General features: G+C 30.9%; 59 protein-coding genes (1 of these 59 running past the window's edge). 31 read left to right on the top strand and 28 right to left on the bottom strand.

What is annotated here, in order from left to right; genetic code table 11:
• From P2G10_RS10860 to P2G10_RS10895, 8 genes are all read left to right on the top strand, one after another.
• Positions 1–3,503, top strand: a 3,503-nt coding sequence (locus P2G10_RS10860; protein ID WP_275316584.1) for a T9SS type B sorting domain-containing protein, incomplete at its 5' end; no start/stop codon positions are given.
• Positions 3,504–3,505: 2 nt separating this feature from the next.
• Positions 3,506–4,453, top strand: a complete 948-nt coding sequence (locus P2G10_RS10865; protein WP_218772737.1) for a PorP/SprF family type IX secretion system membrane protein — start codon at positions 3,506–3,508, stop codon at positions 4,451–4,453.
• Between the two features lie 65 nt (positions 4,454–4,518).
• A complete protein-coding gene (gene rluF / locus P2G10_RS10870; protein WP_218772736.1) occupies positions 4,519–5,406 on the top strand; it encodes a 23S rRNA pseudouridine(2604) synthase RluF in 888 nt (295 codons plus the stop codon).
• Positions 5,407–5,531: 125 nt separating this feature from the next.
• The gene (gene tgt, locus P2G10_RS10875) at positions 5,532–6,662 is read left to right on the top strand and encodes a tRNA guanosine(34) transglycosylase Tgt (protein ID WP_218772735.1); all 1,131 of its coding nucleotides are present in this window, start codon (positions 5,532–5,534) and stop codon (positions 6,660–6,662) included.
• 12 nt (positions 6,663–6,674) lie between these two features.
• The gene (locus tag P2G10_RS10880; RefSeq protein WP_275316585.1) at positions 6,675–7,760 is read left to right on the top strand and encodes an LptF/LptG family permease; all 1,086 of its coding nucleotides are present in this window, start codon (positions 6,675–6,677) and stop codon (positions 7,758–7,760) included.
• Entirely contained in the window at positions 7,747–8,646 is a 900-nt protein-coding gene (locus tag P2G10_RS10885) for a DMT family transporter (protein WP_275316586.1), read from the top strand. The genes P2G10_RS10880 and P2G10_RS10885 overlap by 14 nt, the downstream gene beginning before the upstream one ends.
• 89 nt (positions 8,647–8,735) lie before the next feature.
• Positions 8,736–9,689 carry an acetyl-CoA carboxylase carboxyltransferase subunit alpha gene (locus P2G10_RS10890; RefSeq protein ID WP_275316587.1) on the top strand — a complete coding sequence of 318 codons (954 nt, stop codon included), beginning with the start codon at positions 8,736–8,738 and terminating at the stop codon, positions 9,687–9,689.
• A 93-nt stretch (positions 9,690–9,782) separates the two neighbouring features.
• A complete protein-coding gene (locus P2G10_RS10895) occupies positions 9,783–10,070 on the top strand; it encodes a hypothetical protein (RefSeq protein ID WP_218772731.1) in 288 nt (95 codons plus the stop codon).
• Between the two features lie 53 nt (positions 10,071–10,123).
• On the opposite strand, the gene P2G10_RS10900 is transcribed toward P2G10_RS10895, so the two are convergent.
• Complete coding sequence (locus P2G10_RS10900) at positions 10,124–10,756, bottom strand: 7-carboxy-7-deazaguanine synthase QueE (RefSeq protein ID WP_218772730.1); 633 nt, start codon at positions 10,754–10,756, stop codon at positions 10,124–10,126.
• 87 nt (positions 10,757–10,843) lie between these two features.
• Here P2G10_RS10900 and P2G10_RS10905 point away from each other — a divergent pair, with 87 nt between their 5' ends.
• From P2G10_RS10905 to P2G10_RS10915, 3 genes are read left to right on the top strand one after another with little or no spacing between them, the layout of a single operon-like run.
• Positions 10,844–12,367, top strand: a complete 1,524-nt coding sequence (locus P2G10_RS10905) for a helicase HerA-like domain-containing protein (RefSeq protein ID WP_275316588.1) — start codon at positions 10,844–10,846, stop codon at positions 12,365–12,367.
• A gap of 50 nt (positions 12,368–12,417) precedes the next feature.
• A complete protein-coding gene (locus P2G10_RS10910) occupies positions 12,418–12,978 on the top strand; it encodes a hypothetical protein (RefSeq protein WP_275316590.1) in 561 nt (186 codons plus the stop codon).
• Positions 12,979–13,026: 48 nt separating this feature from the next.
• Positions 13,027–13,398 carry a cupin domain-containing protein gene (locus P2G10_RS10915; RefSeq protein ID WP_275316591.1) on the top strand — a complete coding sequence of 124 codons (372 nt, stop codon included), beginning with the start codon at positions 13,027–13,029 and terminating at the stop codon, positions 13,396–13,398.
• Between the two features lie 125 nt (positions 13,399–13,523).
• On the opposite strand, the gene P2G10_RS10920 is transcribed toward P2G10_RS10915, so the two are convergent.
• The gene (locus P2G10_RS10920; RefSeq protein ID WP_275316592.1) at positions 13,524–14,201 is read right to left on the bottom strand and encodes a ZIP family metal transporter; all 678 of its coding nucleotides are present in this window, start codon (positions 14,199–14,201) and stop codon (positions 13,524–13,526) included.
• Positions 14,198–14,923, bottom strand: coding sequence for a class I SAM-dependent methyltransferase (locus P2G10_RS10925; RefSeq protein WP_275316593.1), 726 nt, complete (start codon positions 14,921–14,923; stop codon positions 14,198–14,200). Before P2G10_RS10925 ends, P2G10_RS10920 begins: the two co-directional genes overlap by 4 nt.
• Positions 14,924–15,035: 112 nt before the next feature.
• On the opposite strand from P2G10_RS10925, the gene P2G10_RS10930 reads away from it, so the two are divergent.
• Positions 15,036–16,214, top strand: coding sequence for a THUMP domain-containing class I SAM-dependent RNA methyltransferase (locus tag P2G10_RS10930; protein WP_218772724.1), 1,179 nt, complete (start codon positions 15,036–15,038; stop codon positions 16,212–16,214).
• Positions 16,215–16,387: 173 nt separating this feature from the next.
• On the opposite strand, the gene P2G10_RS10935 is transcribed toward P2G10_RS10930, so the two are convergent.
• The 7 genes from P2G10_RS10935 to P2G10_RS10965 form a co-directional block, all read right to left on the bottom strand.
• A complete protein-coding gene (locus P2G10_RS10935) occupies positions 16,388–17,500 on the bottom strand; it encodes an SMP-30/gluconolactonase/LRE family protein (protein ID WP_218772723.1) in 1,113 nt (370 codons plus the stop codon).
• A gap of 69 nt (positions 17,501–17,569) precedes the next feature.
• Entirely contained in the window at positions 17,570–18,145 is a 576-nt protein-coding gene (locus tag P2G10_RS10940; RefSeq protein ID WP_275316594.1) for a Crp/Fnr family transcriptional regulator, read from the bottom strand.
• Between the two features lie 177 nt (positions 18,146–18,322).
• Positions 18,323–19,093, bottom strand: a complete 771-nt coding sequence (locus P2G10_RS10945) for a pentapeptide repeat-containing protein (RefSeq protein WP_275316595.1) — start codon at positions 19,091–19,093, stop codon at positions 18,323–18,325.
• 120 nt (positions 19,094–19,213) lie between these two features.
• Positions 19,214–19,489, bottom strand: coding sequence for an HU family DNA-binding protein (locus P2G10_RS10950; protein WP_218772720.1), 276 nt, complete (start codon positions 19,487–19,489; stop codon positions 19,214–19,216).
• 186 nt (positions 19,490–19,675) lie between these two features.
• Positions 19,676–20,620, bottom strand: a complete 945-nt coding sequence (gene fmt, locus P2G10_RS10955) for a methionyl-tRNA formyltransferase (RefSeq protein ID WP_275316597.1) — start codon at positions 20,618–20,620, stop codon at positions 19,676–19,678.
• On the bottom strand, positions 20,621–22,504 hold the full coding sequence (locus P2G10_RS10960) for a RecQ family ATP-dependent DNA helicase (protein ID WP_275316598.1): 1,884 nt from the start codon (positions 22,502–22,504) through the stop codon (positions 20,621–20,623).
• A 4-nt stretch (positions 22,505–22,508) separates the two neighbouring features.
• A complete protein-coding gene (locus P2G10_RS10965; protein ID WP_218772717.1) occupies positions 22,509–23,039 on the bottom strand; it encodes an AAA family ATPase in 531 nt (176 codons plus the stop codon).
• A 118-nt stretch (positions 23,040–23,157) separates the two neighbouring features.
• On the opposite strand from P2G10_RS10965, the gene P2G10_RS10970 reads away from it, so the two are divergent.
• The 7 genes from P2G10_RS10970 to P2G10_RS11000 all read left to right on the top strand — a co-directional run bounded on the left by P2G10_RS10970 (position 23,158) and on the right by P2G10_RS11000 (position 28,762).
• Positions 23,158–23,439, top strand: coding sequence for a DUF493 family protein (locus P2G10_RS10970; protein ID WP_275316599.1), 282 nt, complete (start codon positions 23,158–23,160; stop codon positions 23,437–23,439).
• Position 23,440: 1 nt separating this feature from the next.
• Positions 23,441–24,808: a peptidylprolyl isomerase gene (locus P2G10_RS10975; protein WP_275316600.1), complete on the top strand. Its 1,368-nt coding sequence runs from the start codon at positions 23,441–23,443 to the stop codon at positions 24,806–24,808.
• Positions 24,801–25,046 carry a hypothetical protein gene (locus P2G10_RS10980; RefSeq protein ID WP_275316602.1) on the top strand — a complete coding sequence of 82 codons (246 nt, stop codon included), beginning with the start codon at positions 24,801–24,803 and terminating at the stop codon, positions 25,044–25,046. Before P2G10_RS10975 ends, P2G10_RS10980 begins: the two co-directional genes overlap by 8 nt.
• Before the next feature lie 3 nt (positions 25,047–25,049).
• The gene (locus P2G10_RS10985; protein ID WP_275316603.1) at positions 25,050–25,907 is read left to right on the top strand and encodes a hypothetical protein; all 858 of its coding nucleotides are present in this window, start codon (positions 25,050–25,052) and stop codon (positions 25,905–25,907) included.
• On the top strand, positions 25,870–27,249 hold the full coding sequence (locus tag P2G10_RS10990) for a peptidylprolyl isomerase (RefSeq protein WP_275316604.1): 1,380 nt from the start codon (positions 25,870–25,872) through the stop codon (positions 27,247–27,249). The genes P2G10_RS10985 and P2G10_RS10990 overlap by 38 nt, the downstream gene beginning before the upstream one ends.
• A 107-nt stretch (positions 27,250–27,356) precedes the next feature.
• On the top strand, positions 27,357–28,310 hold the full coding sequence (locus tag P2G10_RS10995) for an AAA family ATPase (protein ID WP_275316605.1): 954 nt from the start codon (positions 27,357–27,359) through the stop codon (positions 28,308–28,310).
• A complete protein-coding gene (locus P2G10_RS11000; RefSeq protein WP_275316607.1) occupies positions 28,310–28,762 on the top strand; it encodes a YybH family protein in 453 nt (150 codons plus the stop codon). Before P2G10_RS10995 ends, P2G10_RS11000 begins: the two co-directional genes overlap by 1 nt.
• Before the next feature lie 79 nt (positions 28,763–28,841).
• On the opposite strand, the gene P2G10_RS11005 is transcribed toward P2G10_RS11000, so the two are convergent.
• Both P2G10_RS11005 and P2G10_RS11010 read right to left on the bottom strand, forming a co-directional pair.
• Entirely contained in the window at positions 28,842–29,729 is an 888-nt protein-coding gene (locus P2G10_RS11005) for a 3-hydroxybutyryl-CoA dehydrogenase (RefSeq protein WP_218772711.1), read from the bottom strand.
• A 15-nt stretch (positions 29,730–29,744) separates the two neighbouring features.
• Positions 29,745–30,710 (bottom strand): Gfo/Idh/MocA family protein, encoded by a 966-nt coding sequence (locus P2G10_RS11010; RefSeq protein WP_218772710.1) that lies wholly within the window; start codon positions 30,708–30,710, stop codon positions 29,745–29,747.
• A 197-nt stretch (positions 30,711–30,907) separates the two neighbouring features.
• Between P2G10_RS11010 and P2G10_RS11015 the strand changes: the two genes are divergently transcribed.
• Positions 30,908–31,549 carry a protein-L-isoaspartate(D-aspartate) O-methyltransferase gene (locus tag P2G10_RS11015; protein ID WP_218772709.1) on the top strand — a complete coding sequence of 214 codons (642 nt, stop codon included), beginning with the start codon at positions 30,908–30,910 and terminating at the stop codon, positions 31,547–31,549.
• Between the two features lie 55 nt (positions 31,550–31,604).
• Here the strand turns inward: P2G10_RS11015 and P2G10_RS11020 are convergent, their stop codons facing one another.
• The 11 genes from P2G10_RS11020 to P2G10_RS11070 all read right to left on the bottom strand — a co-directional run bounded on the left by P2G10_RS11020 (position 31,605) and on the right by P2G10_RS11070 (position 39,851).
• Positions 31,605–31,766, bottom strand: a complete 162-nt coding sequence (locus P2G10_RS11020; protein WP_218772708.1) for a hypothetical protein — start codon at positions 31,764–31,766, stop codon at positions 31,605–31,607.
• Between the two features lie 19 nt (positions 31,767–31,785).
• Positions 31,786–32,646: a substrate-binding domain-containing protein gene (locus P2G10_RS11025; RefSeq protein ID WP_218772707.1), complete on the bottom strand. Its 861-nt coding sequence runs from the start codon at positions 32,644–32,646 to the stop codon at positions 31,786–31,788.
• Complete coding sequence (locus P2G10_RS11030) at positions 32,646–33,515, bottom strand: nucleoside phosphorylase (RefSeq protein WP_275316608.1); 870 nt, start codon at positions 33,513–33,515, stop codon at positions 32,646–32,648. The genes P2G10_RS11025 and P2G10_RS11030 overlap by 1 nt, the downstream gene beginning before the upstream one ends.
• Positions 33,516–34,460 (bottom strand): DUF1835 domain-containing protein, encoded by a 945-nt coding sequence (locus tag P2G10_RS11035; protein ID WP_338056318.1) that lies wholly within the window; start codon positions 34,458–34,460, stop codon positions 33,516–33,518.
• 145 nt (positions 34,461–34,605) lie between these two features.
• The gene (locus P2G10_RS11040) at positions 34,606–34,929 is read right to left on the bottom strand and encodes a translation initiation factor (protein WP_218772705.1); all 324 of its coding nucleotides are present in this window, start codon (positions 34,927–34,929) and stop codon (positions 34,606–34,608) included.
• Between the two features lie 4 nt (positions 34,930–34,933).
• Positions 34,934–35,881, bottom strand: a complete 948-nt coding sequence (locus P2G10_RS11045) for an isopenicillin N synthase family dioxygenase (RefSeq protein ID WP_218772704.1) — start codon at positions 35,879–35,881, stop codon at positions 34,934–34,936.
• Between the two features lie 60 nt (positions 35,882–35,941).
• Positions 35,942–36,640: a DUF6048 family protein gene (locus tag P2G10_RS11050; RefSeq protein ID WP_275316610.1), complete on the bottom strand. Its 699-nt coding sequence runs from the start codon at positions 36,638–36,640 to the stop codon at positions 35,942–35,944.
• Positions 36,621–37,100 (bottom strand): DUF6452 family protein, encoded by a 480-nt coding sequence (locus P2G10_RS11055; RefSeq protein ID WP_275316612.1) that lies wholly within the window; start codon positions 37,098–37,100, stop codon positions 36,621–36,623. The genes P2G10_RS11050 and P2G10_RS11055 overlap by 20 nt, the downstream gene beginning before the upstream one ends.
• 7 nt (positions 37,101–37,107) lie before the next feature.
• Positions 37,108–38,559: a 23S rRNA (uracil(1939)-C(5))-methyltransferase RlmD gene (gene rlmD, locus P2G10_RS11060; RefSeq protein ID WP_275316613.1), complete on the bottom strand. Its 1,452-nt coding sequence runs from the start codon at positions 38,557–38,559 to the stop codon at positions 37,108–37,110.
• A 105-nt stretch (positions 38,560–38,664) separates the two neighbouring features.
• Entirely contained in the window at positions 38,665–39,360 is a 696-nt protein-coding gene (locus tag P2G10_RS11065) for a YiaD family glycine zipper/OmpA-like lipoprotein (RefSeq protein WP_275316614.1), read from the bottom strand.
• Between the two features lie 14 nt (positions 39,361–39,374).
• A complete protein-coding gene (locus P2G10_RS11070) occupies positions 39,375–39,851 on the bottom strand; it encodes a lipocalin family protein (protein ID WP_275316615.1) in 477 nt (158 codons plus the stop codon).
• A 255-nt stretch (positions 39,852–40,106) separates the two neighbouring features.
• Between P2G10_RS11070 and rocD the strand changes: the two genes are divergently transcribed.
• Positions 40,107–41,387 (top strand): ornithine--oxo-acid transaminase, encoded by a 1,281-nt coding sequence (gene rocD / locus P2G10_RS11075; protein ID WP_275316617.1) that lies wholly within the window; start codon positions 40,107–40,109, stop codon positions 41,385–41,387.
• Between the two features lie 406 nt (positions 41,388–41,793).
• On the opposite strand, the gene P2G10_RS11080 is transcribed toward rocD, so the two are convergent.
• Positions 41,794–44,766, bottom strand: coding sequence for a DEAD/DEAH box helicase (locus tag P2G10_RS11080; RefSeq protein WP_275316618.1), 2,973 nt, complete (start codon positions 44,764–44,766; stop codon positions 41,794–41,796).
• A gap of 294 nt (positions 44,767–45,060) precedes the next feature.
• Positions 45,061–45,777 carry an RDD family protein gene (locus tag P2G10_RS11085; protein ID WP_275316620.1) on the bottom strand — a complete coding sequence of 239 codons (717 nt, stop codon included), beginning with the start codon at positions 45,775–45,777 and terminating at the stop codon, positions 45,061–45,063.
• Positions 45,778–45,895: 118 nt separating this feature from the next.
• Between P2G10_RS11085 and P2G10_RS11090 the strand changes: the two genes are divergently transcribed.
• From P2G10_RS11090 to P2G10_RS11115, 6 genes are read left to right on the top strand one after another with little or no spacing between them, the layout of a single operon-like run.
• Complete coding sequence (locus tag P2G10_RS11090; protein ID WP_218772695.1) at positions 45,896–46,873, top strand: stage II sporulation protein M; 978 nt, start codon at positions 45,896–45,898, stop codon at positions 46,871–46,873.
• Positions 46,866–47,717 (top strand): hypothetical protein, encoded by an 852-nt coding sequence (locus P2G10_RS11095; RefSeq protein WP_218772694.1) that lies wholly within the window; start codon positions 46,866–46,868, stop codon positions 47,715–47,717. Before P2G10_RS11090 ends, P2G10_RS11095 begins: the two co-directional genes overlap by 8 nt.
• A 52-nt stretch (positions 47,718–47,769) precedes the next feature.
• Entirely contained in the window at positions 47,770–48,456 is a 687-nt protein-coding gene (locus P2G10_RS11100; RefSeq protein ID WP_275316621.1) for a DUF4129 domain-containing protein, read from the top strand.
• A gap of 4 nt (positions 48,457–48,460) precedes the next feature.
• Positions 48,461–49,693: a DUF4350 domain-containing protein gene (locus P2G10_RS11105; protein ID WP_275316623.1), complete on the top strand. Its 1,233-nt coding sequence runs from the start codon at positions 48,461–48,463 to the stop codon at positions 49,691–49,693.
• An 11-nt stretch (positions 49,694–49,704) separates the two neighbouring features.
• Entirely contained in the window at positions 49,705–50,706 is a 1,002-nt protein-coding gene (locus tag P2G10_RS11110) for an AAA family ATPase (protein ID WP_275316624.1), read from the top strand.
• 2 nt (positions 50,707–50,708) lie between these two features.
• Positions 50,709–52,040 (top strand): DUF58 domain-containing protein, encoded by a 1,332-nt coding sequence (locus P2G10_RS11115; protein WP_275316639.1) that lies wholly within the window; start codon positions 50,709–50,711, stop codon positions 52,038–52,040.
• Between the two features lie 32 nt (positions 52,041–52,072).
• On the opposite strand, the gene P2G10_RS11120 is transcribed toward P2G10_RS11115, so the two are convergent.
• From P2G10_RS11120 to P2G10_RS11130, 3 genes are read right to left on the bottom strand one after another with little or no spacing between them, the layout of a single operon-like run.
• Positions 52,073–52,405 (bottom strand): CCC motif membrane protein, encoded by a 333-nt coding sequence (locus P2G10_RS11120; RefSeq protein WP_275316625.1) that lies wholly within the window; start codon positions 52,403–52,405, stop codon positions 52,073–52,075.
• A gap of 17 nt (positions 52,406–52,422) precedes the next feature.
• Entirely contained in the window at positions 52,423–52,716 is a 294-nt protein-coding gene (locus P2G10_RS11125; RefSeq protein WP_275316626.1) for a DUF2752 domain-containing protein, read from the bottom strand.
• Between the two features lie 5 nt (positions 52,717–52,721).
• Positions 52,722–53,045 carry a YbaB/EbfC family nucleoid-associated protein gene (locus P2G10_RS11130; protein WP_275316627.1) on the bottom strand — a complete coding sequence of 108 codons (324 nt, stop codon included), beginning with the start codon at positions 53,043–53,045 and terminating at the stop codon, positions 52,722–52,724.
• Between the two features lie 73 nt (positions 53,046–53,118).
• Between P2G10_RS11130 and P2G10_RS11135 the strand changes: the two genes are divergently transcribed.
• The 4 genes from P2G10_RS11135 to P2G10_RS11150 form a co-directional block, all read left to right on the top strand.
• The gene (locus P2G10_RS11135) at positions 53,119–55,281 is read left to right on the top strand and encodes a S9 family peptidase (protein WP_420833288.1); all 2,163 of its coding nucleotides are present in this window, start codon (positions 53,119–53,121) and stop codon (positions 55,279–55,281) included.
• A 116-nt stretch (positions 55,282–55,397) separates the two neighbouring features.
• Positions 55,398–56,396 (top strand): cysteate synthase, encoded by a 999-nt coding sequence (gene capA, locus P2G10_RS11140; protein ID WP_275316628.1) that lies wholly within the window; start codon positions 55,398–55,400, stop codon positions 56,394–56,396.
• A 75-nt stretch (positions 56,397–56,471) separates the two neighbouring features.
• Positions 56,472–56,870, top strand: a complete 399-nt coding sequence (locus P2G10_RS11145; RefSeq protein ID WP_275316629.1) for a GlcG/HbpS family heme-binding protein — start codon at positions 56,472–56,474, stop codon at positions 56,868–56,870.
• Positions 56,871–57,033: 163 nt separating this feature from the next.
• Positions 57,034–57,671: the 5' portion of a class I SAM-dependent methyltransferase gene (locus tag P2G10_RS11150; RefSeq protein ID WP_275316631.1), read on the top strand. 40 nt of this gene lie beyond the right edge of the window; 638 of the gene's 678 nt are visible here — the first part of the coding sequence; the start codon lies at positions 57,034–57,036; its stop codon lies beyond the right edge, outside the window.

Raw genomic sequence — 57,671 nt, forward strand, 5'->3', positions numbered from 1 at the left:
TTAACCCAACAGTTGTGGGAACGTATATGGTAACAGTTATAGATACTGGAGCAACAAGAAGTTGTGATGTAACAAGAACAATTGATATTGAAGCTGCTACATTACCAAGTTTTACAGCATCAGTAATTACAGATAATATTTGTAACGGTGCATCAAACGGAGCGATACGAGTAACAGCTATAGATAATGGTATTTCGCCATTAACTTATACAATTTCACCTAACGTTGGTACTTTTGATGCAACAACAAATACGTTTGAAGGTTTACCAGCAGATACTTACATTATAACCGCAACAGGTGCTAATGGTTGTACTTTTGATGTAACTGAAACTGTAAATGAAAATCCAATTATTGATATTTCAGGAGCAGTTACCGTAACAGATTTTGATTGTGCTGTAGGAACAAATACTACAAACAATGCAACCATATCTGTTGATACAACAGGAGCAGGTGGTACGGGTGATTTTGTTAGAGCAATATTTGTATATGATAACAATACCCCAGCAGATACATCAGATGATATAACGCAAGACAGTGGTGTGTTTAACTTTACAATAACAAACGAAGCAGGCGGTGAGGTAACCGTAACAGTTTTCGATAGCAACAACTGTGCTGACTCAGCAACAAGAACTATTGCTCCTTTCGCAAGAATAACAACAGTAACGATTACTGCAGACAGAGCGATTGATTGTGATGAAGGTGAAGATATTGTAGCAACTTATACAAGTACATTATCAATAACTAATGTTGAATACAGGTTATATAATAATACATCAAATACATTATTAGAAACAAGAATAGTTGATGGTGATTTTGTTACCTTATTACCAACAGGAGTTTACAGAATAGAAGTAGAAAATACCGATACAAATTGTGTGTTTACAGAATTTTATACCGTAAATGATGCCCCAGTATTCGATTTAATTATTGATAACATTCAGCGTGCATGTTTTAATGGTACAGCAAGTGTAGATGTAAGCTTTAGTCCAACATCACCATATAGTGGAGATTACACATATGAAGTGTTTAATGTTGGTGGTGTAACCACTGGTATTACAGGAGCAGGAGTAGGAACTACAGCAACAACCATTACAGGTTTAGCAGCAGGTAATTATTATGTAACAATTTTAATGATTGATACACCATTCTGTTCACCAGAATCGAATCCTTTCGAAATTGTACAACCAACTATTGATTTAGCATTGTCAGAAGAATTAACGTACATAAAATGTACGCCAACAGATTCTGGTCAAGTTAGTTTAACTGCATCAGGTGGTTGGGGAGTTTATGAATATCAGTTAGTAAACAATACAACAGGAAATACTATTCAGACTTTCGATAATAATTCAGTAATTACAGGCTTAACAGCAGGTGATTATACAGCAACAGTAAGAGATGCTAATAATTGTATAGAAGCAATCACTTTTACTTTAGAGGATGGTATACCAATAACGGGTGATTTTACAGTAACACCAAATGTTTGTATTGATGAAAGTACGGCAACCATTTCGGTTGATGCAGTTGGAGGTCAATTACAAGCAGGAACCCCTTTATTGTCATACACGTATATCTTAGAATACCCTGACGGAACAAGAACAGCAAGTCAATCATCAAATACGTTCACTAATTTACCAGCAGGTATTGGGTATTATGTATTAGTAGCAGATGGTTATTCTTGTGACGGTAGAGTTGGACCTATTGATATTGTAGATCCTACAGAAGTAGTAGCATCAGCAGATATTATAGAGGTTATTACTTGTAACAGAGCAGAAGCAGTTGTAGAAGTTTCAGGAACTGGCGGAACAGGACCTTATGAATTTAGTACAGATGGTATTAATTTTATAGCTGCTAATGCGGCACCAAACCATAGGTTTGATCTTCCTGCAGGAGAACACCAAATATATGTAAGAGATAACGAAGCATGTATTTCTGATGCCATAACGGTAAGAGTTAATCCTTATACAGATGTAACAGCAACCTTAGATGTTTCATCGGCATTTATTACGTGTAATGGTGACGCAAATGGCGTATTAATAGCGAATGCTCAAGACGGATTTGGAAACTATGAATATCAATTAGTAGATGAAAATGATGTTGAAATAAGAACGTGGCAAAGTGATAATTCATTTACAGGTTTAGGAGTTGGTACGTATAAAATTAATGTAAGAAGTACCAATGCAGCAGGTGAAGTTTGTAGCACTGTAACGGGTGAGTATACCATAGCAGAACCAATAGCATTAACGGGTACAGCAGTAGCAACCCAAAATGTATCATGTTTTGGTGGTAGTACAGGTATTATTACAGCACAAGGTTTTGAGGGTAATGGAGGTTATGAATATAACATTATTTCGGTACCAGCAAATCCGCTATATCCAGCAGATAAGTTTGTAACAAACGGTGTGTTCGAAAATTTACCAGCAGCAACCTATTATGTAACCATAAAAGATGTTATAGGATGTACAATTGTACCACCAATTGAAGTTGTTATAACTGAACCAGATGCATTACAAATAGGTTTAAACAGCGTAACGCAACAAACGTGTTTAAATGATCCTTCACCAATAATTACTGTTGATGTACAAGGAGGAACACAACCATACTTTATTAGTATTAATAATGTTGAAATTGCAGCGCCATATAATACAGGTACAATTAGTTTAGGTGCGGCAGAAGGTATTGAAGATGATACTGTATATGTAATTAGTGTAAGAGATAGTGGTGGCGGATGTCCTTCAGTAGCTTTACCAGCCATTACAACAGATGAAGCTATAGACCTTGATTTAACAGTAGATTGGGAGTATACCTGTCCGGTAGGAAATATTATTGTTGCAATTGTTGCCGATCAATATAAGAATAACATGTCTTATACGTTATATGATGGTGCAGGTAGCGCTGTTGCAACAAATACAACAGGTGAATTTGTTGATGTAGCTGCAGGTAACGGTTATACGGTTACAGCAACAAACACAATATCAAATTGTGCTCAAAGCTCAAGTGATTCGATAGACATTGAAGATATTCAAGCATTAACGATGTTTATTGACGATTCACAAAAAAATAAGTTAATAGCAAATGTAGACTTTGGTTTACCTCCTTATAACTTTACAGTTGATGGAGTAGATTACGGAGAGGAAAACGAATTTACAATTCTACAAACTAAAGATTACACCATAACTGTAACCGATGCAAGAGGTTGTCAAGTAACAATTACGATAAGAGGCGTTTATGTAACTATTACGGTGTTAAATTTATTTACGCCAGATGGTGATGGAACAAACGACTTCTGGTATCCATTAGAAGTAGAACCGTATCATAATATAAAAGTATATATTTTTGATAGATATGCTCGTAAGATTGTTAATTATCAAGGTGTTGTGCAAGGATGGGACGGTACTTATGAAGGTAAACCATTACCAGCAGGAGATTACTGGTATACTATTTACTTTAATGAATTATCAGGAGAAGAGAAAAAGTTAATGGGACACTTTACATTATATAGATAAAAATGAGAAAGATATTAATAACAATAAGTATCCTAATTTGTAGTGTCAAATTAGTAGCTCAAGAGGTAAATTTACCTCAATATATAAGTCATATGGCAGATAATCCTTTTTTAATATCGCCAAGTTATGCAGGTATTGGAAGTGGGTTACAAGTACGATTAAATGGTGTAAGCCAATGGGTTGGTGTTGATGGAGCTCCAGATACACAATCGTTAGTGGTTGAAGCGCGTTTAGCAGATCGTTTTGGTGGTGGTATTACTATTTTTAATGATAAAAACGGATTTACTTCTCAGAAAGGAGTGAAGTTATCATTGGCAAGTCACTTAACATTAAGTAATTTTCATGATAGTTTTTTATCATTTGGTTTAAGCTATAATTTTGTTCAATTTGGTATCGATACTTCAGAAAATAATTCAGGAGAAACAGTGCCTAATAGAACACTTACAAACTCTAATTTTGATGTAGGTATGTTATACCGTTACGAACGATTTAGTGTGAGTGTAAACGCAAATAATCTGTTAAATAAAAAAATAGAAAACTTTGCTACCAACGAACCAGAATCTTTACGAAGATTTACATTATATACATCGTATGTATTGGCAAGAATTAGCAATATGGTAGAGATAGAACCGTCTATTTTTGTTGAATACTACGAAGCTGATAAAAGATCGAGAACCGATATGAATGTAAAAGTAAGAAAAGGTATTAATGACGGGTACGTTTGGGCAGGTTTAAGTTATACATTCTTAAATGATCAATTTTTTGAACCTAATGCAATAGCACCGTTAATAGGTTTAAAAAAGAACAACTTATATATGTCTTACGGTTTTAGTGTTAATGTAAATAAAACACAAGATTTTAATTATGGTACACACATGATCACACTTGGTTTTGATTACGATAGAAGACCTAGTTTAGCACGTTGTACGCAGAAAATGATGATTTTTTAAAAAAACAAAATAATATAGTAAGATCCTCAAGCTAAAACTTGGGGATTTTCTTTTTCTTTGCAGTAATGGAAAACAAGAATAAAGTATCAACAAATCTTAATAAATTTATAAGCAGTACGGGGATTTGTTCTCGTAGGGATGCCGAAAAATTTATTGCAGCGGGTAGAGTAACCATCAATAAAAATGTTGCTCAATTAGGTAATAGAGTTTTTGAAGGAGATAAAGTACATGTAGATGGTCGTTTATTAGAACCAAAACCTACTACACTTTACATCGCATTAAACAAACCAGTAGGTATTGTTTGTACGACCGATAGTAAAGAAAAAAAGAACATTGTAAAATTTGTAGGCCATCCAGAAAGATTATTTCCTATTGGACGTTTAGATAAACCCTCTGAAGGGTTAATATTTTTAACCAATGATGGTGATATCGTTAATAAAATTTTACGCGCAGGAAACAACCACGAAAAAGAATACATTGTTACGGTTGATAAACAGATAACGGATGATTTTATCGCAAGAATGGGTAATGGAATTCCTATTTTAGGAACCGTAACTCAAAAATGTAAGGTGAAGAAAATAAATGATTTTACTTTTCAAATTATTTTAACCCAAGGTTTAAATCGTCAAATACGACGAATGTGTGAATATTTAGAATACGAAGTAACGAAGTTAAAACGCGAACGTATTATGAATGTTTCTTTAGATAAACTAAAACCTGGTGATTGGCGAGAATTAACAAGTGATGAGATGAAAGAAATCAACGAAATGATTGCTAGTTCTTCTAAAACAGAAGAAGCATCTACAGTTGTTGAGAAAAAAAAGCCAAAACAACCAAAAAAGAAGGAAGTACAAAAGCAAGACGATTTTAATAAAAAAAGTGCTGCTTTTAGAAAAAATTCACCAAAATCAAAAAGAAATTCTAACCAAAAATTTGGACGTAAACGTAAATAAAAGGCCTTTATAAAGAAGGTAGTTGTAGGCATGAAATATAAAATTTACGCAACAGCCAGCTACTTACTAATTATTATGATTTTATTTACTTTTCCAATTCTTAAATAAGCGTATCTTTGTCACTTATGCAATTCGACTTAAAAACAACCGACCCAAAAAGTAAAGCACGAGCAGGTGTTATTACAACCGATCACGGAACAATAGAAACTCCAATATTCATGCCTGTAGGTACAGTAGGTACTGTAAAAGGTGTGCATCAATCGGAGTTAAAAAACGAGATCAATCCAGATATAATTTTAGGAAATACCTATCACTTATATTTACGCCCTAAATTAGAAACTTTAGAAGCCGCAGGAGGTTTGCATAAGTTTATGAATTGGGATCGTAATATTTTAACTGATAGTGGTGGATATCAAGTGTATTCGCTTTCTGGAAGAAGAAAAATTAACGAAGAAGGAGTTAAATTTAAAAGTCACATTGATGGATCTACACATTTCTTTACTCCAGAAAATGTGATGGAAACTCAACGCACCATTGGTGCCGATATTATTATGGCATTTGATGAGTGTACTCCATATCCTTGTGATTATAATTACGCAAAACGCTCTATGCATATGACGCATAGATGGTTAAAAAGATGTGTAAATCATTTAGAAAAATTACCTTTTAAGTACGGATACGAACAAACGTTTTTTCCTATTGTACAAGGAAGTACTTATAAAGATTTACGAAAACAATCTGCTGAATATATAGCGTCTGTAGGAGCACAAGGAAATGCTATTGGTGGTCTTTCTGTAGGGGAACCAGCAGAGGAATTATACGCAATGACAGAAATAGTAACGGCTATTTTACCTGAAGACAAACCACGTTATTTAATGGGGGTAGGAACACCTATTAATATTTTAGAAAACATAGCATTAGGCATCGATATGTTCGATTGTGTAATGCCAACACGTAATGCACGTAATGGGATGTTATTTACTGCACACGGCTCTATAAATATTAAAAATAAAAAGTGGGAACAAGATTTTTCTCCTATTGATGAAATGGGAATTACTTGGGTAGATACCATGTACTCGAAGGCATACTTACGTCACCTTTTTGCAGCAAAAGAAATGTTAGGTAAACAAATAGCGTCTATTCATAATTTAGGATTCTATTTATGGTTAACAAGAGAAGCAAGAAAACACATTTTAGCTGGAGACTTTACAGAGTGGAAAGATAAAATGGTAAAACAAATGGACAATCGTTTATAAAAAACTAGTTTTTTGAAAATACTTGATTGGTACATATTAAAGCGCTACTTAGTAACATTTTTGTTTACTTTATTAATACTAATACCTATTGCGGTAGCTATTGATATTGCAGAAAAAATAGATAAATTTTTACGTGATGAAAGCTTAACTTTTTATGAGGTAGCAGTTGATTATTATGTGAATTTTATTATCTATTATGCCAATACATTTATGCCTTTGGCATTATTTATAGGCGTAATTTTATTTACATCTCGATTAGCAAATAACACAGAAATTGTAGCTATAAATGGTTCTCAAGTATCATTTACTCGTTTTTTATTCCCTTATTTTATGGGAGCTACGATAGTTTGTTTTGTAGCTTTATCTATGAATCATTTTTTTGTACCTACAAGTAGTAAGGTTAGAAAAGCGTTCGAAAAAAAGTATTTAAAGAAAAAAAAGTATGCAGATAAAAGCATTAAAGAATTTAGCTTACAGTTAAATGATAGTACTTATGTATACCTTCAGCGCTTTGATTTAAAAAGAAATTCAGGGTATAATTTTTCTACGGAGATTTATGACGGAATTCAATTAAAACAGCAGCTAACAGCTGATAATATCAATTGGAAAGAAAAAGACAGTCTTTTTAAACTTTATAATTGGAAAATAAGAAAAATATTTAAAGATAGAGATAGTATATTTTCAGGGACTTCTCTAGATACCACTTTTGCTTTCACACCTAAAGACTTTAATTATAAAAATATTTTAGCGCAAGAAATGAGATCTCCAGAATTGATTAAATTTATTGAAATTTCTAAAAGTAGAGGTGCTAAGAACTTAAATGTTTATTTGGTAGAATTGTATAAACGTACCAGTTTACCAGTGGCATGTTATATTTTAACTTTAATAGCAGTTGCTTTAGCGTACAAGAAAAAACGAGGAGGAATTGGCTTAAACTTAGCACTAGGAATTTCAGTAATGTTTGTGTACGTTTTTTTCTTAAAAGTAGCAGAGGTTTTAGGAGGAGTAGCAGGCGCAAATGCTTTATTAAATGTATGGGTACCAAATATGGTATTTGGAGCTTATGCAATTTACTTATACATTAATGGAAGGAAATAAATTAAAAAACTACCTACACCTACATTTTATTGTTTTTATTTGGGGGTTTACAGCGATACTAGGCGCATTAATATCTGTAGATGCGATACCATTAGTTTGGTTTAGAATGTCGCTTGCAGTAGTATTTATAGCACTTTATTTTATAATCCGTAGAAAATCATTTAAAGTAGATAAAATAGGATTGTTAAAATTTGCAATATCAGGTGTAATTATAGCATTGCATTGGGTTACCTTCTTTAAAGCTATAAAAGTATCAAATGTATCGGTTGCTTTAGTAACGATGAGTACAGGAGCTTTCTTTGCCTCATTAATTGAACCTGTTTTTTTTAAAAGAAAAATAAAAGCAATCGAAATTTTATTAGGCATATTGGTAATTGCTGGGCTATATATTATCTTTAATTTTCAAAGTCAATATACTTTAGGAATTATTTATGCATTAATTTCAGCCTTTTTATCAGCCTTATTTGCTGTTTTAAACGGCTTGTTTATCAAAAAATACGATGCAAATATTATCTCTTTTTATCAATTAATGTTTGGTGCTTTAGGGATAACTTTATACTTATTATTTACACAAAAATTTTCGATTGAATTTTTTCAAATATCAACAAATGATTGGTTGTATCTAATCATATTAAGTAGTTTTTGTACGGCCTATGCTTTTATCGCATCTGTACAAGTAATGAAATACTTAACGCCATATACCGTAATGTTAACGATTAACTTAGAGCCTGTGTATGCTATTATTTTAGCGTTGATTATATTCGGAGAAAAAGAACAAATGAGTACTGAGTTTTATTACGGAGCATTTATTGTGCTTTTCGTAGTTTTATTAAACGGTGTTTTAAAAAATACCAACTTCATAAAAAGCACGTTCAGTAAAAAATAGTATTATTAAAAAAGGGAAAAAGCTAAAATTTACAATTTTTTAGTATGTTTGCCTTTACAAACGACTAATATAAAATCAAACTATATATAATGGAATATTTAGATTTTGAATTGCCAATAAAAGAGTTAGAAGATCAATTGGCAAAATGTTTTGATATAGGAAAAGAAAGTGATGTAGATGTTACAGCAACCTGTAAGAAGATAGAAAGAAAATTAGAAAAAGCAAAAAAAGATATATACAAAAATTTATCGCCTTGGCAGCGTGTACAATTATCACGTCATCCAAATCGCCCATATACATTAGATTATATCAATGCTATTTGTGGTAATACTTTTATGGAGTTACACGGTGATCGTAATGTAAAAGACGATAAAGCCATGATTGGTGGTTTAGGTAAAATAGGCGATCAATCGTTTATGTTTATTGGGCAACAAAAAGGATACAACACAAAAACACGTCAGTATCGTAACTTCGGAATGGCAAATCCAGAAGGATACCGTAAAGCTTTGCGTTTAATGAAAATGGCAGAAAAGTTTGGTATTCCTGTAGTTACTTTATTAGATACTCCAGGGGCATACCCAGGTTTAGAAGCTGAAGAACGTGGACAAGGAGAAGCTATTGCACGTAACATTCTTGAAATGACTCGTCTTAAAACGCCTATTATAACGATTGTTATTGGTGAAGGAGCATCTGGAGGAGCAATTGGTATTGGAGTAGGAGATAAAGTATATATGATGGAAAACACATGGTATACCGTAATTTCACCAGAATCATGCTCGTCTATTTTATGGCGTAGTTGGGAGTATAAAGAGCAAGCGGCTGAAGCATTAAAATTAACAGGTGATGATATGAAGCGATTAAAATTAATTGACGGAATTATTGAAGAGCCTTTAGGTGGTGCACATTCTAATAGAGAAGCTGCTTTTTTAGCAGTACAGGAACAAATTATAAACGCTTTTGATGAACTGAAAGACTTAAATGATACTGATTTAGTAGCTCAACGTATGGATAAATACGCTAATATGGGTGTTTACAAAGAATAATCTTATTACATATTTCATAAAAAAAACCTCGTCTTTAAGATGAGGTTTTTTTATGAAATTTAGTAACTTCGGTTATAAAAAAAATATAGTATAATGAGAGACACACAAACAATAACATTTTTAGAAGATACTTTTGAAAGTCATCCAAACTGTTTTAATGGATGGAGTGAAGATTATGCACAAACAATTATAAGAAAAGCTTTAAAAGAACTTAATTGTGAAAACGAAGAAGTTATTTTTACAAAATATGCTTGTAGAGCTATTGACGAAGATAATTGGAGAACTGAAGTATGCTATATAGAAACAGAACAACCAGGGTTTTTTTATATCATGAGAGATATGGTTGATCATATTAATGTAGTTTATAATAGGTGGGACTAATACTGTAATGATAGTATAAATAAAAAAGCAACCAAATTTGGTTGCTTTTTTTATTATGGTATATTTAAATATTTATGGGTTTGTAAAGAAACACGCCATTTTGGGTTTTTCATTACATAATCTACAATTAAAGGAGTCATTTGTTCTTTTTTACTCCATTCTGGTTGTAAAAAGAGTTGACATTTTTTGCCAACTTTTTCAGCTTGTTCTTCAGCAAATTGAAAATCATTTTTATTGTGAATGATCATTTTCAATTCATCAGCTTCTTTGTAGCACTCTTTTGTGGGTAATTTTGTTTTTTTAGGAGATAAGCAAAACCAGTCCCAAACACCCGAAAAAGCATAGGCACCAGAAGTTTCAATATGCGTTTTCATCCCTTTGTCCTGAAGTTGTTTGGTAATATAATCTAAACTCCACATTAATGGCTCTCCTCCAGTAATTACTACTGTTTTAGCCCATTTTTGGGCATTGGTAACAATCAGATCTGTTTTTGTTGGTGGATGCAAATTAGCATCCCAACTTTCTTTCACGTCACACCAATGGCAACCAACATCACAACCACCTATTCTAATAAAATAAGCAGCAGTACCTGTATGAGACCCTTCACCTTGTATTGTATAAAATTCTTCCATTAACGGAAGCATTTCACCTTTATCTATTAACTCTTGTACTTCTTTTTTCAACATAAGGATGCAAAGATAGTCAACATTAAAATTTTATGGATGATTTTTGTTACTTTTACGTGTTTTATCAATAAAAAGAACCAAATCAACATGAGTAAATCCGAAGCGTTTTTTAAATATATAACTGAAGGCTATAAAAGCAAAGGAGATTTTATCACTTTAGGCGCTGGTATGTTGGGTGAAGAAACCATAACGAATGCATTGGTAAATATTCCGTTAAAAACCTTAAATCGCCATGGTTTAATTGCAGGAGCCACAGGTACAGGTAAAACAAAAACATTACAAGTGTTGGCAGAAAACATGTCTGACAAAGGGATTCCGGTATTGTTAATGGATGTAAAAGGTGATTTAAGTGGATTGGCTCAACCGAGTCCTGGTCATGCGAAAATAGACGAGCGTCATGAGAAAATTGGTATTCCTTTTAACGCGACAAAGTTTCCTATAGAGATTTTATCAATATCAGAACAAAATGGAGTGCGTTTACGAGCAACGGTATCTGAATTTGGCCCAGTTTTATTATCGCGTATTTTAGATTTAACAGATACACAATCGGGAATTGTAGCAATTATATTTAAATATTGTGATGATAATAAATTACCATTATTAGATTTAAAAGATTTTAAGAAAATTCTTCAATTTGTAACGAATGAAGGAAAAGAAGAAATTCAGGCCGAATATGGTCGAATTTCTACAGCAAGTACCGGTGCTATTCTTAGAAAGATTATAGAAATAGAGCAACAAGGTGGTGATTTGTTTTTTGGAGAAAAATCATTTGAAGTAGATGATCTAACTCGTATTGATGAAAACGGTCGTGGGTTAATATCAGTTTTAAGATTAACAGATATTCAGGATAAACCTAAATTGTTTTCAACGTTTATGATGCAATTATTAGCAGAAGTATATGAATCGTTTCCAGAACAAGGAGATAGTGACAGACCTGAATTAATTATATTTATTGATGAAGCGCATTTGGTTTTTGAAGAAGCATCAAAAGCATTGTTAAATCAAATAGAAAGTATTGTAAAATTAATTAGATCGAAAGGAATAGGTTTGTACTTTGTAACGCAAAATCCTAAAGATGTGCCAGAAGATGTTTTGGCGCAATTGGGAATGAAAATTCAGCATGCTTTACGAGCTTTTACGGCAAAAGACAGAAAGGCTATTAAGTTAGCCGCAGAAAATTATCCAGATTCTGATTATTATGACACCAAAAAAGTATTAACACAATTAGGAATAGGAGAGGCGTTAGTATCTGTTTTAAATGAAAAAGGAATTCCGACTCCGTTAGCACGGACTATGCTGCGTGCTCCTATGAGCAGAATGGATGTGCTTACAGAAAAGGAAATTAAGCAGGTATTAGACAATTCGAGATTGATACCTAAGTACAATGATACTGTTGATAGAGAAAGTGCTTACGAGTTGTTAAATGAGAAGATTGAAAAAATAAATAAGGAGAAAACAGCAGATGCTCTTAAAGAAGAAAGAGCAAAAACAAGCAGAAGATCTTCAGCAACAAGAAGTAGAAGCACACGACAAAACCCGATTGTAAAAGTACTAACCAGTGCTACATTTATTCGCAGTGTTTTCGGGATATTAAAAAAAGTATTAAAATAAAACAAATAGTATATAAAACCGTTTTTAATAATAACAAACCAAATAAATAAATGAAAAACTTAATTAAACCCCTAGTAATCGCATTAATTTCAGTTGTATTTATACAATGCGGAAACAGTAAATACGATGTTTCTAAAGGGAAAGTAGGTGAATTAACTACAAAAACAACAATGCAAGAAATTGACGGAATTTTTAAAAATGATTCTGTAGTAAAAATATTAAGTGAAGGAGCTAAGGGAAATAATTTTTATCAAGAAGATGATAAATATGAAATCTTCGAAAAAGGAGGTAAGCATTTGTTAACGATTATACCAAATGAACAATTAGATTCTTTATCAACTATAAAAAGTATCGAAATTTATGATAATCGCTTTAAAACCAAAACAGGTTTAAATATTAGTTCTTCATTTCAAGAAATTAACGCTAATAATACGATAAGTAAAGTTGAATCATCATTTTTGTCAGCTACCTTATTTATAGACGATTTAAACGCAACAATTGCATTAGATAAAGAAGATTTAGGCTTAAAAGACTTTAGCACGCAAAAAGTAAGTATAGATCAAATACCTGACTTAGCTAAAATAAAATCATTAACCATTTGGTTTAACTAAAAAATAAGCAAAAAGTCGAAACAATGGTTTTGGCTTTTTAATTTTTATATGATGAATAAAAAATATACAATTCAAAGAAAACCATTTGTAGTGCCAACTACAGACGGAAAATTAATAGAAGAACATTTTGGTAATGCTACAGATAAAAATCCTAATGTAAGTATTGCTCATATGGTTGCGCCGGTTGGTTGGAGTGAACCTTTTCAAACGCCAGAATTTGAGGAGTACACCTATATTATAAAAGGTAAAAAGCAATTTATAATTAATGGTGAAACAATTATTTTAGAAACAGGAGAATCGATTAAAATAGAAAAAGGAGTACGAGTTCAATACTCAAATCCGTTTAGCGAACCTTGTGAGTATTTAGCTGTTTGTATGCCTGCTTTTTCAATTGATTTGGTGAATAGAGAAGAGGAATAGCATAATTTTAAGGAGATTTGTTACGTTGAATTTATTTGATAATAAGAGTACTCTTTTAAATAAAAAAAACATCAAATTGAATTTATTTCAATTTGATGTTTTTTTATATGCGCTATTTAAAAATATTAAAGCGTAAGTATTGTTAATACAATTCCTAAAAGGATTGCAGTAAATTTTTTAAAATTGAATTTGTGATTTTCTGAACTTTCAAAAAGTATAATTGTTGAAATATGAAGAAAAACACCAATAATTAAAGCAGTTATTTCTGTGTGATATTCAATAAAAAAAGGCACTTTATCTGAAACTAATACGCCTAACGGACTCATTAAAGCGAAAAGACTTAAAAATAAAACAATTGTTTTTTTGCTATAATTTGTCTGTAAAAAGAAAGTTGTTAAAACAATGGCAATAGGAATTTTATGTACAATAATTGCCCAAAGTAAATTGTCGCCAGCATGATGTATTGGCAATCCTTCAGAAAAAGCATGAATACATAAACTCACAAAAAGCAACCAAGGAAACTTAGATGAGTCAGAATGTACATGAATATGACCATGTTCGGCACCTTTAGAAAACGATTCTAAAACTGATTGTATAATAATTCCGATTAAAATTAAGATTCCGATTTTCTTAGCATTGCTTGTATGCATATAAACTTCAGGAAGCAGGTGTAATATAGTAACCGACAGTAAATAAGCACCACTAAAGGCTAACAGAAGTCGAACTAATTGATTGTTTGGCTTTAAAAATAAAACAAGTAAAGAGCCTAGTAAAACAGCAACTATTAATAATATGTAACTCATTCTCCAATTAATATTAATCTATCAGAAGTATTTTTATCAAACTCATTTAAGCTATAATCACCAAAAACATGTTTCATGTTTAAACCTGCTTTTTTAAAATAGGTTTCCATCTTATCTAAGGTTAAAAATTTTACTTGCTCTGTATATGAATGTTGTTCGTTATCAGTAATAAAAGAAATGTGTTTTAAGATAAAACCACCTTTAATTTCTCTTTTAATATGAAACTCAATACCATCAATTGTTTTAACTTCTTTAGCAACTAAAGAATCTTTAACTTTTTCGACGTTTAAAAAATCCAAAACAAATACACCATTTTCTTTTAAGCCGTTTTTGATGCTTTTTAAAATAGCAATATCTTCATTGTCATCCTCAAAATAACCAAAACTTGTAAATAAGTTAAAAATAGCATCGTATTTGTGTTCTATAGGATCACGCATGTCCCAAACTTCAAAATTAAGCGACTCGTTTTCAAATTTTTTAGCATATTCAATACTATTAGGACTTAAATCACCACCAGTTACTCTATAGCCTAAAGAATTTAAGTATACTGAGTGTCGTCCTTTTCCGCAAGGTAAATCAGCAATATGACTCGTTTTAGGTAATTTTAAAAAAGATGTAATGTTTCGCATAAAAAACTGCGCATCGGCATCATTTCTATGTTTATATAATGTGTGATAGTAAGAAGTATCGAACCAAGAAGTAAACCAGTCTGTTGTTTTCATAATTATAAGGTCTGCAAAAGTACACAAATCTTACGTTTTTTAGATTGAAACAAGAAAAGATTCACATCAACCCAAAATAAGCTGTACTTTTGCAGTGAAATTTTACAATTACATGGAAAAAGATTTTAAAATGACTGCTGTTACAATGGCAGGTTTAGAAGGAGTTTTAGCAGATGAACTAAGAAAGCTTGGTGGTCAGGATGTTAAGGAAGGAATACGTAATGTTACTTTTAAAGGCGATACAGGTTTTATGTACAAAGCAAATATAGCTTTGCGTACGGCTATTCGTATTTTAAAACCGATTAAAAAGAGTAAAATTTTTGATGAAGAAGATTTATACGAGGCAATTCAGCGTGTAAAATGGGATAAATATATTGATGTTGACGGAACTTTTGCTATTGGAGCAGTAGTAAATTCGAAGAATTTTACAACAAACTCACATTATATTAGTTTAAAATCGAAGGATGCAATTGCTGATTATTTTATGAGCAAGTACAAAAAGCGTCCGAATGTAGATTTAAAGCACCCGGATGTTAAAATTCACATTCATATTCATAATGAATGGTTAACAATTTCTTTAGATTCATCAGGAGATTCACTACACAAAAGAGGGTACAGAAGTGCTACCAATATTGCACCAATTAACGAAGTGTTAGCGGCTGGTTTGGTATTGTTATCTGGTTATAAAGGAGAAGAGAATTTTATCGACCCAATGTGTGGTTCAGGTACGATTTTAATTGAAGCAGCTATGGTTGCTAATAATATACCAGCAAACATTAATCGTAAGCATTTTGCTTTTGAAAACTGGAAAGATTACGATGAAGATTTATTTTTTGTAATTCAAGATGCTTTGTTAAAGAAAATTACAAGTTCTCATTTTAAAATAATGGGATTTGATAAAGCTCCGTCTGCAGTTAGCAAGGCGAAGCAAAATATAATAAATGCAAATTTAGACGAGTTTATAGGTATACACCACGTAAACTTTTTTAACTCTAAGAAAGAAGTATTTGGTAAAACTACTATTTTATTTAATCCACCTTATGGTGAACGTTTAAATATTGATGTAGAAGAGTTTTATAGAAAGATAGGAGATACCTTAAAGCATAATTACCACGATTCTACAGCTTGGTTAATTACTTCGGATATGCTTGCTTTAAAACATGTAGGGTTAAGAACATCAAAGAGAATACCGCTTAAAAATGCCGATTTAGATTGTCGTTTTGTAAAGTATGAACTTTATGAAGGAAGTAAAAGAATTAAGAATGATTTCGAATCTGATATCGAAGCATAATAAAAAAATCCGCTGAAAACTTTCAGCGGATTTTTTGTTGTTTGAAAATTAATAATAGTCAAGATCATCCATGACAATTATTAACTTGGTTTTTTGTTTAATAGAACAAAGAATCCATAGTAATTTATAGAAATATGCTAAAGTATCTAGTTTTATATCTTTTTAGTCTAAAGTTATTTTTCTAGTTTATATTTTCCAATATGACCAGATACATCTCCACCAAGGTAAAGATAACCATTGTGTTCTTCGACAGAAGTTGCTTCCGCTACAAATTTTCCAGTTGTATCGTAATATGTTTTTATTATTTCACCATTACTATTTAAGTGCATTAACATTCCATAAGGTATTGTTTTAGGCTGCATAAAAGATGGAAGTCCATAAACGATTTTTTTAATTAATGGTTTCGGATGTATTTTATCTAGTGATTCATCTCTTTTAGTTGAAAAACCAAGCCAAAAACTACCATCTTTACTTCTAGAAATTCCATTAGGAAAGCCGTTTAAATTATCTATAAATATATCAGTAGTTCCTTTTTTTTCTCCTTTAAGCCAGTATCTACGTACTCTATATTTTGCTAAATCAACCATTAATACAAACTCATCATTTTGAGAAACAGCAACTCCGTTTCCAAAATATGTCCCATCAATTAACGTCTTTACACGTTTTGTTTTTGGGTCGTAACTATAAAGGCCTCCGTCTGGTCTAACCTCCATTAATAATTTCCAAATATGTTTGTTACTAAAGTTTAATTTTGAGGATGTATTTGTAAAATAAATAACTCCATCACTAGCAATATCAACGTCATTTGGTATTAAGAATTTGTTGCCGTTTTCATCTTCACTTGCCAAAGTTTTAATATTGCCATTTTGGTCTATACTTATTAAACCTCTTTCTAAGTCGCCAGCGATTAGATTTTGATTACTATCAAAATGCATACCTGTAACCCAAGATTCTGAATTCGCAAATACGGTAACTTTTCCAGACGTATCGATTTTTAAAATGCGACCATCTGTGAAATCTGTTTTAGAAATATGTACTCCGCAATACAAATTTCCTTGATTATCTATTGCAATGTCTTCTGGTCCAAACCAGCCATTTAATTCAATCCGTTTTGTTGTACTTAATAATTCATTTTCTGACAGTAATCCATCTAGTTTTGAGATTGTTGGTGGTGACCATGCTAAAGGATTAAGTGACCAGGAATTGTATAATACATTAGTAATAAATATAGAGAAGAAGATAAATATTGTAATGATTGATATTTTTACTTTTTTTGATAATTTCATTGTGTTTGTTTTTTTAATTTATAAAAAACAAAGTAACAACAGGTTTTAATATTTATATATTGACATTTGTTATGAAATGAAAATTTCTTTTCTAATCCTACTTAAAGACTCAGGTGCTATACCAAGGAAACTCGCAATTTGGTATTGAGGAACTCTACTTGTAATTTTTTTGTTGTAATTTTTTAAAAATTCTAAATATCTTTTTTTTGCAGATTTAGTCTGCATTGTTAAAGTTCTTTCTAAGGCACAAATATGATTTTTTTCCGCTAAAATCCTACCGAATTTTTCAAATTTTGAAGATTTTTTATATAACTGAGTCAAGCTATCAAATGATATTTCATAAATTATGCTATCTTCAAGAACTTCTAAAATTTCTGATGAAGTTGTTTGATTTATAAAACTATTAAAAACCGTTATAAATTGATTGTCACAAGCGAAATAAGTAGTAATATCTTTTATATCTAAATTTTTATATGTTCTAAATAATCCCGATTGAATAAAGTATAAAGACTCTGCCGTATTTCCTTCTTCAATTAATATGGCTTTCGCTTTATATTCTTTCCTTTTTAATTGTTTAGAAAATTCACGCCATTCACTTTCTGTTAATTCAATTAATTCTTTTAATATTATACTCAGTTCGTTCATTTTTAATGGAAGATAACTTTAATTATAAGAGTTCTTTTTTATAAATTAAATCAATTATAAACAAATTTATTAGAAATAGAGATACGAATCAAACTAAGTTTAAAAACAAATCAGTAAAAACTCACAATATACATTGTGAGTTTTTACTGATTTGTTAAATAAGGTGAAGAAAAAAGATTATTTATTTTTTAATAAGTATTTACTAAAGCTTAGTCCGTTTATTTTAGTGTATTTAGAGTCTATGTCGTAGGCTACATCCATACCAGTGATGTTAAAATTTCCAGATACTTTAGCGTATTTTATGTTTAAATCTTCTTCAAACTTTACATTTTTAAAAGATACACCGTTATTAAATTCAGTATATTTAAAAATAGCACTTTCATTAAATACAGCATTCGCAAAACTTACATGTTTTTTAAAATCGGCATATTTAAAGGTTGCAGGTTCATCAAAGAAAGTGTTTTCAAAGGAAATTTCTCTCTCGAATTTTGCATATTTAAAAGTAGAGTCATTATTAAATTTTGTGTTTGAAAAATCTGTATTTCTTTCAAAATCAGAATATTTAAACATGGCTTTTTGTTTAAAAGTACAGTCTTTAAATATTACTTCATCTTCAAAATTAGCGATAAAGGTATAACCACTTTTTTCATGAGGAATGTATGCTAATACATCATCATTAAAAGTACAGTTTACAAAAGATACTTTATTTGTAATCTGTTTTTCTATGGTATTAGAACCTCCGTTATTCCACCAGCTTTTTCTTTTTGGTAATTTAGGCAAAGCCTCATCCATAAAAGTAAAGTCTAACACTCCTTTTATAGTAGCATTAGAAATAGTTACTGATTTACCACTTTTTACATCTCTAATAATATCCGAAGCATTTACTGTTTTTTGGGCATAAGTAGTTAAGCATAATAAAACGGCAATGAATGTAATTGTATTTTTCATTTTTTTTGTTTTTGTGTTATGCTTAATAGACAAAGCTTTTTTTTGTTTGTGACACTATTGCAAAGAAAAACAGCATTTAGTTGCCTAAATGCTGTTTTAAATATGTTTTTGAGAAAAGTCTTAGTTGTTTACTGAATCACTTAAACCAGCACCCGCTTTAAACTTTACTACATTTTTAGCAGCAATTTGAATTTCTTTTCCTGTCTGAGGGTTTCTACCAGTTCTAGCAGCTCTTTCAGAAACAGACCAAGTTCCCCATCCAACTAATGCAACTTTGTTACCTGACTTTAAAGACTTAGTAACGTTAGAAGTTAAAGAGTCTAATGCAGCTTTAGCATTAGCTTTAGAAATTCCTGCGTCAGCAGCCATTGCATCGATTAAATCTGATTTGTTCATAATTTTAATAAGTTTTAAAAATTAATTTTTTGTTTTTCGCTAAATAGCTCAACAAATATAGTAGGAATGCAGTACCATGCAAGTTTTGACCCTAAAAAAAGGCTTATTTGTTAATAAGTAGTCAACAATTGTTAATAACCGCGGTGCTTTTTGTAAGTAAAACGTTAAAACCTTATAAATAAAGGGCTACAGCGCTTTTGCTTCTTTGTTGAATTGAAAACCGTTTAATAAACTTTTAGCATCCATTAATTTTTTGCCAGAAATCTTAATTTCATCAATAATAAGAAAACCATCTTTTACAGCAATTTTTAATTCCTTTTTAGAGGTAATAACTGTGCCGTTTGTAAATTCATGTTCAGAAAAATATTTTGTCACACCATATATTTTAGCTGAAATTTCTTCATCACCATTTTTTATAGTCGTCCAGGCAGCAGGGTAAGGATTTAAACCACGAATATGATTGTAGATATCATTTAAAGACTTAGACCAATCTATTTTACAATTATGAGGAAACAGTTTGTAAGCTGGTTTTTCTTCTAATTCAGGTTGTTTTGTAGTGTTTACATCTCCCGTAGCAATTAAGTCCAGTGTTTCGGCAACCAAATTGGCACCTAAATACATTAATCGATCATGTAATTGACCAACAATTTCATCGTCTTTAATAGTTACTTCTTTTTGTAAGATAATTTCACCAGTGTCAATTTTATCATCAATAAAAAAGGTAGTAACACCTGTTTTGGTTTCACCATTTATAAGTGCCCAGTTAATAGGAGCAGCTCCACGATATTCTGGTAATAAAGAAGCATGTAAATTAAAAGTACCATATTCCGGCATTGCCCAAACAGTTTTTGGTAACATTCTAAAAGCAACCACTATCTGTAAATTAGCATTCCATTCTTTTAAAGCAGCCTGAAATTCTTCATTTTTTAAATTGGTAGGTTGAAGAATCGGTAGGTTTTGAGATAGCGCATATTTTTTTACAGCAGATTGATTTAGCTTACGACCTCTACCAGCAGGTTTATCTGCAGCAGTAATTACACCAACTACATTATAATCATTTTCGATAAGGTGTTGTAAAATGGTTACCGCAAAATCGGGTGTTCCCATAAAAACAATGCGTAAATCTCTCATTTATAAAAAGTATTTATTGTTAGTAACGTTTATTTTTTCTTCGGATAATAACGTACGCAAAAGTATTAAAATGTTTGCTTCTTTTTCGTTTAGATGCATACTGATTTCGTAAACAGTTAAGGCTTTATGTTTTTTTAATAAATTAAGAATAGCAAGTGGTTTTATAACAACAGTTTGTTTTGCTTGCAAGCAAACATCGCAAATACCGCACTCTTTACTAGTAATTTCATTAAAGTAATGTAATAACTGTACACTTCTGCAAACTTCATTGTTTTTAATGAACGCTAATAAATCATCATTTTTTTGCTTTTTTTGACCTAAATACAAACGGATGTTTTTAGAAACACGGTTTACGGTTGTATCATCTTCTCTAGGGTGCAGAAAAAACAACTCTGAATTATTGGTTGCTTGGTTGTATTCAAGCATTTCTTTTTCAGCCATTCGTTCTAATTCCTCAATAACACTCCACGAAGTAATACCTACTTTTTTAGCGATATAAAACTCATCAATTTTCACCAGGTTTTCAAAAACACCACCATACAAACGTAATAATATTTGGACAAAGTTTTTGGAAGACGGATTTTGCTGAGAATATAACAACACTTGTTTGCTTGAAACAGAAAATTGAATGGTAGATTTTTGTTGAAAATTAGAATTCAATTCTATGATTCCGTTACTATTTAATATCTGTAAAGCGTTATAGGTTTTATTAGCAATTAACTTGTATTTACTACAAAATTCTAAAAAGTTAAAATCGAAAGCAGTTTCGATAAGTTCTCCTTTGGCAATTTGAAAATGTTGATATAATTTTCGATGAACCAATTTTATATCTTCAATAACAGGTAGCGATTTTTCTAATAACTCTTTACTAAGTTTAATATCGTTATCATTTGTTAAAACAACCGAAAAAGCTTTGTTACCATCTCGTCCGCCACGACCGGCTTCTTGAATATAATTCTCTATAGATCCTGGAAGGTTTAAGTGAATAACAACCCGAACATTGGGTTTGTCTATTCCCATACCAAAAGCGTTTGTAGCAACAATAATTGGTGTTTTTTCTGTCATCCAACTATCAAAAGAAAGTTGTTTTTCTAAACTTGTTAATCCGCCGTGGTAAAAAGTACTTTTAAAACCGTTGGCATTTAAATAAGCACAGATTTCTTTAGTTTTAACTCTAGAGTTTACATAAACAATTGCTGGTGCTTTCGTTTTAGTAAAAATCTGATGTAATTTACGGAGTTTATCGTCCGTTTTAAAAATTTGATACGCTAGATTTTCCCTGTAAAAAGACTTTTTAAAAACCGTAGGATTTTCTAAACCTAAAGAAACTATAATATCATCAATAACTTTTTTGGTAGCTGTTGCTGTTAAAGCAATAATACTTGTTGCTGGATGTAGTTCTTTTAAAATAGCAATATGCTGATAAGAAGGGCGAAAATCGTGTCCCCATTCAGAAATACAATGCGCTTCATCAATTGCAATTAAATTTACATCTAATTGCTTTATTTTTTCTTGAATAAAGCGAGATTGTAAACGTTCGGGAGAAACATATAAAAATTTTGTTTTTCCAAAACGGATATTATCAAAAAGTGTAATAATATCATCTTGTGAGCTTCCCGAAGGAATTACGGTAGCTTTTATACCTTTTGTAACAAGACTTTCTACTTGGTCTTGCATTAATGCTATTAATGGCGAAATAACAATACAAACACCATCATTTATTAAAGCCGGAATTTGAAAACAGATAGATTTACCACCACCTGTGGGTAATAAAGCGATGGTATCTTTTTTTTCTAATACAGCAGCTATAATTTCTTGCTGAGGAACTCTAAAAGAACTGTGACCCCAGTAATGTTTTAATATGTTTGTAGATTCTTCATACATCGTTTTATAACGATTGTAAAATAAAATCGCAGCGTTTTTTTATGGTGTCAAAAGGAACATCTATAATTTCATATCCTATTTCTTGATATGCTTCTTTTAAATAGGTATCAATCTCTACAGCCTGTTCGTAGGTTTCGTAGCGCTCGTTGTCCGATTTATAAATTTTCTCCCAAGGGGCACACATAAACACTTTTGTATATAAGTATTTATTGCTTTTTTCTTTATAGATAGGCGGATACTCACTTGCTAAATAATTCATATACGCATGTACATCAGGAATTCCTCTGTCGAAAAACACAATATCATTTGGGCATTTTTCAGCTTCTAAATATTGCTGTTCTCTACCTTCTAATAGCATTTGACTAAAAAGTAAAGGTTGTTCTAAAAACAATTGATCTATTCCTTCTTTTTGAGCTTTTAAGGTAACTTCTCTCGAAATTTCTGGCATACAATGATACCCACGTTTTATAAACTCTCTTAAAATTGAAGATTTGCCTGTTCCGGGTCCTCCTATTAAAACTATTTTTTGTTGCATGGTGCAAAAATATAAGTTTCAAATTATAAATGTAATAAATAGTGTAATTTTGTCATTCATTTTTAAGATTATCTTATATACACGATAATTATTATCAGAAAAAGTTTAATAAAGCAATATGTCAGATAGAGAAGCATTTTATATCAAGTTAAAAGGTCAGTTAGAAGATACCACAACATTTCCTAGTAAATATTTATATAAATTTATTGTGCCAACAGATGGAAATCAGGTAGAAGAGGTAAAGAATTTATTTAATAAAGGAGGTGCTGTTATTGAAACAAAAAAATCTAAAACAGGTAAATACAACAGTCTTTCTATTTTTTTAAATGTAAAAAGCGCCGAGGAAGTAATTGCGTATTATAAAAAAGCAGATGTTATAAAGGGGATAATTTCATTATAAAATGAGTAAGTTTTTTTCGTTTTTTTTCGTTTTGGTTATAATTAACAATTCTTTTGCTCAAAAAGACAAAGAATTGTTTCGTATAAATAATTCGCCAGTAATGGTTTCGGAATTTAAACAAGTCTATGAAAAAAACTTAGGAATTATAGTTGATAAAAAATCTAAAAATATAGATAGTTACCTAAAGCTATATATTAATTATAAGCTAAAAGTTAAGGAAGCTTATATTTTAAAATTAGATACTTTAAAAAGTTACAAAAGGGAATTAGAAGTTTATAAAAATCAGTTAATAGCTCCTTATTTACTAGATGAAGCGTTTTTATCAAAACTAATAAAAGACGCGTATTATCGTAAAATAAATGAAGTTAAAGCAAGCCATATATTAATTAAGTTTCCTAAAAATGGTATCAAATTTGATACACTAATGCTTTATAAAAGAATTGAAGAAGTTAGAAATAGGATTTTAAACGGAGAATCTTTTGAGGAAGTAGCAAAAGAAGTTTCAGAAGATCCATCGGTTAAGATTAATGGAGGTGATTTAGGTTATTTTTCTGTATTTTCAATGTTGTACCCGTTTGAGGAAGCGGCTTATAAAACTCCCTTAAATCAAGTTTCTAAGCCTTTTAAAACAAAATACGGCTACCATATTTTAAAAGTTACTGGGAAGAGACTTTCTAAAGGATCGTTTGATGTTGCTCATATTTTGGTCAAAAATTCAAGTAATAGTAAAGAAAAGATAGATTCACTTTATAAAAAACTTAAATTTGGTAGTTCTTTTAATGTGGTTGCTAAAAAATACTCTGAAGACAATGCAACTGCTTTTTTAGGAGGGAATTTACCTAGGTTTGGTACAGGTGATATGGTGTCCGTTTTTGAGAATAAGGTTTTAGAAATTAAAAATGTAGGGGATTATACAGAGCCTTTTAAGACCAAATTTGGATGGCATATTGTTAAATTGCTAAAAAATCATCCAATAAGTTCTTTTGACGATGTAAAAGAGGAGTTAACTAAAAAAGTTAGAAACTCTAGTAGAGCAACTTTATCAAAAAAAGTGGTTTTAAGTAGGTTGAAGAAAGAGTACAAAATTAAAGAGTCAGAAAAAGCATTAGCTGTTTTTTTAGTGTCAGAAAATGATGAAATTAATCAAGATAACCTGAATAGTGTTTTATTAACTATCAATAAAAAGAAAATATTTGTAAAATCGTTTTATTATTATCGTAAAAAGAATAAAAGTTTACCAATAAAAACAGTTTATGAAGATTTTATAAATTATGAAGTTTTAACGTATTTTAAAAATGATTTATTACATACAAAACCGGAGTTTAAGCAGGCTTTTTTTAGAATACAAAGAAGGATTGCTTTTGTTTGAATTATTACAAGAAAAAATATGGAATACATCTTTAAATGATACTATTGGTTTAAAAGCGTTTTATAAATTAAATAAATCAAAATATAAAAACAAATCATTTACTGAAGTAAGAGGATATGTAATTACTGATTATCAAAAACAGCTAGAAGCAGACTGGGTAAAAGAGCTACGAGAAAAAAATAAAATAGAAATAAAAGAAAAAGAATTACAAAAGTTTAAAAAAATATACAATCAATAAAAAGTGAAGAAAATAATCCTTTTATTAATAATAATACTTGTTGTTTCATGTGATTTTTTTAGTTTAAAAACTAAAAGAGTAGAACAGCATAGGCCTATTGCTACCGTTTATAATAAAAACCTTTACAAGAAAGATATTGCTGATTTAATTCCCAAAGGTATTACCAAAAAAGATAGTATGGTAATCATAAAAGGCCTTATAAATTCTTGGGCAAAGAAAGAATTATTACTAGCAAAAGCAGAAGAAAATATATCTGGTGTTAATAGTGGTAAGATAGAAAAATTAGTAAATAATTATAAGAAGAGTTTATATATAAATGGCTACAAAGAGCGTTTAATAAAACAGCAATTAGATACGGTTGTAAATCAAGAAGAAATAGAGTTGTATTATCAAAAAAATAAAGAAAACTTCAAGTTAAGCGAAGAACTTTTGCAATTTGAGTATATTCATTTTGGTAAAGATTTTTTAGATAAAGAAGAAACCATAAAAAACTTTAAATCTTCAGATGAAGTAGAGCGAGAAGATTTAGAAAGATATTTATTAAACTTTAAATCTTATAGGCTACAAGATTCAACTTGGGTACCATTTTCTTATTTACAGAAAAAAGTTCCGGCTCTTGAGTCAAAAACTGATCAAAAACTGTTAAAAATATCTAAATACATACAAAAAGAAGATAGTTTAGGAGTATATTTGGTCGCTGTAAAAAATATGTTGCCAAAAAATGCAACAGCACCTTTGTTATTTGTAAGTCCGAGGATAAAACAAATAATTTTACACAAACGAAAATTAGAATTAATTAGAGAGATAGAAAAAACGTTGATAAATGATGCAATTCAAAACAAAAACTTTAAAGAATACTAGTATTTTATTTACCTTTTTCTTAGCTAGTTTAGGTGCCATAAATGCACAAGAAACTAAAATAGATGGCGTAGCAGTAGTTATTGGTAAAAATATTGTTTTAGATTCGGATATAGATAAATTTAAGCAAGAAGTTGAGCAAAGAAGCGAGGGTAAGATTACGATTTCTAATTGTGAAATGTTAGAAGACTTAATGGAACAAAAATTGCTTGCCCATCATGCAGTTATTGATAGTGTTGTTGTTACGCAATCAGATATTGATAGTAAAGTCGCAAGAAGTATAGCTTACTTTACTAATGAGTATGGTAGTGAAGAAAAAGTGGTTAAAGCATATGGTTTTAATGATATTGAAGATTTAAAGAAAGAATTGGAAAGAGTACAAAAAGAAAATCTTCTTATCGAAAAAGAACAGCAAAAAATTACGCAAGATATTGATGTTACTCCAGAAGAAATACGAGTTTATTTTAAAGGATTGGCAGATAAAGAAGAATTACCAGAAATACCAGCAGAGGTAGAGATAGCTCAATTAGTTTTAAAAGCAGAACCAACTAAAGAAGAAATCGAACGTATTATTAACAAGCTTAATGAAATTAAAAAGCAAGTTGAAGGAGGCGCAAGTTTTAAGTTAAAAGCAATTATAAATTCAGACGATCCTAGTGCTGCACAAAATAGCGGTAATATGGGAGTAATTACAAAAGAAACTGGTTTTGTAAAAGAATTTAAAGAAGTAGCTTTTTCATTAGAAGAAGGTCAAATTTCAGACCCATTTAAATCTCCTTTCGGATACCATATTGTTTTATTAAATAAAATAAGAGGTAATGGTCGTGATGTTTCTCATATATTAATGCAACCAGAAATTTCTGATGCTAAATTAAGTGAAACAAAAGAAGCTATCGAAAAGATTGTTAAAGATGTAAAAGATGGTACGATAACTTTTGAAGAAGCTGTAAAAGAGTATTCAGAAGAAGAGGAAACAAAAAATAATGGAGGTTTGTTAATAAACCCATATACACAAGAAACTACTTTTGAGTTAACAAGAATGGCTCCAGATTTATTTGGTAGAATTAGTGAACTTAATAAAAGTGATTTGTCTGATGTTTTTTACGATGAAACTCGAGAAGGTGAAAAAATGTATAAAGTAATCTTATTGAAAGATAAAACGGAAACACATACAGCCGACCTTGTAGAAGATTATGTAAGAATGCAACAGTTTGCATTAGCAAAGAAAAAAGAAGAAACAATAGCAAAGTGGACTAAAGAGAAAATTCAAGAAACGTATATAAAATTAGGAAGCGATTATAAAGATTGTACTTTCGAAAAAGATTGGAAAAAAGAAAACAAATAAGAACTAATAATTTTAGTATATTGTGATTCCCGCGTTTAGCGGGAATCTTATTTTATAATAGTTTGTAAATTAAGATTTTTTGAAAAAGAACATTTAAAATTTAATTCATGTCAGACGTTACTGCTGTAAACAATTTAGTAAAAAAGTTTAGTCAATTACAACAAGAAATAGGTAAGGTTATAATTGGGCAGCAAGAGGCTGTAAATTATACCTTATTGTCTGTTCTTTGCGGAGGTCATTCTCTTTTAATAGGAGTGCCCGGTTTGGCAAAAACTTTGCTAGTAAATACCATTTCTGATGTATTAGGTTTGCAATTTAGCCGTATTCAGTTTACACCCGATTTAATGCCTTCGGATATTTTAGGAAGTGAAATTTTAGATGAAAACCGTCAGTTTAAATTTATAAAAGGACCCATTTTTTCTAATATTATTCTAGCGGATGAAATTAACCGTACGCCACCTAAAACACAAGCAGCTTTGTTAGAAGCAATGCAAGAAAAATCGGTTACTATTTCGGTTAATCATTACAAGCTAGATTTACCTTTTTTTGTGTTAGCGACACAAAACCCTATTGAACAAGAAGGAACGTATCCTTTACCAGAAGCACAGTTAGATAGGTTTATGTTTTCTATTCATTTAGAATATCCAACATTTGAAGAAGAGGTTGAAGTTGTAAAAAGCACCACATCAACAATTAGCCAAAAGGTAACTTCAATTTTATCATCACAAGAAATTATAGAATTGCAAAAGTTGATTAGAAGAATACCTGTAGCTGATAATGTAGTAGAATATGCAGTTGGATTAGTCGGAAAAACACGTCCGAAATCAGATAAATCAACAGAACTAATTAAAAAATATATCGATTGGGGTGCAGGACCAAGAGCTTCACAAAACTTAATTTTAGCAGCAAAAGCGCATGCAGCGATAAACGGAAAATTTTCTCCAGATATTGAAGATGTTCAAGCAGTTGCTATTCCGATATTATCACACAGAATCGTTAAAAATTATAAAGCAGAAGCCGAAGGAATTACAATTAAAGAAATTATTAAATCATTATTTTAATGAAAAAGTTATTTGTACTTAGTGTCTTGTTTTTAGCTATAATAATTTCTTGTAAAAAAGAAATTGTAACAGTTGATGTAGTAGAAGAAACAGAAAAAAAAGAGATTATAGCTATAATGAGAAGTCAAGAAAAAGCGTGGTCTAATCACGATTTAGAAGGTTTTATGCAAGGCTATTGGAAAAGTGATTCTTTAAAGTTTTACGGAAGTAATGGAATTACTTTTGGCTGGGATAAAACCTTAGCGAATTATAAAAAAGGCTACCCTACAAAAGACTATTCCGGAGAGCTTAAGTTTAAAGTTAACGATATTTCAAAGATAAATAACGATGCTTATTTTGTAATGGGAGCATATCATTTAACAAGAAAAGTAGGCAATGCAAACGGAGTGTTTATGATTATTTTTAAAAAGATAAATGGTGAATGGAAAATTATAGCAGATACTTCGTGTTAAGAAGTTAAATACTTTAAAAAACAAAAAAAGAGGCAATTTCAATTGAAATTGCCTCTTTTTTATGACGCAAAAATATTTTTTATGAAAACATCTTTGCTACTTTTTCAGCTTTTCTACTTTCGCTATAATCATAAAAACCTTCACCAGATTTACTTCCTAATTTACCAGCATTTACCATGTTTACTAGTAAAGGACAAGGAGCATATTTAGGATTTTTAAATCCGTCGTACATTACATTTAAAATCGACAAACAAACATCTAAACCAATAAAATCAGCTAATTGTAAAGGTCCCATTGGGTGCGCCATACCTAACTTCATTACAGTATCAATTTCAGCAACACCAGCAACACCATTGTATAATGTTTCGATAGATTCGTTAATCATTGGCATTAAAATACGGTTAGCTACAAAGCCAGGGTAATCATTTACTTCAACAGGTATTTTACCTATTTTTTTAGTTAAATCAACCGTAAAATTCATTACTTCATCCGTAGTATTATAACCTCTAATAATTTCAACCAATTTCATGATTGGCACCGGATTCATGAAATGCATTCCAATTACTTTCTCGGGTCTATTAGTAACTGCAGCGATTTGTGTGATAGAAATAGAAGAAGTATTGGTAGCCAAAATGGTATCTTCAGGACAAACTTCATCTAAGTTTTTAAATATTTTTAATTTTAAATCTACATTTTCAGTAGCAGCTTCAACAACTAAACTAGCGTATTGAACACCTTCTTTAATAGATGTATAGGTAGAGATGTTACCTAAAGTTGTATTTTTATCTTCTTCAGATATTTTTTCTTTAACAACCATTCTATCTAAATTCTTAGTAATAGTTGCTAAACCTTTATCTAAGGCAGTTTGAGATATATCAATAAGTTGAACATTGTATCCAAATTGAGCAAATGTATGCGCAATTCCGTTACCCATAGTTCCTGCTCCAATTACAGCGATATTTTTCATTTTTAGTGTGTTTTATTATTTTTTAAAGCAATCAATTATCATGTGAGCAACGCGTAAAGCTTCGGTTCCTTGACTTAATGATACGATTGGTGTTGTGTTATTGTTTATTGCATCAGCAAACGATTCTAACTCGTCTAAAATAGCATTGTTTTCAACGACCTCAGGATTGTCGAAATAAATTTGTTTTTTTACACCTTCAGCATTTTGAAGAATCATTGCAAATTCATCAGGATTCTCAGGAACATCTTTCATTTTAACCACTTCTGATTTTTTCTCTAAGAAATCAACAGAAATATAAGCATCTCTTTGAAAAAAGCGACTTTTACGCATGTTTTTCATTGAAATTCTACTAGAAGTTAAGTTTGCTACACATCCGTTTTCAAACTCAATACGCGCATTGGCAATATCTGGTGTGTCAGAAATAACTGAAACTCCGCTTGCATGTACGTTTTTTACTTTAGATTTTACTACCGATAAAATAACATCAATATCATGAATCATTAAATCTAAAACAACAGGCACATCAGTTCCCCTAGGATTAAATTCGGCTAATCTATGTGTTTCGATAAACATTGGTGTATCTATCATATCTTTTACAGCTGTAAAAGCAGGGTTGAAACGTTCTACATGACCAACTTGACCACGAATATGGTTTTGACTAGCTAAAGTTCTAATAGCTTCAGCTTCTTGTAAAGTGTTTGTAATTGGTTTTTCAATAAAAATGTGTTTTCCTTTTTCAATTGCTTGTTTGGCACAATCGAAGTGAGATAATGTTGGTGTAACAATATCTACAACATCTACAGCATCTATTAACTCATCAACAGAGTCAAATAATTTATATCCAAATTCTTTTGCTACTTTTTTAGCGTTTTCAGTATAAGAATCGTAAAATCCTACCAATTCATATTTTTCGGATTGTTGTAACAAACGCAAGTGAATTTTACCTAAATGACCTGCACCTAAAACTCCAGCTTTTAACATAGTATGTTTAATTTTGTATGGTCATTTTTAATAAAAGAAGTAGTTCTTACCAGAAGATTACTTAACAATTTAATCTATAAATGCCATTGTTTTTAACCTATTTTGCTTTTCTGTTTTCACTAGAAAAGCAATGCAAACAAAGATACACTTTTATACAGATTTATTACTATTTTTGAATTGTTGAAATTTTACCATTTGTGATAGATACTACCAAACACCAAGGACTTAGAAATCAATTAGCTATTGTTTTACAAACAAAGGGGATTGAAGATGAAAACGTGTTAAACGCCATACGAAAAATACCGAGACATCTTTTTATAGATAGCAGTTTCGAGGCACACGCATATCAAAATAAAGCATTTCCTATTGCTGCAGATCAAACAATTTCTCATCCTTATACAGTTGCATTTCAGTCTCAGGTTTTAAAAATAAAACCAGGAGATAAAGTTTTAGAAATAGGGACAGGATCAGGGTATCAAACAGCTGTTTTATTAGAGTTAAAGGCAGAGGTTTTTACCATAGAACGACAACATGAGTTGTTTAAAAGAACGTCAAGATTTTTACCTAAAATAGGATATCGTCCAAAACGATTTATTTTTGGTGACGGTTATAAAGGATTGCCAGAAGAAGCTCTTTTTGATCAAATTATTGTTACAGCAGGAGCTCCGTTTGTGCCAAAAGCTTTATTAGGACAAATAAAAGTAGGAGGTAAGTTGTTGATTCCCGTGGGAGATAAAGAGCAAATAATGACTTTATTTGTAAGAAAATCACCAAAAGAGTTTGAGAAATATGAATTGGGTGATTTTAAATTCGTACCAATGTTAGAAGAAAAAAACTAAAAAATCCGCCTAATAAAAGCGGATTTATTGAATTTGAATAAAAAGAAACATCAAGTTACTCAGAAATTTCTGTTGTATCTGCAACAATAATTTCCGATTGATGTTGGTTTTGTTTTGTTTGATTATTTTTTGCTAAACCACAAGGATTTGTACTTCCGCAAGAAGAAAAACCTATTAAACTAACGACACAAATTGCAATAAATACTACTTTTTTCATTTTTGTTGTTTTATAAAAATCAAATATACATATTTCTAATTAACTCACCAGAGTCTTTCTTCGAATCAATAACGTTAAACCCAATCATTTTATTTTGTATTTGGGTAATTAAATCTTCAGAGATAGGTTTACCGTCATTCCATTCGGTTATAGATAACCATTCTTGAATGTCTTCTATCTTCTGTTCGTATCTGTGCGCCAAAGTTTCATCTATATTATGAATGTCTTTAAAATCATCAGTACAATTATTAATGATATTTAAAACATTTTTAACTTCTTCAAAATTATTTTCTAAAACTTCGTTGCGAACTGCCACTACAAAACATGGCCAAGGTGTAGGGCAATCTCCTAGGCGTCTAAAAGTATTGTTATCTACTAAAGGTTTTGTGGTAAAATGCTCCCACATAAAGTAATCTGCATCTCCCTTCGTTAGTGCATTAATACCACCTTGTAGGTCGCCAACAACTTTAAACTTTAGGTTATCAATATCCCAACCGTTATTGTGTGCGTTTACGATTGCCATTAAATGAGAACCAGATCCAAAACGGCTAATTGCTACAGTGGCATTTTCTAAATCAGCTATTTTTTTAAATTTTGATTTATCACCAACATGAATTCCCCATATTAAAGGACTCTTAACAAAGGTTTGTGTTATTTTAGAAGGATTACCATTAATGATATCTTTAATAATTCCTTCGGTTAATACAATAGCAATATCTACTTCGCCAGAGCGGAGGGCTTTGCACATTTGCCCTGTACCACCAGGAAAATCTTGCCAACGTAAATTAATACCTTGGTTTGTAAATTCTTTATTTTTTAAAGTAATATACCAAGGATAATTAAAGTGTTCTGGTACACCACCTACTTTTAAGTTTAGCATTATCCTACTAATTTATCTAATGTATATGTAATTAAATCGGCCACCACTTTACCAGGGTCTTCACTAAAAGTACCATTAGCTCTGTTTGCAATTATAGCATTCATAGAGGCCGCATTATGGCCTAATAATTTTGATAGACCATAAATAGCAGAAGTTTCCATTTCTAAATTGGTAATTCTGTTTTCATTATGGTTAAAGCTATCTATTTTTCTATTTAAATCTCCATCTTGTAAAGGTAAACGTAAAATACGACCTTGTGGCCCATAAAAACCTCCAGCGGTAGCTGTGATTCCTTTAAAAACGATACCAGACATTAATTTATCTTCTAAGCTTTTTCCGTTTGAAACAACCAGTGGATATGATTTTTTAGTGTTCCAGTTAGTTTGCGCAATAAAAGCTTGCTCAATTTCTGGATGCGCTATTTCTGCTGTTTGATATGATAACAACATTCCGTTTAAATCGATCGCATGAGAACTTAATAAGAAACTATTTACAGGAATATCAGCTTGTAAAGAGCCCGAAGTTCCGATACGTGTAATATTTAATTGCGTATGTGTTTCTTTTATTTTACGTGTTTTTAAATCGATGTTAACCAAAGCATCTAATTCATTTAAAACAATATCAATATTATCAGGACCAATTCCGGTAGAAACCACGGTTAAGCGTTTTCCTTTATAGGTTCCTGTAGTTGTTTTAAATTCACGTTTTTGAGTTGTAAACTCAATGGTGTCAAAATGTTGTGAAACTTTATCTACACGATATTGATCGCCAACAAAAATAATATCGTTAGCTAGGTGTTCTGGTCTTAAATTTAGATGATATATGCTTCCATCAGGATTTAAGATAAGCTCAGAATTTTGAATATTCATTTATGATGTGATTTTTAGCAGCTTATTTGTAGTGTTTACATATAAGTAGCTGTATTTTTTAGCCCCGCCAAGATACGAAAAATCAGAACGTATTTTGCCATAATAATTTGTTTGTTGATGCAATACTTTTTTACCTATTTTACTTAGTTTAATAGGATTAAAAGAAGTGAACATGTTTTTTAATTGATTAATTTTATTAAAATATTGAGAATCGGCAAATCCGTAGTTTTCTTGGTTGATTAATAGCTTGTTAACCAATTGTGTTTTACTTTCAAATTGATTGTTGTTTGCCGTTTTTAAAATACTATTTTCAATATGATTTAAACCATTTTCAATTGATGGAAAGCGAAGTAAATGGTTTTTTATGGTTTCTTCTAAGTAGCTAAAAGTATTATTTTTGTCGAGTTTATAAATGTTTTCTAACTGTAACGGACTATCAGAACAATATAATTGCCAAATATAATCGGCATATTCAATGTCATCTTTCGTTAAGGTAATCTTGTTTTTATAGTGCTCTTGTAGTTGATTTTTTGAGAGTTCTGATAAGCTTACTAACTTTTTTTGAGTATTTAATTTTCCGCTACAAACTAATGATATTTGTCGTCCTTTTCGGTAATGTTTTAACCAGCTAATTACAGCAAGCATGTTTACTTGACAAAATAAATCATGCTCAAACCAAAGTATAATTTCGTCTTGAGCTTTTTCGTTACAAAGGTTGCGATATTCTTTTAAAGTATTATCGATAAACTTTTGTTTTGAAACTTTATAAGATGTTTTTAGAAACTCGAAACGTATTTTCCAGAAACTTTCACTACCAACATCGGCAGTAGTTTTTCCTTCACATAGCATTTCTCGCCATGTAATAACTTTACCTTCAAAGTTTAATTCTTCAAGTCTTTTAGTAGTAAAGTCTCCGTTTGTAATATGTAATTTAGGGGAAATCATATTTAATGGGATTTTAGTTGAGTATTTAATTTTCTATATAATAACGCTCATTTGATAACGTTATTGTTAATTGGTTGATTTTTTAATACTTAGCTAATATAAAAGCAAAAAAGTCAAGAATTTAAATTCTTGACTTTTTTTACTTTTAACCTCCAACGCGTTTTACATTAAAGCCTTTATCTTTTAAAATTTGCATTATTTTATCACGATAATCTCCCTGAATAATTATTTTATCGTCTTTAAAACTGCCACCAACACTTAGCGTTGTTTTAATTTCTTTTGCTAATTTTTTAAAATCTTTCGTAGCACCAGTATAACCATCTAAAATTGTAATAGGTTTTCCTTTGCGTTTCTCATATTTACAAAGTATTGGATCCTCTTGTAACCAAATTTCTGATTTCTCTTCTTTTTTTACTTCCGTTTCTTTATGTTCTGGAAATAAATTTTTTAATTGATCGTGTAAATCCATTGTACTATTTTTTCAACCCTAATTCACGTAAACGCTCATCTAAAAATTCACCAGCAGTAATATCATCAAATTTCTTCGGGTTGTTTTCATCGATACAATTTTCTAAAACATCTAATTTCATTTCAGAAATAGGGTGCATAAAAAACGGAATTGAGTATCGAGAAGTTCCCCAAGATTCTTTTGGCGGATTGGTAACTCGGTGAATAGTCGATTTTAATTTATTGTTACTGTGACGTGATAGCATATCGCCAACATTTATCATTAATTCATCAGGTTGTGCAACAGCATCAATCCAATCTCCTTTATGATTTTGAACTTGTAATCCTTTTCCTTGAGCACCCATTAATAAAGTAATTAAATTAATGTCTCCATGGGCAGCAGCTCTTTCAGCTCCTTTAGGCTCTGATTGAATAGGGGGATAGTGAATAGGGCGTAAAATACTATTCCCATTCTTTATATAATTATCAAAGTAAGTTTCTTCTAAATCTAAATGTAATGCTAAAGAACGCAATACGTATTTTGCTGTTTTTTCTAACATTTGATAGGTTTGTTTACCTACTTCGTTAAATTTTGCAAGTTCCTCAACAGTTACATTATCAGGATATTCGTTTGCATATTTAGAAGCCGCATCTACATATTGTCCAAAATGCCAGAATTCTTTTAAATCTCCTTCTTTTTTTCCTTTAGCACTTTCTTTACCAAAAGAAACATAACCTCTTTGGCCGCCAATACCCGGAATTTCATACTTCTCTTTTACGTTTGTAGGTAAGTCGAAAAAGTTTTTTATTTCTGTATATAAATTATCAACTAATTCATCATCTAAGAAATGACCTTTTAAAGCCACAAACCCTATATTCTCATAAGCGTCACCAATTTCATTGATGAATTTTTGTTTTCTGCTTTTATCATCAGATAAAAAGTCTGCTAAATTTACGCTTGGAATTTTATTCATTGTTAATAAGTTTAATTATTCAGAGTGTAAAGTTAATGAAATCAACTGTAAGCTCTAAAATTACTTATTAACAAAAGGTATTAAATATGAGATTGTGTAATTGAAGCCAAAACCAGTGTTGCTTTCAAATACGCGATTAAAACCGGGTGCATACAAGGTTTTAAAGTTCTTCTGATCGTCTAAACTTAGCATTATTTTATAAGAAAAGCCTGCGCTTAAAAATAAATTTTTAAAAGTCTCAACCTTTATACCTAATTGAAATTCAGTCCAATGAGCAGTTAAACCTGTTTCTGCAATAGGAGTTTCAATAGTGTTAGACGGAAAATAAGTGCTTCCTACATTTGATTGATAGCTGTTTAAAGTCTGATCGAAAAGAGCAAAACCATAACGCATACCTACATAAATTTCGTTATTCATGTCTAACCAGTTTTGGTAGGCATTAAAATTTGCACCAAGTCTTATAAAGCTTCCTTTTGATGTTGATTTAGTAAAGTCTTCAAAGGTTATTTCCTCTTCATAGCCAAGCTCGGTAGCTAGATACCATTTTTTAGAAACACGATAATCAGCGACCAATTCTAAACCGCTATAACTTTTATCAACGATTGCTAATACAGGTCGGCTAATATCAACACCTAAACGTAATCCGTAACCAGTTTTATATGTTATACTATCTTTTTTCGCTTCTGATATTTCTTTTTTTTGTGAATACCCATTTGCATAAATAACAATCAAACAGAGACTAATAATATACTTGTACATGCGCGTTTGTTTGATTATTAATATTTGAAATTGTTGAAGTAGATAAATTATTTATCCAACCTGTGTGTTCTAGATTTACATCTTTAAATATAACTCTAAAACCACAAGAACGAGAAATATAATCATCTTCAGAATCATATTTTATAGTAAGTGTTGCTGTTTGGTTTGTAGCTTTACTACCATCAATATTATTCATTTTAAGTGTGTAAACAGTTTCTTCAGATAAAGAATTTAACGGAATAGCAATACTATCTGTAGTTCTATTTGTAAAAAGGCTGTCTGTTTTTCCTTGGGCTATTATAGAAAAACGTTCCACTTGTTTTAGTTGAAATACATCGTCTTTATCATAAAAGCGCAAAACTAAATTAGGTGTTATAGAATCTTGAACACAGAAATCATCCTTTTCACAAGATGAAATTCCTATCAAACAAATAAATATAATAAAGAGGTATTTTTTCATTTAAGATTTATTTTTCAAATAAAACAACGGTTTCTATATGTGCTGTATGCGGAAACTGATCTACTAAACTAATTTTTTTAATAAAGTAACCTGCCTGCATTAGTTGTTCCGTATCACGTGCTTGCGTTGCTGGGTTACAAGATACATAAACCATTCTATCTGCATTTAAGTTGATGATTTTGGTTAATGTTTTCGGAGCAATACCTGCACGAGCTGGATCTAAGATAATTGTTCTAATTTTATTCTGATATTGTGGGTGTTCTTTTAAGAATTTACCAACATCGGCAGCATAAAATTGTAAACCTTCTATGTTGTTTCGCTTTGCATTTTTCTTAGCATCTTCAATTGCTGATGCAACAATATCAACACCAACTATTTTTGCATTTTCGCTTCTTGATGCTAAAATTTGACCAATAGTTCCGGTACCACAAAAAAGATCCATTACCACAGTATTGTCTATAGCCTCTTTATTTTCTAAAGCATAATCAACAACTTTTGTGTATAATTTTTCGGCAGATTTAGGGTTTGTTTGAAAGAAGCTTTTCATACTAATTTCAAAATTTAAACCTAATAATTCTTCTACAATTTTATCTTTTCCGGTAACTAATTCTATACTTCCAGATGTAGCTATTGTTCTATCACCAACTTCATCATTTATAGTATGTAATAAACCGGCTAAACGATCACCAAAAATATCTTTTAACAATGCAACAAAAGCTTGCATATCAAATTTAGGTAAGTCGTAAGATGTCGTTACTAAATTAAATAATAACTCGTTTGTTTTGTACGATTTACGAACTACAAAGTACCTAAAGAAACCTTCTTTTTTAGGTCCGTGCCAAGGAGTTAAACCGGTTTTTTCACAGTATTCTCGAATTACCTTTAAATTATCCTCAACTTGAGCGTCAAATAATCCAGAATCTTTATCTAAATTATCTCCCATCCACCAAACTCCGCGACGTTTAAATCCTAAGGTAAAAAAGTCAGCATCTGTTTTATTTTCTCTGTCGTAACCAATAGCCGAAAAACCATACTCCATTTTATTTCGATAATGAAATACATTTGGTGAAGTAATAAATTCATCAAACAAGTCCTCAATATTTTCAACTTTCCCTATTCTTTGAAATAAGGATAAGGTGCTTTCTTTTTTATATTGATGTTGTAAATCGATTGGTAATTGAATATACGGAGCACCAGGAATGTCTTGAAACGGAACTTCAACTTCATTTTCAGAAGGTTCTAAAACATCAATTAATTTTGCTTCGGCATATTTTTTACTCGATTTACCAATTTGAGCTTTTACTAATTGCCCTGGTAATGTGTTAGGAACAAAAACAACAAAGCTTCCTTCTTCAGAATGAATTCTCGCAATTCCTTTTCCGCCGAAGGCATAATCTTCAATTTTTAATTCTAAAACTTGATTTTTTTTAACAAACTTATTTCGTTCTCTACGTGGCATTGTAAACTATAATTTATGGATTGCAAAATTATGAAAAGATATGGTTTGTTGATACAAAAAAGACTACTCATTTGAGTAGTCTTTTTTATGAAAGAAATATGTTGTTTAATTTCCTGCTTCTTTTTTGGCTTCTTTAACCATTTTTTCGTTTGCCAAAATCGCAAACTCTACACGTCTGTTTTTACTTCTACCTTCTGATGTTTCGTTAGAAGCAATAGGATCTTGAATACCTAAACCTTTTGTTTCGAATCTTGTGATGTCAATTCCCATTTGCGATAAATAGTTTTTTACAGAGCTAGCTCTTCTTGCTGAAAGCGCTTGGTTATATTCTGCTTTACCAGTAATATCTGTATAACCATAAATAACAATGTTTGTGTTTTTATAGTTGTTAAAAACAGGTACTAATTTATTTAGGTTCGCTTTAGCCGTTGTAGTTAAAGTAGATTGATTTGTGTTAAATCTAACCGAATTTTCACCTAAAGTTAACATAATACCCTCACCAACTCTTTCTACTTCAGCACCAGGTAATGCTTCTTCAATTTCACGTGCTTGCTTATCCATTTTGTTACCGATAACTCCACCTGCAACTCCACCAATAACACCACCTAATACGGCTCCTAATTCAGAGTTTTTTCCGTTTCCTACATTATTACCAAGAACAGCACCTAAAAGAGCACCTGCTGTTGTACCTATAGCCGCTCCTTTTTGAGTGTTGTTAGCATTTTTGATTGAATTACAAGATGTAATTGTACTACTAGTTATAACTAATGCGAATAAACTGTATATAATTGTTTTTTTCATAATATGTTTTTTAATTACTTTCTTTGAAATGAATATGTTATGTTTTTAATCTCGCTAGCGACATTAATTTTATCAACTAGATCGAAACTTGTTTCTGTTACATTATTAATACTTAACACAAAACCAGTGTTAACTTTTTTTGCCTTGTGGTCATTAATTATTTTTAAAACAAATTCATCACTTTTATTAATATACCAAGTTATTGGAGAATTAAATTCTCTACAAGAAGTAGCTGGATTATTAAGACTCATTTGACCTTTATTGTTATTAGAAACAAAGCTCCAGTTACTGCCAATAAAACATTTAGAATCTTCTATATTAAATGAATTTACTTTTAAATAGTCTGAACCAGGAAAGTTAACTGAAGTCATTATCCAATCTCCTTTAAGCATTCGCTCCGTTTTTCCATCTAACTTAGTATTTACGACTGAAGTAGATTTACAGCTAATAAATAGCACTGAAGCTACTAAAATTGTTAAAATTTTTTTCATGTTCTGTGTTTTTAAATATGATACAAATTTAAAGCTATTTTATTGTTATCAGTGATTCATCTAAAATTAACTTTAACTCATTTAAGATACTTTGATTCTTGTAAAGTCGCTAAAATTTAATAGTTTTGTTTTTTAGGGATGATTTCTTTCCCACGCTGCTTTTTCAAAGTTTATAAATATAAGGTTATACAATACTATTGAAAGAATAAAGGTAGAACAGGAATAGTTTTTTATGAATTAAAAATTATTTTAAAAATGGCTGTTTTAGACCAATTAACTTCGCAACAAGCGATTGAATTAGAGAGTAAATACGGAGCACATAACTACCACCCGTTACCAGTAGTACTTAGTAAAGGTGAAGGTGTATATGTATGGGATGTTGAAGGTAAAAAGTATTACGACTTCTTATCTGCATATTCTGCAGTAAACCAAGGACATTGTCATCCAAGAATTGTTGGAGCAATGGTAGAGCAAGCAAAAACATTAACCTTAACTTCTCGTGCATTTTATAACGACATGTTAGGTAAATATGAAAAATTTGCTACCGAACTTTTTGGTTTCGATAAATTATTGCCAATGAATACAGGTGCAGAAGCGGTAGAAACTGCTTTGAAATTATGTAGAAAGTGGGCATATGAAGTAAAAGGTATTAATGAAAATGATGCACAAATAGTAGTTTGTGAAAATAACTTTCACGGGCGTACAACAACTATCATCTCTTTTTCTAATGACCCTGTAGCGCGTAAGAACTTTGGACCTTACACAGATGGGTTTATTAAAATAGAATATGATAACTTAAAAGCTTTAGAAGAAGTTTTAGAAAGTGATAAAAATATTGCGGGTTTCTTAGTAGAGCCAATTCAAGGTGAAGCAGGTGTATATGTGCCAACCGAAGGATATTTAGCAGCGGCAAAGGAATTATGTGCTAAGCATAATGTGCTTTTTATTGCTGATGAAGTACAAACAGGAATTGCAAGAACAGGTCGTTTATTGGCTACTTGTGGTAATTGTTCATGTGCAGATAAAAATTGTTCTGGTGAACCAGAAATAAAAGCGGATATTTTAATTTTAGGAAAAGCACTTTCAGGAGGCGCTTATCCAGTTTCTGCTGTATTAGCAAATGATAACATTATGAATGTTATTAAACCAGGAAATCATGGTTCTACTTTTGGTGGTAATCCAGTTGCAGCGGCTGTTGCTATTGCTGCCTTAGAAGTTGTTCAGGAAGAAAATTTAGCAGAGAAAGCATATACTTTGGGTGAGATTTTTAGAACAGAATTGTCTGAGTTTGCAAAAGGTAATGATTTAGTAAAATCGGTAAGAGGTAAAGGGTTGTTAAATGCTATTTTAATTAACGATACTGAAGATAGCTCTACTGCTTGGGATATTTGTATGAAATTACGTGATAACGGTTTATTAGCAAAACCAACACACGGAAATATTATTCGTTTTGCGCCACCTTTAGTAATGACGGAAGCGCAATTAATGGAGTGTATCGATATTATTAAGACAACAATTTCTGATTTTAAAAAATAATTTTTTAGAATCTTAAAAATATAAAAAAGGAACGATTTTGATCGTTCCTTTTTTTGTGTTCTTGTTTTCTAAAGGATAAAATAGATCTTATAATTAAAGACAAAACTGAATAAATAGACTTAGCCCCGATTGTAGTGTTTGTTTGAGCTCCTCGCAGAGAGCGAGCACGGAAAGCGGGAAATAGCTTCCAAAAAAATATAAGAGCTTTATAGTCTGTTTAAACTTTAATTAAAGTGTTTTTTTAATATTCAAACGTCATGCTGAATTTATTTCAGCATTGCATAAAGTTAATAAATAAGCTAAGCTAAGGTAAATCAGGATGCGAAACTGAAATAAATTCAGTTAGACGGATTCGGTTTTCAGCTATAAAATGTTTTTAAATGAAATTTAAACAGGTTCTTAAATATTACTTCTCCATTTCGTACACGTTTAAATGCTTTTTTAAAATACCAGAAGGAGTGTTTTTCGTTTCATCAAAAATTTGGGTATCACCAAATAAAATAAAACTTTCTTTGGCTCTAGAAACGGCCACATTTAACATGTTTGGCTTGTTGTCTTTTTCAAAAAACATAGTGCCTTCATCTTCGTTAGAATATACAGAACTGAACAATATAATGTTTCGTTCAGCGCCTTGTAGAGCATGTACGGTACCTAGCTTAATGTTATTTACCTTAAAACCAGCTTCGGTTAAAGCTTTAGATAATTCGCCTTTCTGACTTGCAAATGGCGTGATAATACCTAAAACACTTTCGATAGTTTCAATATTATAGGCTTCTTGTATCTTTTCTTTATTTTGTTGTAACCAGGTGATAATGGCTTTTACTTCGTTTATATTGCAACGACTGTTAAATTTACGTTCACTAAAGCCTTCTACATGGTATGCCATCATTGATGGGAAAACTTGAGTGTCTTTAGCTTTTCCTTTCATAGGTTTTAAAATACCGTTGTAAGCAAGTTCGTTACAAAAACTAATAATTTCATCGTTACATCTTCGGTGTTCTAATAACACCAATCCTTGTTCTTTTTCAGTAGCTAAAGGTGTTTCGAATTCACAGGCATTTTGCGCCATTTTCATAATGCTACCACTCGATGCTAAAAAGCCCATTTTTGTTAAATAATCTTCATCATTTTCATTTTGAAGCATGTTTAAACTGGTTAAATTACCAACGTCAATTTTTTGAGGAATAGACCAAATAGGTTCAATTTGCTTTAAATCGCCTATCACAAAAGCTTTTTGAGCCAATGAAAATACAGGAATACTAACTTCGGGAGTTACCTGACCAGCTTCATCAATAATTAAAAGATCTAAAAAATTGTATAAAGGAAGATATTCGAAAATAGGTTTTCCGTTTTCATCTTCTCCTTGAAATTGACTGTATAAAAAATGACTCGGTGCCATATAAAAAGTAGCTACAAAACAAGGTGTTAACATTGCTCTGCGTTTCCATTTATTCTTAATAGCATTTTCTCCTGTTCCTTTTTCGGTATTATTTTCAAAGGCATCTTTTGTAGCTAATAACCAACGCGCTTCCCAATAATGAACTGCTAATAAAAAAGCTTTATGACGTAATTCCATATCAATCTCATCATAAAAAAAACGTTGCGAATTGTCTTTAGAGCTGATTTTTTCATATTCATTGGTCCACATTTGTTCTTCTGATACAAAAGGAAATCCTTTAATTTTATTTTCAGCTTTCCAATTTTTTAATTTTAGATTTGCTTGTAGTGCTAAATTTAAATTAGCGATGCATTCTTTAATAAAAACAATTGTTTTTTCGTTACTAGCAATGGTTTCTTCAGTGATTTTAAAAATATGTTCCTGACTGTTTTCAGCAATATCAGTTTTAAAATATTTTTTTACTTGATCAATAAAATCGGCTTGTTTTGTGGCTGATTTTAAATTGGTAAGTACAGTTCGCCATTCTTTAAGACTACCTATTTTAAAAGCGTCTTTTTGAATATAATCTGTTTCGTTTAAAAGAATGTTATTAATGTAATTGATTGAAGTTATATAATCGGCAGAAAACTGAACTCCGTCAATTAATGTATCTTCAATGGTAATGATCTCGTTTTGTAATGCATCGCAAACATCTTCTAAAGAATTTGTTTCTGCATTAAAATAATTGCAATAGTTTGTTAAAAAGTAATATTCGGCTTCGTTTAGGTATTTTTCATCTTCTAGATTGCATAAAGTGCCTTCATTACCAAACATATTTCCTTTTAAGAAATTGATATTTTTTAAGGCTTTTTCACTTTTAGAGTTAGAAGGCAAATAGGTTGCGTATCCGTTAAAATCAGGAATCCAACGCGCTGCTAATTCTTCCATCGAGCTTTCAGAATTAACAAAACTATCAATAATATTGGTAACAGCTTGGTTGTTGTTAGAACAAGCTAAAATTACAGGAGCATCTTGCCCTGCAATTGCCGCTTTTACAAATTCGGTTGCTACTAAACTTTGTAAAAGTGTTGTTTTTCCGGTTCCTGGAGGTCCGTTTACTGCAGTAACAGCATTTTCTTCGGCGGTTAAATAAGAGAGCAACGTTTTACGTTGACTTACAGATAACGGGAACTCATTAGACATTTGACCTAAATGCAAATGATTGTAATTTAAAAAACCAGTATCGGTAACAGCTTCTATTCTTTTTTTTGCAGTAGGATCTATTATTTTTGATAAAATTGGTAATTCTTCTTCGTTCTTCAGCAAGTTTTCATATAAAAACAGAATACTCTTTGCTGTTGAAATTTTAGAACTGATGGCAAAATAAGTAAGTTGATATTGTGTGTTATATCTTTCTGCTTGATAGTTATTTAAATTACTGTTGGTTATTGCCGAAAAAATATCATTTATATAATCCCAATATTCCCCCCACGAAACAACGTCTTCTTCATATTCAGTTTCTGGAGCTTCAAGTTCTTTGGCATCTAAAATAGTGTCTATTTCAGAAAAAATAAAATCATTTTTAACATCGGCAACTGGCGTTAAATAATTACGAACAATTAAAGGAAACAATTCTTTAGGAGCCGATAATTGCCCTGAGCGATTTACAACGGCAACAATCCAAAAAGGATGAATGTGACGTTGCTTAAATTTAAGATTATCCGTTTGGTATTCTAAATGAAAAGGAGAAATAAGTATTTTGGTTTCTTCAACTTTATACCACTTATTACTATCTTTTTTGGTGATTCCTTTTAAACGATTAATACGTCGTTCTTCTACATCTAGTAATTCATTTGCTTGTTTAGAGTTGATGAGCGCATTACTTAAATCTGAAGATTGTTGGTGAAATAAATTCTTGATTTTAGAAATATCAATAGCTAGGTTTTCACTATCAGATAAGCTGTTTTTGTAATATTGTAACCAGTTTTTTTCGTTTTCCATGCGCTGAATAAATCCTGAATTTGTAAATTGATAAGGAAGGCGAAAGTAGTATAATTATCAACTTGAAAATTACTAGGCTTCGTCTTTTTATCAACCAAAAAATCAACAAGTTTTTAACTGATTCGTATTTAATGAAATAACAAATTGTTTTTTAAAGCTGAAAAACATCTAAATTATTTGCTCGAGTGCAGTCGAGAAATTACAGGTTCTTAAAAAAAAATAGGTTTCGACTGCGCTCGACCTGACAGTAAATGAAGTAAAGTTGAATACTTTTATCTAATAGTAAAATTCTATTTACTGTTGCGCGTAATAATGATAATCTTTAATAACGGTATCTATAAAATCCATCGGGTTTTGATCAGTAGTAATATTCGTTAACTCCTTAACTTTTATATGTAATTTCATGATTACTTGATGGTTCCTTTTTCTTTTAGCGTTGTTGTACACTTTTTTGATGGTGTGAATATCGCTATCGGAAAGTAAAGTAACCTGTGAGTAAACAGGTGCGTAATTATCGTCAACATCATTTGCGATAGTATCTTTTAAAGTAATTCTTTTCTTTTCAGAAATAACAGTAGTTGATGCAGCTAAATCACCTAAACGTTGCCCTTTTCCGTTTAAAAGAATGGTTAAAACAGCCACAGATCCACCAGCTAAAGTAAAATCTACAATACGCAATAACCAGCGTATTAAATAGCTGCCAAATGTTGGTTTAGATCCGTCTATTTTTACAACTCTGGTGCTATTAAAATATTTACCAGGTGTTTGTCCGTTCATTAAAACTTCAAAAAGTAAACTGTAAAAAAAAGCAGGTAATCCTAATAGCATATATATGCTCATGTATTCCATACTAGGAGCCATATTTAACATTGCCATTATAAAAAACAGGATAATGTAATAACCAGCAATAAATAAAGCATCTATTAAGTAAGAACCAATTCGGGTAGTAATATGTGCTACATTTTGATTTATTGAAATATTTTGAGCAGTTTCTATTTGAAAATTATCCATGAATTAGTTTTTCAATTTTTTATTGATAGTTCTTTCAACTTTTTTTAGTTTAGCGAAGATAAAAATATTCTATGATTAGAGACGTTTCTCATAAAATTTGCTATAATTTTTTTTCTGAATGAGAGAAGCTGCCTTTGTAAAAAAAAATAAAGAGAAGTGGCAATTGTTTGAAGATGCTTTGTATAAGAAAACAAGCCTTTCTCCAGATAAACTATCTGACTTATATGTTGAGCTGACGGACGATTTAAGTTATGCCAAAACCTTTTATCCGAACGGAAATACAGTAGTGTATTTAAATTCGATAGGATCTGTAGCGCATCAAAAAATTTATAAAACTAAAAAAGAAAGTAAAAATAGGTTCATCAGTTTTTTTAAAACTGAGTTTCCGTTGTCGTTTTACAAACATCAAAAACAGTTATTCATAGCTTTTGGTGTATTCGCTTTTTTCAGTTTGGTTGGTGCTTTTTCTTCTGCTAATGATGTTGATTTCGTTCGCCTTATTTTAGGAGACAGTTATGTAAATATGACGTTAGAGAATATTGAAAAAGGAGACCCGATGGCAGTGTATAAAAAAGCCAACGAAGTAGATATGTTTATTGGCATAACCATAAATAATATAAAAGTAGCCATGTTTGCTTTTGTTTTAGGAATGCTGTTTTCTGTAGGAACTTTATATATAATGATGCAAAACGGCATTATGTTAGGTTCGTTTTTGTATTTCTTTTATGAAAAAGGATTGCTATGGGAATCGTCTCGTACAATTTGGATTCACGGTACCATAGAAATATCAGTAATTGTAATTGCTGGTTGTGCAGGCTTGGTGCTAGGAAACGGATTGTTATTTCCAGAAACCTATTCTCGATTAGAATCTTTTAAAAGAAGTATGAAAGACGGATTAAAAATTATGGTAAGCACGATTCCGTTTTTTATTATCGCCGGATTTTTAGAAGGTTTTGTAACGCGCCATACCGAAATGCCAGATTGGCTAGCAATCACTATTATTTTAGCATCCTTAGCAAGTATTATATTTTACTACGTAATATACCCAATTCAACTACATAAAAAATCAATTATCAATCAACCAACTTATGAATAAAGAATACATACAATTTAAAAAAGAAAGAGATTTAGGCGCTATTATTACCGATGCTTTTAAGTTTATACGATTAGAAGGAAAACAATTCTTTTTAACAATCTTAAAAACAGCAGCAATTCCTATTTTAATAGCAGTAGCAGCAATGATATATTATATGATGTCTATGTCGTCATTAATGTCTGAAGATGCAAGTGGAGCTATAGGAATGTTTGCTGCTATTTTAATAATGATGGTTGCATATTTAGTAGCATTTGTATTTATCAATTTAGCAGGTATGCACTATATAAAATCATATATTGATAATAACGGAGCTGTAGATCAAGAAGAAATTTCACGCAATACCAAAGAACGTTTTTGGTCTTTTATGGGGTTTGGTTTCTTATCTGGAATTATACTTTTTATTAGTGTAATGTTATGTGTTTTTCCGATGTTTTATACTTGGACGGTCTTATCTTTAGGAGCGTCGATTTTAGTTTTTCAAAATGAATCAGCAACTGGTACAATCGGTAAATGTTTTAGTTTTGTAAGCGGACATTTTTGGGAAACTTTCGGAGTTGTTTTTGTGGTAGCACTTTTAGTAGGAGTTTTAGGTTATATTTTTCAAATACCGGCAGCTATATATCAAATTATACAAATGGGAATAGGAATGAGCAATGAAGATCCAACTGCTATATTTGGCTTATTTAGTGATCCTATTTACTTGTTACTAAATTTAATTTCTATCGTAGGGCAATTAATGTTTTATGCTATCACTTTAGTAACTAACGTGTTTTTATATTTTGATATTAACGAACAGAAAAATTTAACAGGAACCATTGAAACAATTGATAGTTTAGGTCAATAATATTTTGAAACAACTCCTCTTTAACATACTATTCTTACTATTTTCTCTTCAGATGTTTGCACAAACACCTGAAGAGAAAACAGTTCAATTCGACACTGAATTTATCGAACAGAAAAAATTCGATAACAAAAAAATTGAATCTTATAAAAAGCAAGATGCTTTTATATATGTTGTAGAAAAACGCGAACCTACTATTTTAGAAAAAGCGTGGAATTGGTTTAAACGAACAATCAAAAAAGTATTGTCTTATCTTTTTGATGATATTTCGCCAGCCGTGGGTTTTTTAAAATGGATTTTAAACGTTTTGCCCTATGTAATTGCAGGTTTAGTATTGTTTTTAATCATTAAATTTTTCTTAAAGGTAAATGCACGTAATATTATTGATGGTAAAAAAGCACAATCTATTGTAAACTTATCTGATGAAGAATCGTTAATTAAAGAAAAGGATTTACCTACGTTAATTAAAACAGCAATAACCAATGGTAATTTTAAATTAGCAACGCGTTACTACTATTTATTGTTACTGAAAAAATTATCAGAAAAAGAGCATATTTCTTGGCAGCAAGAAAAAACAAATGAAGATTATATAAAAGAATTAGCCACAAATAAAAGTTTGTATAAAGAGTTTGAAACACTAACCCATTTATACGATTATGTTTGGTATGGCGAGTTTTTAATTGATAAAGAAAAGTTTTTAAAAGCAGAAACGAACTTTAAAAAAGTGATTGCTAAAATTTAATAAGTTGGATAAAAAACTAAAAGTATATATTGGTTTGTTGGTATTTATACTGCTTGGTATTGTATATATCGAGTCGATAAAACCAAAAGAAATTAATTGGTTTCCGAGTTATGATGCGAAGCATAAAATTCCGTATGGAACCTATGTGTTGCATAAACAAATGCCAGCATTATTTGCTGATAAAAAAATACGAGATGTATATCAATCTCCCTATTTATTTTTAAAAGACTCCACCAATAAAGGGACTTATTTTTTTGTTGATGGAAATCTGAATTTTGGTAAAGAGGAGTTTAACGAATTACTAAAGTTTGTAGAAAAAGGGAATACTATTTTTATAGCGACCAATGGTATACATATTGATACTTTACAGGTTAAAACAAAACAATTAAGTACTACAGCTTTTGAAGAAAAAGCATATCAAAAACTCGTAAATAAAAATTTAGATACCAACGAATATCATTTCGATAGAGATTTCTCGAAAGCGTATTTTTCGAAAATAGACACATTAAAAACAACTGTTTTAGGCGAGTTATTAATCAGAAATGAAAAAGATTCCGTTGTAAGTCGTAAACCTAACTTTATAAAAACCGAATTCGGAAAAGGTACTTTTTACTTGCATACATTTCCGCAGGCATTTACCAACTACAACATGCTTTTAGAGACTAATTACACCTATGTAGCAAGTGTATTATCTTATTTGAATGTTAATAACAATAATATTTCAGGTGGACAAAATGCTAGTTCTAGTAATAGCGCTACAATTCTTTGGGATGCTTATTACAAAACAGGAAAAAGCGGGATTTCTTCACCAATGCACTACATTTTAAGCTCGAAGCATCTTAAATGGGCCTACTATATAGCGTTAATAGGCGTATTGTTTTTTGTTATTTTTAAAGGAAAGAGAAATCAGCGATTTATTCCTGTAATTACGCCCTTAAAAAATCAGACTTTAGCATTTACACGCACAATTGCGAATATGTATTATGAAAAATCAGATCATAAAAATATAGCTGCACATAAAATAAATTACTTTTTAGAATATATAAGAATTACACACCGATTATCAACCTTAAAAATTGATGCTATTTTTTATAATAAACTAGCAAGTAGAAGTGGTAATTCATTAGAAAAAGTTGAGGAATTATTTAAAAATATTGATAGTATAAAAGCTAAAAATAAGATTTCTCAAGAAGAGTTGATTGCTTTAAATAAAGCAATTGAAGAGTTTAAAGCATAAAAAATAAAAACATGAATACAGAAAATACTCCAGCAGAAGAAAACGAACTATTTTCAAGTAGAATAGATTTATCTAAATTAAAAGAAGCTGTTGGTAAAATAAAAGAGCAACTAGCGAAAGTAATCGTTGGTCAAGAAGATTTTATAGAATTGTTATTGGTTTCGTTGTTGGCAGACGGACATGTATTGATTGAAGGTGTACCAGGAGTAGCAAAAACGGTAACCGCAAAATTATTAGCAAAAACAATAGCAACCGATTTTAGTAGAATTCAGTTTACACCAGATTTAATGCCTTCGGATGTTTTAGGAACGTCTATTTTAAATATGAAAACATCTAATTTCGAATTTAAAAAAGGGCCAATTTTTTCTAATATTGTATTGATTGATGAAATAAACAGAGCGCCTGCAAAAACGCAAGCAGCATTGTTTGAGGTGATGGAGGAAAAGCAAATCACGATGGATGGTGAACGTTATATTATGAATCCGCCATTTATGGTTTTAGCAACTCAAAATCCGATAGAGCAGGAGGGAACATATGCGTTGCCAGAAGCACAGTTAGATCGTTTTTTATTCAAAATTAACGTTGGGTATCCAAATTTAGAAGAAGAAATTAAAATTATTACAGCTCATAATGACAGAAAAGGAGCATTACCACAATCTAAAATTGAACCTGTTTTAACAGAAACGGATTTATTAGAATACAGAAGCAAGATTTTTGAGGTATTGGTAGAAGAAAAAATTATAAAATACATTGCGCAACTAATTTCAAATACACGTAACAATGCACACTTGTATTTAGGAGGTTCACCAAGAGCAAGTATTGCTGTTTTAATGGCTTCGAAAGCTTTTGCAGCCATAAACGGACGTGATTTTGTGATTCCTGAAGATGTGAAAAAGAGTATTTATCCGGTATTGCGTCATCGAATTATGTTAACTCCCGAACGAGAAATGGAAGGGATGACAACAGACAAGGTTATTGAGATGATTGTTCAATCTGTAGAAGTTCCGAGATAGTGATTAAATTCTTTAAATCCATATACATTCACAGTCGCTTTTTTAGTTATATAAGCGTGCTTTCGGCATTATTTTTACTGTCGTTTTGGTTTCCTGTTATTTACAAGGTAACATGGGTATTGGTATGGTTGTTTTTAATAACAATGTGTATCGATTTAGTTATTTTATATCGATTTAAAAACGGATTTTCATCAAAGCGCGTAGTTTCAGATAAGTTATCAAATTCTGATGAAAATGAAATTGCAATTACTTTAGAAAATAACTATCCGTTTCAGGTTTTTATTGCTGTGATTGATGAATTGCCAACGCAGTTTCAAAAGAGAGATTTCGATTACAAAACAACACTTCAATCCGCAGAGAAATCAACTTTTACGTATAGTGTTCGCCCAGTAGAAAGAGGCGCTTATAAATTCGGAAATGTACATGTTTTTGTTGCATCAACTTTGCAATTATTTTCTAGAAGATATACTTTTTCAGACGATAAAGAAGTAAAAGTGTATCCGTCTTATATTCAGATGAAGAAATACGAGTTTTTGGCGATGCACAATAACTTAACGGAATTCGGAATGAAAAAAATCCGACGTATCGGACAAACAATGGAATTTGAGCAAATTAAAAATTACATTCCGGGAGATGATGTGCGAAATGTAAATTGGAAAGCAACTGCTAAAAGAGGCGCCTTGATGGTAAATCAATATCAAGATGAAAAATCGCAACCTATTTATTCTATAATCGATTTAGGGCGTGTTATGAAAATGCCTTTTGAAGGATTGAGTTTATTAGATTATGCAATAAATTCGGCGTTGGCTTTTTCTAATATAGCCTTGTTAAAAAACGACAAAGCAGGAATGCTTACGTTTTCTAAAAATGTAGAAAAAATTATAGCAGCGAGTAATAAAAAAACAAATTTATCGGTAATTAACGAGGAGTTGTATAATATTACAACCGACTTTACTGATGCTAATTTTGCTTTATTATATGCAACGATTAAAAGAAAAATTAACCAACGAAGTTTATTGATTTTATATACAAATTTCGAACATATATCAGCCTTAAAAAGACAGCTTCCGTATTTAAAAGCAATCGCTAAAAAACACTTATTAGTAACTGTTTTCTTTGAAAATACAGAGCTAGATAGTTTGGTAAAAGGAAACTCAGAAGATTTACAAAGTATTTATCATAAAACAATAGCCGAGAAATATACGTACGAAAAAAGGCTAATCGTAAAAGAGCTAGAACGGAATAGTATTCACGCTATTTTAACAAAGCCACAGCAATTATCTGTAAACGTAATTAACAAGTATTTAGAGTTTAAGGCAAAAGGAATGATATAAAAAAAGCGACCAATTTGGTCGCTTTTTTATGTTTATCTATTTTGTAATTCATTCATTCGTTCTTGCATTAATTCTGGGTTACTTATAGCATCCCATCCGACTAAATACAATGCATAAATAATTACAGCTATTACAAATAAGTTAAAAACGATACCAATAATACCTAATATTTTACCAATATTAGCATTACTAACCCCTTCGTATTCTCCAGAATTTTGATTGTTTAATTTTATAGCTTTTTGTCCTGTAATAAAAGCACCTATTCCTAGAGGTAATCCGATGATTCCATAACAACAACAAGTTATTATCGAACATATTCCGAGAACTAATGAAGTTGTAGCATTGGGTAATTTTTGTTTTTCCATAGTTTTTTTGATAAAATTTAAATTAGTTGATTTATTTTTATAGAGTAGCTTATCACAATAATAAGTACATTAATAACAGCCAAAGTAAATATAATTTTTTGCCCGTTTTTAACCTTATAAAAGAAATTTATTACAATAAAAAAAGCTAAGATTAATAAAGTATATATAGCAGGATACATTTTAAAAGCGGCAATAAATTCGCCATGAATTAATAAACTTAAAGCACGTTGTATACCACAACCTAAACAATCAACCCCAAAGAGTTTTTTGTTTAAACAAGGCAACATATATTCTTCTAACTGTAAATACATACTATTTATTTAAACATATCCATTCCAGGAATATTGGGCATTCCATCTTTGGCAGCAATGGCTAGTTCGTGTTCGTTAATATCACGCGCTCTTTTTAAAGCCTTGTTTAATGTTAAAATTAAATAATCTTCTAACTCTTCTTTATCTTCTAATAGAGATTGGTCAATCGAAATAGATTTTATTTCGCTATTAGCAGTTACCGTAATTTTTAAGCTTTCGTTGGCAGCAGCTTCATCAATTAAAATTGTGTTTAACCGTTTTTTAGTTTCTTCTACTTTTTTTTGAGCATCTTTTAATTTACCCATCATTCCCGAAATGTCTCCAAACATCTATTCTTTATTTTTTAATTTATTAATAGCAAAAATAGTATTTTCACAAAGAAATTAACCAAACTAAATAAAAATGAAAAAATTAATGCTACCTGCTATAGCTTTTAGTCTTATTTTTGCTTCTTGCAAAAAACAAGAAATGAAGAAAGATATTATAGCTCCAGTTGCTGAAAAGAAAGCAACAACTTTAGAAAAACATGGAGACATACGTACTGATGATTACTTTTGGATGCGTTTAACAGATGCGCAAAAAAACGCGGATGTTAAAGATGAACAAACTCAAAAAGTATACGATTACTTAAATGCTGAGAACGCTTATTACGAAGAGCGTACCAAAGAAACAAAAGAGTTTCAGGAGCAGTTATTTGAAGAAATGAAAGGGCGTATAAAAGAAGATGACGAATCGGTACCTTATAAAAGCAACGGATATTTTTATATAACACGTTATGAAAAAGGACAGCAATATCCTATTTATAGCCGTAAGAAGGATAACCTAGAGGCAGCAGAAGAAATTATGTTTAACGTAAATACCGAAGCTAAAGGTTTCGATTATTTTCAGTTAGGTGGATTAAGTGTATCGCCAGATAATACATTGGCAGCTTTTGCTACAGATACGGTAAGTCGTCGTCAGTATTTTATCAGAATAAAAAATTTAGAAACAGGTAAACTGTATAAAGATATTATAGAAAATACTACAGGAGGAAGTGTTTGGGCAAACGATAATAAAACATTGTTTTATGCTAAAAAAGATCCTGTAACTTTAAGATCATCAAAAATATACAAGCATGTTTTAGGATCAGATTCTGCATTAGATGAATTAGTTTTTGAAGAAAAGGATGAAACTTTTGGTGCTTTTGTAACCAAAACTAAATCTAAAAAATATATTGTAGTAGGTTCTTATAGTACTGTTTCTACAGAATATCAAGTTTTAAATGCTGATAATCCGAAGGAAGAATTAAGAATGATTCAGCCTCGTGAGCGCGATTTAGAATATGACATTGCCCATTACGAAGATCATTTTTATATTAAAACCAATAAAGACGGAGCAACTAACTTTAAGTTGATGAAAACTCCAGAAAATAAAACAGAAAAAGAAAATTGGGTAGATGTAATTCCGCATAGAGAAGATACATTATTCGAAGATTTTTCAATTTTTAAAGACTATATCGTTTTAGAAGAAAGAAATAACGGATTAAATAAAATACGTATTAAACGTTGGGACGATACAGCAGATTATTATTTACCTTTTGATGAGGAAACATATTCAGCAGGAGTTTATGGAAATCCTGAATTTGATACCGATATTATTCGTTATTCATATAATTCGATGACAACTCCTAGCTCGGTCGTTGATTTTAATATGAAAGATAAATCAAAAGAAATTAAAAAAGAGCAAGAGGTTTTAGGAGGTAAGTTTGATAAAGATAATTATGTAAGTAAACGAATTTGGGTTGCTGCTCGTGATGGTAAAAAAGTAGCATTATCAATCGTACATCATAAAGATACCAAGTTAACAAAAGATACTCCGATTTTACAATATGCTTATGGATCTTACGGATATACTATTTCAGACGGATTCTCTACAACGCGTTTAAGTTTGTTAGATAGAGGTTTTGTATATGCTTTGGCACATATTAGAGGAAGCGAATATTTAGGTCGTGAATGGTATGAAGATGGTAAAATGTTGAATAAGAAAAATACATTTAACGATTTTGTTGATTGCTCTAAATATTTAATAGATCAAGGATATACTTCATCAGAACATTTATACGCCATGGGCGGATCTGCAGGTGGATTGTTAATGGGAGCTATTGTGAATATGAATCCAGAATTGTACAACGGTATTATAGCAGCTGTGCCTTTTGTAGATGTAATTTCTACGATGATAGATGATACGATTCCGTTAACAACAGGTGAGTACGACGAATGGGGAAATCCGAATGATAAAGAATATTACGATTATATAAAATCATATTCTCCTTACGATCAGGTTAAGGCTCAAAAATATCCAAATATGTTAATCACAACAGGATTACACGATAGTCAAGTACAGTATTGGGAGCCTGCAAAATGGATAGCAAAATTAAGAGATGTAAAAACAGATGATAATATGTTGTTTATGCATACGAATATGGAAGCTGGTCATGGAGGTGCTTCTGGTAGATTTGATGCTTTAAAAGAAACAGCAGAAGAATATAGCTTCTTTTTAATGTTAGAAGGTAAGTTAGAAAAATAATTATATTTTTGCGCTCAATTGAGTGTAAGCGTCATTACAAGAGTAAAGAAGCAATCTCATAACTTAAGATTACTTTGTCATTTATTCTTGTAATGACGTTTTTTTATTAGACAAAAATGGATAGAAATCAACATATTGCCAATAACATATTAGAATTGGTTGGGCAAACACCTCTAATTAAGTTAAATAGAATAACAAAAGATTTACCTGGTAGTTTTTACGCAAAAGTAGAAGCTTTTAATCCTGGGCAGTCTGCAAAAGATAGAATTGCATTGCATATTGTTGAAAATGCAGAAAAAAAAGGAATTCTTAAATCAGGCGACACTATTGTAGAAACCACTTCAGGTAATACAGGGTTTAGTTTAGCAATGATCGCTTTGGTAAAAGGATACAAGTGCATTTTGGCAGTAAGTGATAAATCATCTCAAAATAAAATAGATGTATTAAAAACAATGGGTGCTGAGGTGCATGTTTGCCCGGCAAACGTTGCTGCGGACGATGCTCGTTCTTATTATGAAGTAGCCAAAAAATTACATAAAGAAAATCCAGGTTCTATTTACATCAATCAATATTTTAATGAATTAAATATAGAAGCGCATTATAAAACTACAGGACCAGAAATTTGGAAGCAAACGGAAGGTAAAGTCACTCATATAGTTGTGGCTAGTGGTACTGGAGGAACCATCTCTGGTACAGGACGTTTTTTAAAAGAAAAGAATAAAAAAATTCAGGTTTTAGGAGTTGATGCCATTGGGTCTGTAATAAAAAAATACCATGAAACAGGAACGTTTGATGAGAATGAAATTGCACCATATAAAATTGAAGGACTAGGTAAAAATTTAGTACCAGGAGCTACCGATTTTGACGTGGTTGATGTGTATGAAAAAGTATCAGATAAAAATGCAGCCTTAAAATCACGCGAATTAGTAAAAGCAGAAGGTTTATTTTGTGGTTATACTTCTGGTGCAGTAATACAGGCAACAGCGCAATACGCTACCAAAGGTTTATTTGATAAAGATAGTTTTGTAGTCGTTGTTTTACCAGATCACGGAATACGTTATATGGATAAAATTTATTCAGATAGTTGGATGATGGAGCAAGGTTTTTTAGGATAGAATTTTCAATAACCAATTAACAATAAAATTAGTTTAGCTTTGTTGTATATACTAATACACTAAAAATTAAAAAATATGAATATTACATTAGAACAAGCAGAAAAAATTATAGCAGCAGCAAAATCTAAATCAGTAGCAATTGATACTAAAATGAACATTGCAGTGGTAGATGCAGGTGCAAATTTAGTAGCATTTGCACGTATGGATGGCGCTTGGTTAGGATCTTTAGATATTTCTATTAAAAAAGCAAAAACAGCTCGTTTCTTTGATATGAATACAGGAATTATTGGTGAACTATCTCAACCAGGAGCTCCTTTATATAATATTGAGCACTCTAATAACGGATTAATTACATTTCCTGGAGGTGTACCTGTTAAAGATGCTGATGGTACTATTATCGGAGCAGTAGGAGTTAGCGGAAGTTCAGTAGAAAATGATCATACAGTTGCAGACGCAGGAGCAAACGCTATTTAAAAAATAAATTACAGGATAGAAAAGGATAGCCATGGCTATCCTTTTTTTTGTAAAAAAATAGCATCTAAAAAAAGCATTTTTATGATAACGGCAGAAAATCTAAAATGAAAATAATAGGTCTTCTTTTTAAAGAAGTACATTTGTATAATTGTGTACCTATTTTATGAATAATAAAGAAAAATCATTAAAAAAGAATAAAACCCCTTGGCCAACTAAAAAGGCGATGGACCAGGTTTATGAAATGAAACTTTGGGGGACTAATAATGCCGAGTTTTACTCTGGAGATGGTTCTCATCAATCTGATATTGTTATTCCTTATATAGATGCTGTAACCTCATTTTTAAGTTCTTTTAAAAAGCCTATTACCGTATGTGATTTGGGTTGTGGTGATTTTAATATAGGCAAACAATTAATACAATATGCTAAAAAATACATTGCTGTAGATATTGTATCAGATCTTATTACTTACAATAAAGAAAGGTTTAAGGAAACTAATTTAGAATTTCAGTGTTTAGATATTGCGGTAGATAATTTACCATCTGCAGACTGTGTTATTGTAAGACAAGTATTGCAGCATTTATCAAATAATGAAGTGAAAAATGTTGTTAGAAAGCTGAGTAACTTTAAATATATTATTTTAACAGAGCATTTACCAGAAGGAGATTTTATTCCGAATAAAGATATTATTTCAGGGCAAGGTATACGACTTAAAAAACAAAGCGGATTGAATCTATTAGAACCACCATTTAACTTTAAAGTAAAAGCAGAAAAGGAGTTAGTAACTGTTGTTTTAGATAATAA

It is taken from the genome of Tenacibaculum bernardetii, assembly GCF_029125915.1.
Taxonomy (GTDB): Bacteria; Bacteroidota; Bacteroidia; order Flavobacteriales; family Flavobacteriaceae; genus Polaribacter; species Polaribacter bernardetii.

Coding starts and splice junctions, on each gene's coding strand:
- P2G10_RS10865 (WP_218772737.1), top strand. CDS start 3,506: ATGAGAAAGATATTAATAACAATAAGTATCCTAATTTGTAGTGTCAAA.
- rluF (WP_218772736.1), top strand. CDS start 4,519: ATGGAAAACAAGAATAAAGTATCAACAAATCTTAATAAATTTATAAGC.
- tgt (WP_218772735.1), top strand. CDS start 5,532: ATGCAATTCGACTTAAAAACAACCGACCCAAAAAGTAAAGCACGAGCA.
- P2G10_RS10885 (WP_275316586.1), top strand. CDS start 7,747: ATGGAAGGAAATAAATTAAAAAACTACCTACACCTACATTTTATTGTT.
- P2G10_RS10890 (WP_275316587.1), top strand. CDS start 8,736: ATGGAATATTTAGATTTTGAATTGCCAATAAAAGAGTTAGAAGATCAA.
- P2G10_RS10895 (WP_218772731.1), top strand. CDS start 9,783: ATGAGAGACACACAAACAATAACATTTTTAGAAGATACTTTTGAAAGT.
- P2G10_RS10900 (WP_218772730.1), bottom strand. CDS start 10,756: ATGTTGAAAAAAGAAGTACAAGAGTTAATAGATAAAGGTGAAATGCTT.
- P2G10_RS10905 (WP_275316588.1), top strand. CDS start 10,844: ATGAGTAAATCCGAAGCGTTTTTTAAATATATAACTGAAGGCTATAAA.
- P2G10_RS10910 (WP_275316590.1), top strand. CDS start 12,418: ATGAAAAACTTAATTAAACCCCTAGTAATCGCATTAATTTCAGTTGTA.
- P2G10_RS10915 (WP_275316591.1), top strand. CDS start 13,027: ATGATGAATAAAAAATATACAATTCAAAGAAAACCATTTGTAGTGCCA.
- P2G10_RS10920 (WP_275316592.1), bottom strand. CDS start 14,201: ATGAGTTACATATTATTAATAGTTGCTGTTTTACTAGGCTCTTTACTT.
- P2G10_RS10925 (WP_275316593.1), bottom strand. CDS start 14,923: ATGAAAACAACAGACTGGTTTACTTCTTGGTTCGATACTTCTTACTAT.
- P2G10_RS10930 (WP_218772724.1), top strand. CDS start 15,036: ATGGAAAAAGATTTTAAAATGACTGCTGTTACAATGGCAGGTTTAGAA.
- P2G10_RS10935 (WP_218772723.1), bottom strand. CDS start 17,500: ATGAAATTATCAAAAAAAGTAAAAATATCAATCATTACAATATTTATC.
- P2G10_RS10940 (WP_275316594.1), bottom strand. CDS start 18,145: ATGAACGAACTGAGTATAATATTAAAAGAATTAATTGAATTAACAGAA.
- P2G10_RS10945 (WP_275316595.1), bottom strand. CDS start 19,093: ATGAAAAATACAATTACATTCATTGCCGTTTTATTATGCTTAACTACT.
- P2G10_RS10950 (WP_218772720.1), bottom strand. CDS start 19,489: ATGAACAAATCAGATTTAATCGATGCAATGGCTGCTGACGCAGGAATT.
- fmt (WP_275316597.1), bottom strand. CDS start 20,620: ATGAGAGATTTACGCATTGTTTTTATGGGAACACCCGATTTTGCGGTA.
- P2G10_RS10960 (WP_275316598.1), bottom strand. CDS start 22,504: ATGTATGAAGAATCTACAAACATATTAAAACATTACTGGGGTCACAGT.
- P2G10_RS10965 (WP_218772717.1), bottom strand. CDS start 23,039: ATGCAACAAAAAATAGTTTTAATAGGAGGACCCGGAACAGGCAAATCT.
- P2G10_RS10970 (WP_275316599.1), top strand. CDS start 23,158: ATGTCAGATAGAGAAGCATTTTATATCAAGTTAAAAGGTCAGTTAGAA.
- P2G10_RS10975 (WP_275316600.1), top strand. CDS start 23,441: ATGAGTAAGTTTTTTTCGTTTTTTTTCGTTTTGGTTATAATTAACAAT.
- P2G10_RS10990 (WP_275316604.1), top strand. CDS start 25,870: ATGATGCAATTCAAAACAAAAACTTTAAAGAATACTAGTATTTTATTT.
- P2G10_RS10995 (WP_275316605.1), top strand. CDS start 27,357: ATGTCAGACGTTACTGCTGTAAACAATTTAGTAAAAAAGTTTAGTCAA.
- P2G10_RS11000 (WP_275316607.1), top strand. CDS start 28,310: ATGAAAAAGTTATTTGTACTTAGTGTCTTGTTTTTAGCTATAATAATT.
- P2G10_RS11005 (WP_218772711.1), bottom strand. CDS start 29,729: ATGAAAAATATCGCTGTAATTGGAGCAGGAACTATGGGTAACGGAATT.
- P2G10_RS11010 (WP_218772710.1), bottom strand. CDS start 30,710: ATGTTAAAAGCTGGAGTTTTAGGTGCAGGTCATTTAGGTAAAATTCAC.
- P2G10_RS11020 (WP_218772708.1), bottom strand. CDS start 31,766: ATGAAAAAAGTAGTATTTATTGCAATTTGTGTCGTTAGTTTAATAGGT.
- P2G10_RS11025 (WP_218772707.1), bottom strand. CDS start 32,646: ATGCTAAACTTAAAAGTAGGTGGTGTACCAGAACACTTTAATTATCCT.
- P2G10_RS11030 (WP_275316608.1), bottom strand. CDS start 33,515: ATGAATATTCAAAATTCTGAGCTTATCTTAAATCCTGATGGAAGCATA.
- P2G10_RS11035 (WP_338056318.1), bottom strand. CDS start 34,460: ATGATTTCCCCTAAATTACATATTACAAACGGAGACTTTACTACTAAA.
- P2G10_RS11040 (WP_218772705.1), bottom strand. CDS start 34,929: ATGGATTTACACGATCAATTAAAAAATTTATTTCCAGAACATAAAGAA.
- P2G10_RS11045 (WP_218772704.1), bottom strand. CDS start 35,881: ATGAATAAAATTCCAAGCGTAAATTTAGCAGACTTTTTATCTGATGAT.
- P2G10_RS11050 (WP_275316610.1), bottom strand. CDS start 36,640: ATGTACAAGTATATTATTAGTCTCTGTTTGATTGTTATTTATGCAAAT.
- P2G10_RS11055 (WP_275316612.1), bottom strand. CDS start 37,100: ATGAAAAAATACCTCTTTATTATATTTATTTGTTTGATAGGAATTTCA.
- rlmD (WP_275316613.1), bottom strand. CDS start 38,559: ATGCCACGTAGAGAACGAAATAAGTTTGTTAAAAAAAATCAAGTTTTA.
- P2G10_RS11065 (WP_275316614.1), bottom strand. CDS start 39,360: ATGAAAAAAACAATTATATACAGTTTATTCGCATTAGTTATAACTAGT.
- P2G10_RS11070 (WP_275316615.1), bottom strand. CDS start 39,851: ATGAAAAAAATTTTAACAATTTTAGTAGCTTCAGTGCTATTTATTAGC.
- rocD (WP_275316617.1), top strand. CDS start 40,107: ATGGCTGTTTTAGACCAATTAACTTCGCAACAAGCGATTGAATTAGAG.
- P2G10_RS11080 (WP_275316618.1), bottom strand. CDS start 44,766: ATGGAAAACGAAAAAAACTGGTTACAATATTACAAAAACAGCTTATCT.
- P2G10_RS11085 (WP_275316620.1), bottom strand. CDS start 45,777: ATGGATAATTTTCAAATAGAAACTGCTCAAAATATTTCAATAAATCAA.
- P2G10_RS11090 (WP_218772695.1), top strand. CDS start 45,896: ATGAGAGAAGCTGCCTTTGTAAAAAAAAATAAAGAGAAGTGGCAATTG.
- P2G10_RS11095 (WP_218772694.1), top strand. CDS start 46,866: ATGAATAAAGAATACATACAATTTAAAAAAGAAAGAGATTTAGGCGCT.
- P2G10_RS11100 (WP_275316621.1), top strand. CDS start 47,770: ATGTTTGCACAAACACCTGAAGAGAAAACAGTTCAATTCGACACTGAA.
- P2G10_RS11110 (WP_275316624.1), top strand. CDS start 49,705: ATGAATACAGAAAATACTCCAGCAGAAGAAAACGAACTATTTTCAAGT.
- P2G10_RS11120 (WP_275316625.1), bottom strand. CDS start 52,405: ATGGAAAAACAAAAATTACCCAATGCTACAACTTCATTAGTTCTCGGA.
- P2G10_RS11125 (WP_275316626.1), bottom strand. CDS start 52,716: ATGTATTTACAGTTAGAAGAATATATGTTGCCTTGTTTAAACAAAAAA.
- P2G10_RS11130 (WP_275316627.1), bottom strand. CDS start 53,045: ATGTTTGGAGACATTTCGGGAATGATGGGTAAATTAAAAGATGCTCAA.
- P2G10_RS11135 (WP_420833288.1), top strand. CDS start 53,119: ATGAAAAAATTAATGCTACCTGCTATAGCTTTTAGTCTTATTTTTGCT.
- capA (WP_275316628.1), top strand. CDS start 55,398: ATGGATAGAAATCAACATATTGCCAATAACATATTAGAATTGGTTGGG.
- P2G10_RS11145 (WP_275316629.1), top strand. CDS start 56,472: ATGAATATTACATTAGAACAAGCAGAAAAAATTATAGCAGCAGCAAAA.